The following is a 55,874-nucleotide window of genomic DNA, read 5'->3' on the forward strand; positions in this document are numbered from 1 at the left end:
CACATCGGTCTCCGACTGCCCGACCCCGACAGTCTCGACGATGACCTCGTCGAACAGTGCACGCATCAGGATCGCGGCGCTCCAGGTGAGGCTGGCAAGGCCGCCCAGGCGGTCCCGCGCCGCCATGGAGCGAACGAAGAGGTTAGGATCTTCTGGATCGGCGAGGAGCCGTACACGGTCGCCCAGCAGCGCGCCGGTCAGCGTGGATTTGCCCACACCCGGCGGACCGGTGATCCCCAGGATATGGCCTTGCGGCCTGCGCCAGGCGGCATCGAGCAGGGCCAGCACCTCCGGGGCCTGCGGGCGGCGCTCAATGCGCGCCAGAGCCCGGGCGAGCCCCGCCTTACCTCCGCTTCGCAGCCTGTCCAATTCCGCTGTGTCCATGGGCGCGGAAGGTGACAGAGCCTTGGAAAAGAGGCAAACCTCTTGCCTGCAGGATCGAGCGAAAAAGGGGAGCGCGTCATGCAGGGCCTGGGAAGAATCGCAGCGGTGTCGGAGCGCTTGAAGCCGGGAGAGACCAGCGCGCGAGCGCTCGCCGAAGCGGCGCTGGAGCGCATTGCCGATCCGCAGGGCGAGGGCGCACGGGCTTTCGTCGGCCTCGATCGCGACAAGGTCCTGGCCCAGGCCGAGGCGGCCGACACCTTGCGCGCCGCTGGCGCCGCCGCCGGACCGTTGGCCGGAATTCCCATCTCGATCAAGGACCTCTTCGACGTGGCGGGCGAGGTGACCCGCGCGGGCTCGCGGGCGCTCTACGATGCGCCGCCGGCGCAACAGGACGCGCCAGCCATCGCCCGTCTGCGCAGCGCCGGCGCGGTGCTCTTGGGCCGCACGAACATGACCGAGTTCGCCTACTCCGGCCTCGGGCTCAACCCGCATTACGGCACGCCCGGCAATCCCGCCGACCGCAGCCGCATTCCCGGCGGCTCCTCCTCGGGGGCGGCGGTTTCGGTGGCCGACGGCATGGCGGTTGCGGCCATCGGCAGCGACACAGGCGGCTCGGTGCGCATCCCCTCGGCGCTCTGCGGCCTTGTCGGCTTCAAGCCCACGGCGCGCCGGATACCGCTGGACGGGGCGGTGCCGCTTGCGACCAGCCTCGACTCCATCGGGCCCTTGGCGCAAAGCGTCGCCTGCTGCGCGTTGCTGGATGCGATCATGGCCGGGGAGCGCCCGTCGGAGCTGACGGCGCGCCCGCTGCGCAGCCTGCGGTTTGCCGTGCCGCGCCACTACATGCTGGAGGAGATGGACGAAACGGTGGCCGCGGCCTTCTCGGCTGCGCTCACACGGCTCTCGGCCGCTGGCGTGACCATCGAGGAGATCGACTTCCCGGAACTGGACGAGCTGCCGGCACTGGGCGCCAAGGGCGGTTTTCCGGCCGCGGAATCCTGGCACTGGCACCGCGAACTCTTGGCGCGCGCCGGGGATCGTTACGATCCGCGCGTGCGCAGCCGGATCGAGCGGGGGGCGGCCATGAGCGCAGCGGATTATCTCGATCTACTTGAGGGGCGCGGGGCCTTGATCGAGGCGGCCGACAGGCACCTGCGCGACTGGGACGCCTTGCTGACGCCCACCGTTCCGGTGGTGGCGCCACGCATCGACAGCCTGGAGAGCGACGAGGCCTACACGCGTCTCAACATGCTGATCCTGCGCAACCCGACAGTGGGCAACATGCTCGACCTCTGCGGCATCAGCCTGCCCTGTCACGCTCCGGGCAGCCTGCCGGTCGGCCTGATGCTGATGGGGCGCAACGGCAATGATGCCGATCTGCTGCGCCAGGCGGCCGCGGTGGAGGCGCTGTTCACATGAGCGATTACGGTCGAGACCTCGAGAGACGAGATAAAGCGTACAGGGAGAGAGCCGTGAGGGAACTTAGCCTCTTGCTCGAGCGCGCCGAGGCGAGCGGTATCAGCGACCGAAGCCTGCCGGAGGTCTTCGAAGTCGCGCGCCAGGAGGCGCGGCAAAGAGGCTTGCTGCGTTCCGACAGATGAGCTCACCAAAGCTGGCCAGGATGCACTCGCACCATCTCCTCGCTCATCTGAGCAACCCGTGGAACTTCCCGGCGCACCATCCCTTTCATTCAATTGACGGGACTCGGTGCTCTGACTAGGGTCCGGCGCTTCGTTCGGCTCTTCGCTTCTGGAGCCGGTTTATGACAGGGAACCATTCGCCATGCGCAGCTATGAAGGCCAGCTTTCTGACAACCGTCCGATCAAGCGGACCCGGGAGGAGAAGCAGCGCCAGCTTGCAGAGTTGGAGCAGCAGCGTGCTGCCCTGAAGCAGCATGCCGCGCCGGCCCTGCGCCAGGCGATGGACAAGCGTATCGCCGACCTCAAGGAAGAACTTTCCCGTCCTCCGGAGCCGCCGCGGCGCGAACAGCGTCAGCGGGACGGTGAGGGGCGGCCGCGTCGGGAACGGCGCGAAGGCGGCGCGCCACCGCGCCCGCGCCGCTGAGAACCGCGTGTTGCCCTAGTCCTGCCGAGACTGGCCCTGCCGAGAATGGAATAAGGGCAAGCCGCCGTCCCTGTCTTGAAGAACTATTAGGCGGGCATCCCGCAGCGAGTACAGTGAGCTACTGAAGGCAGGGCGGGAGGTTCTGGTGAGCCAAGCAGAACAAGACGGGCACTCTGAGCAGTCGAGGTTTCGGCGGGTGGCCGTCGTAGGTGGGGGCGCCTGGGGCACGGCCCTGGCTCTCACTGCGGAGCGGGCTGGCAGCGCCACCAGTTTGTGGGTGCGCGAGGCCGAGGCCGTGGAGGCGATTCGCGCGACCGGCTGCAATCCCTTCCTTCCGGAACATCGGCTTCCCGAGGCATTGACGGTCAGCAGCGACCTGGGCGAGGCCCTGACTGCTGCCGACCTGGTGCTCATGGTGGTGCCCTCGCAGTTCCTGCGTCCGCTGGCCCGCGAGGTGGAGGCCCTGCTGGCACCGCGCATTCCCGTGGTGATCTGCAGCAAGGGCATCGAGGCGGAGTCCGGAGCGCTGATGAGCCAGATCGTCACCGAGGAGATGCCAGGGCGTCCCTGGGCGGTGCTGTCCGGGCCCAGCTTCGCTGCCGAGGTGGCCGAGGGGCAGCCCACGGCTGTGACCATTGCTGCGCGTGAGGCCTCCATGGCCGATCCGGCGACGATGCCCTTGGGCCTGGCCGCGCAGGTAGCGCTGACGCTCGGAACGCCGAACTTCCGCCCTTATCTCTCCGATGATCCCGTCGGCGTGGAGGTGGGTGGCGCAGTTAAGAACGTGATCGCCATCGCCTGTGGGATCGCTGCCGGGCAGGGCCTGGGCTCCAACCCGCGCGCGGCACTGATCACCCGTGGCCTGGCCGAGATCAAGCGCCTGGCCGAGGCGCTGGGCGGACGGCGAGAGACAGTGAGCGGCCTTGCCGGCATGGGCGACCTGACGTTGACCTGCTCCAGCGAGCAGTCGCGCAATTTCTCCTTCGGCAAGGCGTTGGGCGAAGGCCGCAGCGTGGAGGAGGCCCTGGCGGGCAAGACGGCGGTGGTCGAAGGCGCCGAGAACGCGCGCTCGGTCACTGCGCTGGCGCGCCGGCTCGGCGTCGAAATGCCTATCTGCGAGGCTGTCGACGCCATTCTGCATGAGGGCCGCTCGGTGGAGAGCGCCATCCAGGCCCTGCTGATCCGCCCACTGCGGGGCGAGTCCCGGGCGCTGGAGCCGCATGTGGCACTGCGCCATCCCGCCGGCGGTTCTCGATCCGGAACATCGGATTCCGAAGCCTCGTGATACCGGATCCTGGTTGCTGGCGAGCCGCCGCTCAGCCGGCGTAAACCTCGCGGTAGATGGCGGCGATCTCTTCCTCGTCGGGGACCTTCGGGTTGTTGCCCGGCGACCCGCTGGCCAGTGCCTGCTTGGCCATGGTCGGGATCACCTCGGCGTAGCGTTCGGCGTCGATGCCGTAATCCGCCGGGGTGGGAACCTCCAGTTCCTCGTTGAGGCTGCGCAGGGCGTCCAGCAGGTGGTTCACCGCCAGTTGGTCGCCCACGCTTTCATCGACCAGCCCCATGAAGCGGGCGCAGTCGGCATAGCGCTTCAGCGCCGCCGGCGCCGAGAAGGCCGTGACCGCCGGCAGCAGCATGGCGTTGGAAAGCCCGTGCGGCACGTGGAAGAAAGCGCCGATGGGTCGGCTCATGCCGTGGACCAACGCCACCGAGGCATTGGAGAAGGCCATGCCGCCCTCCAGCGCGCCCAGCATCATCTGCTCACGCGCCTCGGCGTTGTCCGGTTCGCGGCAGGCCGTGCGAATGTTGGCGTAGATGCGCTCCATGGCCGAGCGGGCAAAGCTGTCGCTGTAGAGGTTGGCCTTGCGGCTGACATAGGCCTCCATGGCGTGGGTCAGGCTGTCGATGCCGGTGTCGGCCGTGGTGCGGAAGGGCACGGTGAAGGTCAGTTCGTGGTCGACGATGGCTGCGGCCGGCAGACAGCCCAGCCCGGTGATCAGCATTTTCTCATCGGTTTCCGTGTCCGTGATGACCGTGAAGCGGGTCACCTCGGAACCGGTGCCGGCCGTGGTGGGAATGCAGACCACCGGCAGGCCGACCTCGTTGACCTGGTGCGGCACCTTGTAGTCGCGCATCTTGCCGCCGCCGCGGTGCAGCACCGACATGGCCTTGGCCGTGTCCATGGGGCTGCCGCCGCCCAGCGCCACCATGCAGTCGTAGTCACCGGCCTTGATCGCTTCGACGCCGGTCTCGATCACCGTATCGGTGGGGTCGGGTACGGTATCCGAGAAAAGCCCGTGGCTGAGGCCGGCTGCATCGAGGATGGAGGTCAGCTCTTCCACCTTGCCCAGCTTGACCATCAGGGGGTCGCTGACCACCAGCGGCTTCGACAGGCCCAGCGCTTGCAGCACTGCGGTGGTCTGTTTGATGGCGCCGCCGCCGATCACGATCTGGCGCGGGGTCAGAATGGTGGAAACCATCGGCTTCTCCCTTGAGCTTGCCTTTTCTTTGCTTCCCCCCGTCTTATCCTGCCAGCCTTTCCGAGGCACGAGAAAATAGGGCTGGGCCAATCACCGTGCGTTCCGCTTTTCCCTTCGCCGCCCTGCAGGCCGCGGTCTTCCTGGCGCTTGGCCTGTATCTGCCCTTCTGGCCGCTCTGGCTGGCGGAGAAGGGCCTTTCGGCCGAGCGTATCGGGCTGCTGCTCGCACTGGCCGCCTGGATTCGCATCGCAGCAACGCCGGCGGTGGGGCAGGCGGCGGATCGCTGGCGCTACGGGGCGCTGCTGCTGCCGCTGCTGGCCGTTGCGGCGGCCGCTGGCTATGGCGGCTTTCTCTTCGCCGAGGGTTTCCTGATCCTGCTGGTGCTGCAGGCGCTGACCTTCACCGCCTTCACGCCGCTCATTCCGCTGGCCGACAGCCGGACCCTGGCCGCCGGCCGTCGCTACGGCTTCGATTACGGCCGGGTGCGGCTCTGGGGTTCGCTCGCCTTCATCCTGGGCTCGACCGGAGGCGGCTGGTTGCTGGGGATCGTCGGCCTGGCCATGCTGCCCTGGCTTTTGATCGCCGTCATGCTGCTGGTGGCGATTGCCGGCAGCAGCCTGCCGAGCCCGCCGCAGCGCGAGGCCTCCGCCCCCGGCGGCTTCGGCCGCCTGCTGCGCGACCGGCGCTTCCTGGCCATCATCCTGGCCAGCGCGTTGCTGCAGTCCAGCCACGCGCTGCTTTACGGTTTCGCCAGCCTGCATTGGCGCGCCGCCGGCCTGGGCGAGACCTTCATCGGCTGGCTCTGGACTCTGGGGGTGCTGGCCGAGATTGCGCTCTTTGCCGCCGCGCCCTGGTGCCTGGGGCGCCTGGGGGCGCGCGGGCTTCTGCTCTTGGCGGCTGCGGGCGGGCTGCTGCGCTGGCCGCTGCTGGCTGTCACCACCGACCCCCTGCTGCTCCTGCCGGCCCAGGCTTTGCATGGTCTGACCTTCGGCGCGGCGCATCTGGGCGTCATGCACCTGATCGGCCGGCACACGCCGCCAAGTCTTGCGGCAACGGCCCAGACCCTCAATGCGGCGCTGACCGGAGGCCTGGCCATGGGCGGCATGCTCTATGCGGCCGGCTGGCTCTATGAGGGTTTCGGCGGTCTAAGCTTTCTCGCCATGACCCTGCTCAGTCTCGCCGGCGGGGCGGTCTCCTGGATCGCCTTTCGTGAGGCGCCACGCTGAACGCGGAAAGGTTGCCACGATCCCGGCAGCAGGTCATAAATCGCCTATGAGCCCCACACACGACTTCCCCACTCTCACCGTCGTTTCGCATCCGCTGGTGCAGCACAAGCTGACCCTGATGCGCGACAAGAACACCCAGCCGATCCACTTCCGCCAGCTCCTCAAGGAGATCGCGATGCTGATCGGCTATGAGGTTACGCGCGACCTGCCGCTGAGCAGCCAGCCGATTGAAACGCCTGTGGCACCGATGAATGCGCCGGTGCTGGCCGAGCCGATCACCATCGTCTCGATTCTGCGCGCCGGGCTGGGCATGGCCGATGGCCTGCGCGAACTGATCCCCTCCGCCCGCGAGGGGCACATCGGTCTCTGGCGCGACCCGGAAACCAAGCAGCCGCACGAATACTTCATCAAGCTGCCCAGCGAAGTGGGCCGCGTGATCTTGGTGGACCCGATGCTGGCGACGGGTGGCTCCGCGGCGCATGCGGTGGATGTGCTGCTCAAGCGGGGCGTGGCACGCGAGGAGATCCGCCTCGTCACCCTCGTCTCGGCGCCGGAGGGCATGAAGACCTTTGCCGCCGCGCATCCCACCGTGCCGGTCTACACCGCAGCCCTCGATGAGAAGCTCGACGACAAGGCCTACATCGTGCCCGGTCTGGGCGACGCCGGCGATCGGATTTTCGGCACGCTCTGAGCCTTCCGGTCGGCCGGTGGGGGCCGTGAAATCCGATCTGGACGCAGCTTGCCGCCTCAATTCATACTCGGCGGCAAGACAACCAAGGCGTTCACTGCGCCGTGCAAGGAGGCACATCCTCATGGTCAAGACCGTTTTCGCGTCCACAGCGCTGGCCACCGCTCTGCTGCTCTCTCCGGCTCTGCAGGCGGCCACCCCGTCCGACGCATTGGTGCAGGCTTCGCGTTTCGACGACATCATCTCGCTGGATCCGGCGGAGATGTACGAGATCTCCACCTTCGAGGTCGCCACCAACGCCTACGACAAGCTGGTGGCCTATGATCTCGACGACACCTCGAAGATCGTGCCGCAACTGGCGGAGTCCTGGGAGGTCAGCGAGGACGGCAAGACCTTCACCTTCACTTTGCGCGACGACGTGGTCTTCCACTCCGGCAACGCCTTCACGGCTGAGGACGTGGTCTATTCCTTCGCGCGCCTTGCCGCCCTGGACACTGGTCCGGCCTTCCTGATCCACGATCTCGGCATCACGCCCGACAACTACGAAGACGTGCTCACCGCCGTCGACGAGCGCACCTTCAAGATGACGCTCAGCGAAGCCTTCGCCCCCTCCTTCGTGCTCAACGTCCTGAGTGGTGGCAACTTCTCCATCGTCGACAGCGGCCTGCTCGAGGAGCATGCGGTCGAAGGGGATTGGGGCAATGGCTGGCTCAAGAACAACACGGCAGGCAGCGGCCCCTTCAGGCTCGACCAGATGGTTCCCAACGACCGCATCGTCATGAGCCGCTTCGAGGACTACTGGGACGGTGCCGCCGAACTGGCGCGCCTCATGTGGCGCCACGTGGAAGAGCCCGCCACCCAGCGCCTGCTGCTGGAGCAGGGCGACGTGGACGTGGCCCGGAACCTGCTGGCCGATCAGCTCGAGCCGCTGCGCGCCGAGGGCACGCTGCAGTTCGTCGAGGCGACGCTGGGCACGCAGCTCTACATGGGCCTCAATGTTTCCCATGAACCGCTGGACGACGTGCGGGTGCGCCAGGCGCTGAAGCACCTGGTGGACTACGAGGGCATGGTCGAGACCTTCATGCGCGACGCCTGGATCGTGAACCAGACCTTCCTGCCCCAGGGCATGCTGGGCCATACCGACAGCGAGCCCTTCTCCTACGACCCCGAGCGGGCGAAGGAACTGCTGGCGGAAGCCGGCTACGAGGATGGCTTCTCGCTGTCGGTGAACGTGGCCACCAACCAGGAACGCATGGACACCGCCCAGGCGGTCCAGGCTTCTTTCGCCAGCGCCGGAATCGAGCTCGAGATCCTGCCCAGCGACTCCCGTACGGCGCTCACCACCTATCGCGCCCGCGAGCACGACATCTATCTCGGCACCTGGGGCATCGATTACTTCGACCCCAACACCAACGCAGTCTTCGTCGCCAACGAGGACAACAGCCCGGAGGCCGCCAGCAATCCACTGACCTGGCGAAATGCCTGGCAGGACGAGGAACTGACCGCGCGGGTCAGGGACCTGGCGCTGGAGCGTGACGAAGGCGCTCGTGGCGAGGGCTATCAGGCGCTGATCGAGGAATGGCAGGAGGTCTCGCCCTTCATCATGCTGTTCCAGCAGGTCGCCATCGCCGCGGTGCGGCCCGAGGTCGAGGGCTTCCGCCTGGCGCCCACCAATGACGGCAACCGTCATCACCGCGTCACCAAGGAGTGATGGCGGCGGTCTGCAGTCGGGAGGCCGCTGACCGCTCGGGGGCCGCGCCATGACGGAGCGGAGTCTTGCCGCGCCCCCACGTTTGCTGGGCACGCGACTGACGCGGCGCATCCGCTCCGTGGGCGGCCTGCTGGCTTCCCTCGCGCTGACCTTCCTCGGCCTGTTGTGCATCACCTTCGTGATCGGCCGGATCATCCCCATCGATCCGGCCCTGGCCATCGTTGGCGACCGGGCGCCGGCGCACGTCTATGAGCGGGTGCGCGAGGAGCTGGGCCTCAACCTGCCGCTCTGGCAGCAGTTCTTCATCTACGTCGGCCAGGTGCTGCGCGGCGACTTTGGCACCTCGGTGCTGACCGGCCGTCCGGTGCTGGAGGACATTGCTCGGGTCTTCCCCGCCACCCTGGAACTCGCCACGCTGGGCATCCTGATCGGCGTGCTCTTCGGCGTGCCCATGGGAGTGGTGGCGGCGGTGCATCGCGACCGCTGGCCCGACCAACTGGTGCGCGTCATCGGACTGGTCGGCTATTCGGTGCCGATCTTCTGGCTCGGACTGGTCGGGCTGCTGGTGTTCTATGCCAAGCTCGGATGGGTCGGGGGCAGCGGGCGCCTCGACTTCTTCCACGAGGGTATCGCGCCCACCGTGACCGGCGTGATCCTCTTCGATGCGGCGATCGCCGGGGAGTGGGACGTCTTCCGCAACGCGCTGCATCACATCGTGCTGCCGGCGGCTCTGCTGGGCTATTTCTCGCTCGCCTACATCAGCCGCATGACGCGCAGCCTGATGCTGGAACAGCTCAATCAGGAGTACATCACCACCGCTCGGGTGAAGGGGGTCAGCGAGGCGCGGGTGATCTGGGTCCATGCCCTGCGCAACATCCTGGTGCCGCTGATCACCGTGGTCGCACTCTCCTACGCCAGCCTGCTGGAGGGTTCGGTGCTGACCGAGACGGTCTTTGCCTGGCCCGGGCTGGGCCGCTATCTCACCAACGCGCTGCTGGCGGCCGACATGGCTGCGGTGCTGGGTGCGACCATCGTCGTCGGACTGGTCTTCGTCGGCGTCAATCTCCTGAGCGACCTGCTCTACCGGCTGGTGGACCCGCGCGCACGATGAGCGAAACCCTCTCCACCGCAGGCTGGCGCGCCTGGCTGCTCTCCGAGCGGCCGCAATCGGCCTTGCAGGCGCGCCTCGGCCAGGCCTGGCTGTCCTGGAACGCCTTCCAGCGCAATCGCCTGGCGATGCTGGGGCTTGCCCTGATCCTGCTGCTGGTACTGGTGGCGGCCTTTGCGCCCTGGATCAGTCCCTATGAACCCAACGTGCAGAACCTGCGCCTGCGACTGCAGCCGCCCGGCGCGGCGCACTGGCTGGGCACGGACGAGCTGGGTCGGGACATCCTCAGCCGCATCATCCACGGCGCGCGCATCACGCTCTACATCGTCTCGCTGGTGGTGGTGATTGCCGCTCCCATCGGCCTGCTGGTGGGCACTGTGGCCGGCTACTTTGGCGGCTGGGTCGACGCAGTGCTGATGCGTTTGACCGACATCTTCCTGGCCTTCCCCCGGTTGATTCTCGCCCTTGCCTTCGTGGCGGCGCTGGGGCCGGGCATCGACAATGCGGTGATCGCCATCGCCATCACCGCCTGGCCGGCCTATGCCCGCGTGGCGCGGGCGGAAACGCTCACGCTGCGGCGCTCCGACTTCATCGCCGCGGTCCGTATTCAGGGCGCGGGAGCCTTCCGGATCATCGGGCGACACGTCATGCCGCTCTGCCTGCCCTCGGTGATCGTGCGGGTGACCCTGGACATGGCGGGCATCATCCTCACCGCGGCCGGGCTGGGCTTCCTTGGCCTCGGCGCCCAGCCCCCGGCGCCGGAGTGGGGCGCTATGATCTCTACCGGGCGCGCCTATCTGCTGGACCAGTGGTGGGTGGCGACGATCCCCGGACTTGCCATCTGCCTCGTTAGCCTCGGCTTCAATCTCCTGGGCGACGGTCTGCGCGACCTGCTCGATCCCAAGCGGCGGGGTGGGTGATGGCGGCGCTGCTCGACGTCGACAATCTGCAGGTCGCCTTTCGCGGGCCGCGCGGCGAGGTGCCGGCGGTGCGCGGTGTCTCCTTCTCGCTGGGGCGGGAGAAGCTGGGGATCGTCGGCGAATCGGGTTCGGGCAAGTCCACCATCGGCCGCGCCATCCTGCGCCTGCTGCCGGACAGCGCCCGGGTCACCGCCGACAGGCTGGCGTTCGAAGGGCAGGATCTCCTTGGCCTTTCGCCGCGGGTGCTGCGAAACCTGCGCGGGCGTCACATCACCATGGTGATGCAGGACCCGCGCTACTCGCTCAACCCGGTGCTGCCAGTGGGCGATCAGATCGCCGAGACCTTGCGGGTGCACAGCGCCGGCGGCCGCGGCCGGGAGCTCTATCGCAAGGTGCTGGACATCCTGGAGGCGGTGCAGATCCGCGACCCGGAACGGGTCTACCGCGCCTATCCGCATGAGCTGTCCGGCGGCATGGGTCAGCGGGCAATGATCGCCATGATGCTGATCGCCGATCCTCGGCTTCTGATCGCCGACGAGCCGACCTCGGCGCTGGACGTCACGGTCAGGCGGCAGATTCTCGCCATCCTGGATGATCTGGTCAGCCGCCGGGGCATGGGGCTGATCCTGATCAGCCACGACCTCAACCTCGTGGCCGGCTTCTGCGACCGGGTGCTGATCCTCTACGCCGGCCGGGTGGTGGAGGAAATCGAGGCCCGCAATCTTCACGCCTGCCGCCATCCCTACAGCCGCGGACTGCTCGCCTCCTTGCCGCGACTCGAACAGCCAGTGAGCGAGCTCGCCACGCTGGAGCGTGATCCCGCCTGGCTCGACGGCCCTGTCTATCGCTTCGGCGAGGAGGTGCTCCGGTGAGCGCCTCTCCCATGATCGAGGTGGACGACCTGGCCGTCCACTTCGGCGAAGGGCGCGACAGCGTGCGCGCCGTCGACGGCGTCAGCTTCCTGGTGAACGAAGGCGAGAGCTACGGGCTGGTCGGCGAATCGGGCAGCGGCAAGTCCACCGTGCTGCGTGTGCTCTGCGGCCTGCAGCAGCAGTGGCAGGGGCGGGCGGACCTTGCCGGCGCGCCCTTGCCCAAACGCCCGCGCCGCGACTTTTTCCGCCGGGTGCAGATGGTCTTTCAGGACCCCTATGGCTCCCTGCATCCGCGCTTCACCATCGATGCGACCTTGAGCGAGCCGCTGGCAATCCACGGCATCGGGGAGCGGCGGGAGCGGGTGCGGCGCGCGCTGGAGGCTGTGGGCCTCGACCCGGCCTTCCGCTTCCGCTTTCCCCATCAGCTTTCCGGCGGTCAGCGGCAGCGGGTGGCCATTGCCCGGGCCCTGATCCTGGAGCCGCGGGTGCTGCTGCTGGATGAGCCGACCTCGGCCCTGGATGTCTCGGTGCAGGCGGAAATCCTGAACCTCCTGGCACGGCTGCGGCGCGAGCGCGGGCTGACCTACCTGCTGGTCAGCCACGACCTGGCGGTGGTGGCGCATCTCTGCAGCCGCATTGCGGTGATGCAGGGCGGGCGACTGGTGGAGCAGCTTTCTGTCGAGGATCTGCGCAGCGGCAATGCTGCCACCGACTACACCCGCGACCTGATCGCCGCCAGCAGCGGCGAGATCATCGCGCAATCCGCCGAAGAGGCCTGACAGCGGGCGAGTGCAAGCGGTAAGCTGAAGCCACGGAGTCGCGCAGGGAGGTACGGATGCCGCATCGAAAGACAGTTTGGGCAGGCTGTGCCCTCGCACTCGCCGCCACACTGCCATGGGGCGGAGCGGCGCTGGCGGGCCTCGGCAGCGAGCAGATGGGTCAGGTGGAAATGGGGCGCGAACTGGCGCAGGCCCATTGCTCCGGCTGTCACGCTGTCGAGGAGCAGGACAGCAGCCCCTTGCCGAAAGCACCGGCCTTTCGTGATTTGCATCACCGCTATCCCGTGGCCCATCTGGCCGAGTCCCTGGCCGAAGGCATCGCCGTCGGCCACCCCGCCATGCCCGAGTTCGTCCTTGAGCCGGGCGAGGTCGAGGCTTTCATCCGCTATCTGGAAAGCCTGGAAGAGTGAGCCGAGGCGCTGCCGTGCTTTCTTCTGTCATTTGGGGCCCCTAACCAGACAAGGCCCAAACCGCTGTCACTGCGAGCGACCAGCGGGAGCGCGGCAGTCCAGGGCCACAGGCTGCAGCCCTGGATCGCCGCGTCGGCTTCGCCTCCTCGCGATGACGGGGTTTGGAGAGCGGTTCCTCGCAGCTCGGTCACCGCATAGCGGGGTCAGCGGCGTGCAATGACCGGTTCGCGCCAGCGCCATCTTGCCCCTTGCGAGCGACTCCCATCCGGGGTTAGAAGCAACTTAACCATAATTTTAGGGAACGGGGCATGGCAGACCTGACGGGGCAGGCGCGCCTCTTTGCCGACTACTGGCAGAGGTTGCCGAAACGCGATGGCATTGCGGATCGCAAGGACTTCGATGTGTCGCAGCTGCGCGGCATCATCCAGTCGCTGGTGATCCTCCAACTGGAAAGCCCCGAGGTCGTGCGCTTCCGTCTGGCGGGTACCGAGGAGGTGCGTCGCTATGGCTATGAGGTAACCGGCGGCAACTACCTCGATTTCGTGCCCGAATGGCGCCGGCCGGCGGTGGTGCAGTGTTTCCGACTGATGCTGAACTGGCCCTGCGGCATGCGCGTCGTCGTCCGTTCCCAGACTCGCGGCGGCATTGCCTTGCATAATCAGGCCGTGGGTTTTCCTTTTCGCGGCCGCGATGGTCGTGTCGACCAGTTGATCTTTCAGAGCACCGATCTCGACCGCACCTTGACCGACAACGCGAGCAACCTGATCGAAGTTCACGAAGGCGTGGTCGAGCGTGACTTCCTCGATCTGGGCCATGGCCTGCCGCCTGAACCGCAGCAGCCCGGCGACATCGCCGCCTGGCAGGCCTCAGAAGCAACCAGACAGCGGCGAGCAGTCGGGCGCGTGTCCGATGCCGAAGCCGGCCGCCGTCTGCAAAGCTTCCTCGTAGACTCCCCCGTGGCGAAATAGGTCCGATCGCCGCACCTGGCTGTGCTCCAGTCCCGGGTCGTTGCACATCCCCCGATGCCGTCTTAAGCAGAAGGGGAGGAACGGCAGTACGGGCAGCGGATGAGCGGTCGGGACGCAAGGGCGGCGCAGGCGAGTGCAGGGGGCATTGCTGCCAGGAAGATCAGTCGGGAACGCACCGCCCGCTTTGCCCTGCTGGCTGCCATACCCAACCTCCTTGCGGTTGTGGTTGCGGTCCTGCTTTCCAATTCCATATCGCTGGTTGCTGACCTGCTGCTCAGCCTGCTGGATTTCGCCACGGTTCTGGTCGTCTGGTGGGTGGCGCGCCTGGCCCTGCAAAGCCGCGGCGCGCGACTCGAGTTTGGCGTCGGCAAGATCGAAAGCCTGACAAGTGCTGCCGTGGGGGGCTTCATGCTGGTCTCCCTCTTCGTGGTGGTGGCCCTCGCTTTGGGGCGCATGCAAGGCGGCGAGACGGAACTGCAGGGCAGCGGCGTCGCCATCGGCATCCTGGCCAATGCGGTCTCGGGCGCGATTAATTTCTGGCTGTTGCTGCGCTACTGGCGTCAGGCGCGCAGCGACGAGAGCCCGGTGGTGCGCTCCCAGATCGTGCTCTTCATCGACAAGCTGACCTCGAATCTGGTGATGCTCTTGGCCTTGGCGGGCGCACTGCTTTTCTCCGGCACCGCCGTCGGTCCCTACATCGATCCGGTCGCCAGCCTGATCATCGCGCTCTCTATGGGGTTCTGGGCCCTGCAGATCCTGCGCCGGGCCTTGAGTGAGTTGCTGGACGCGGCCTGCGGCGAGGAGGTGCAGATGCCGGTCACCCAGGCCCTGGCGCAGCATTTCGACGACTACGACGGCCTCGGCCCGCTGCGCACCCGGCGGGCCGGCGCCGACGTCTTCATCGAGATCGAGCTGGAGTTTCGGCCCGAGCGTACCATGGCCGAGGTGGAACGATTGCGAAGCGCACTCACCGCCCAGATCCGACAGGCCGTTCCCAACGCCCGCGTCACCCTGCTGCCGCGTCTGGCCGGCGTTACGACAGAGTTCTGAAAACCACGTCAGCCGCCCTGCTTGAGCGCGTGGCTGATGACTTTGCGCATGACGCTGGGCAGGGCCTGCTTGTCCAGTTCGTCGGGCTCGGCCCAGAGGCTGCCAGAGGCTGGGGTGGCGCTCGATTCGACGCGCGCGGCCCAGACCTCCAGTTCCAGATGGAAGTGCGTGAAGGTGTGGCGCACCTGGCCGGGCAGTGCGCGCCAATCGGCAGGGAAGGGAGCCTGGGGCAGCGCCTCGGCTTCGCTCCAGTGATCGCCGCGCCACTCGGTGGAGGGCACCTCCATCATGCCGCCCAACAGCCCCTTTTCCGGTCGCCGGCGCAGCAACAGCCGTCCCTGCGCGTCGATGGTCCAGAAGGCGATGCCGCGGCGGGTCGGCTTGGCGGCCTTGGGCGCGCGGGCCGGCAACTCCCTCTCGCGGTTCACGGCGTAGGCGGCACAGTCCTCTGCCAAGGGACAGAGCAGGCATTTGGGGCGTCCCGGCAGGCACAGCGTGGCGCCCAGGTCCATCATCGCCTGGGCGAAGTCTCCCGGCCGCTGCGGGGCAACCAGCGTGGCGGCGGCGTCGCGGATCTCGGTCTTTGCGGCCGGCAAGGGCGTTTCGATGGCAAAGAGCCGGGCGATGACCCGCTCCCAATTGCCGTCGACGGGGGCGGCGGGCCGGTCGAAGGCAATGGCGGCGACGGCGGCTGCGGTGTAGGCGCCGATGCCCGGCAGCGCCTGCAAGGCAGCCTCTTCCTGCGGGAAGCGGCCCCCATGCTCTGCGACCAGGCTTTGGGCGCACTTGTGCAGGTTGCGCGCCCGGGCGTAGTAGCCCAGCCCCGCCCAGGCGGTCAGCACCTCGTCCAGCGGCGCCGCCGCAAGATCCTCGACCTGCGGCCAGCGTGCCAGGAAGGCTTCGAAGTAGGGCGCGGCCGCGACCACCGTGGTCTGCTGCAGCATGATTTCCGACAGCCAGACATGGTAGGGATCGGCCACCTCTCCCGGCAGCGCGCGCCAGGGAAGGCGCCGGGCATGGCGATCGTACCACTGCAGCAACCGATGGCGCAGGGCTGCAGGATCGGGCTGCGGCACTTCGCTGCTTGCGCGGGCGGTCGTTATGGACTCTTCCATGGCCGGGGACCATCTTGGAAGGCGTCATGAACCGCAACACTCTTATTCTTCGCCTCCTGGTACTGGGCGGTGCGGCCATTGCCCTGGCAGTGCTGGTGGCCGGCCTGCTGCTGCCCTTCCAGCAGAAGGGTGATCAAGGCGAGGCACTGTTGCTCAGCGAGGCCGAACTGGAGTCGCGCTTGAGCGAGGCCGGCTATGCGGTGGCCGAGCTCCGGCGCGAAGGAGGGATGTTCCAGGTGCGCCTGGAGGACGGCCGCCAGATCTGGGTGGACGGCGTAAGCGGGCAGGAGTTCGCCGTGCCGGAAAGCCGAGGATCGGCGCTGCAGAACAGTCAGGTGCGCAGCCTGCTGCGCGACGCTGGCTACTCGGAGATCACGGGGTTGCAGTGGCGCCGCGGCGCCTTTGAGGCCGAGGCCGAGGATGCCGAGGGGCAGCGCTGGCGCCTGCGCCTGGACACCTACAGTGGCGACATCCTGGAGCGCGAGGCGCTATGAGCGGTGGCCGGCAGGGCGATGATAGGCAAGACAGGGGTGGCCAGGGTAGGGATGGCCAGGGTACGGAGGGGCAGAGCAGGGACCGGCGTGCGCGCGGCCCCAGTGCGCTTGCCCGCTTCGTTCCCCGCCTGACCCGGCCGGCCCTGCGGGGCTTCGCCAAGGCGGAAGCATCGCTGCTGCTGGACTGGGAGGCCATCGTCGGACCGGAGGTCGCCGCCTACACCCAGCCGCTCAAGCTGGCGTTCCCCACCCGCGAAGAGAAGCGCAATGCGACCCTGCATCTGCGGGTTGATCCCGCCATGGCGCTCGACCTGCAGCACAGTGGCGATCTGTTGGCCGAGCGGGTCAACATGTACTTCGGCTACGCCCTGGTGGCGCGGCTGCGACTGAAGCAGGGTCCGGTGCGCCGCAAGGCAGCACGCCCGCCGCTTCAGGTTCCGGCACCGCTGCCGCCGGCGCGGGCCGCCGGGCTCAACCGACGACTCTCGGCGATTGACGATCCGGGGCTGCGTGAGGCACTGGAGCGGCTCGGCACGGCGGTCGGGAGCAAAGGCGGGAAGTGAGGCGTCGCCACATTTCCGCCCCGCTGGGCTGTCATGGCTTTTCCCGGGCCCGTCCGAAAGGCTTGAGGAGCGCGTCGGCTCCCCCTAGTATTCACAAGATATGGTAGGTGAAAGATGAATCGCAGGCAGATACTGAAGGGCCTTCCCGCCGTGGCGGTGCTGCCGCCGATGTTGGGCGGGCTGATCCGACCGGCGGCGGCGCAGGATGTGGCCCTGCGCGAGGGAGATCGGGTGCTGGGCGAGTCGGAAGCGCCGGTGACCATCATCGAATACTCCTCGCTCACCTGCCCGCACTGTGCGCGCTTTCACCGGGAAATCCTGCCGGAAGTGAAGTCGGAGTGGATCGAGGAGGGACGGGCCAAGCTGGCCTATCGCCACTTCCCGCTCGATGGTCTGGCGCTGCGGGCGGCGATGGTGGCCAATGCCATGCCCACTGATCGGGCGTTCTTCGCTTTCATCGAGGTGCTCTTCGAAACCCAGGCGCAGTGGTCGCAGGCTCAGGATCCGCTGGAGGCGCTTGCCCGCCATGCGCAGCTTGCCGGCCTCAGCCAGGAGCGCTTCAACGCCGCGGTGGAGGACGAGCCCGGCATGAACGCCATCCTTGAGGGCTTCGTGGAAGCCCGTGACGAGTTCGGAGTCAATTCGACGCCGACCTTCTTCGCCAACGGTGAGAAGGTCGAGGGCGTCGGCGATTACGAGAGTTTCGCGCGGGTCCTGGACGCGGCCTGAGGACGAGGGCGAGCGGATCCTCGACCGGCCCATCCTGGTGGCTGCGCTTCATTAGCCGCAGGGGACCGAGTCGTCGGTGGTTCAGTTCGTCAAACTTCGCCTCTCGGGCTTCAAATCCTTTGTCGAGCCGACCGAACTTCTGATCGAGCCGGGGACGACGGCAATCGTCGGTCCCAATGGTTGCGGCAAGTCCAATCTCGTCGAAGCGCTGCGCTGGGTGATGGGGGAAACCTCGGCCAAGCGTTTGCGCGGCGGCGAGATGGAGGACGTGATCTTCGGCGGCACGGCCACGCGACCGGCGCGTTCCCTGGCGGAAGTCACAATCACCCTCGACAATGCGGACCGCCTGGCCCCGGTGGCCTTTAACGATCAGGACCTCCTGGAAATCTCCCGGCGCATCGAGCGTGATCGCGGCTCCCTCTACCGCATCAACGGCCGGGAGGTGCGGGCGCGCGACGTCCAGCTTCTCTTCGCCGATGCTGCCAGCGGGGCGCAATCCACCGCCATCGTCAGCCAGGGGCGCGTCGGCGCGTTGATCAACGCGCGTCCGGGTGACCGGCGGCATCTGCTCGAGGAAGCGGCCGGCATCACCGGCCTGCACTCGCGCCGCCACGAGGCCGAACTGCGTTTGCGCGCTGCCGAGACCAATCTGGAGCGGCTGGAGGACGTGATCGGCACGCTGGAGGGTCAACTGGCCCAGCTCCGGCGACAGGCGCGTCAAGCCACCCGCTATCGCAACGTCGCCCAGGCCCTGCGTCGCCAGGAGGCGCTGCTGCTCTATCTCGACATGCTCGAGGGGCGCGAAGCGGAAAAGCGCGCAGCGGCGGCGCTGCAGGAGGCCGAGCGGGTGGTCGCCGGCTTCACGACGCGCGCGGCCGAAGCGGCGCGCGTTGCCCAGGAGGCGCAGGAAGCGCTTGCGCCCTTGCGACAGCGTGATGCGGAGGCTGCCGCTGCCCTCCAGCGCGTCACGCTGGAACGCGAATCGCTGCGCCGGGAAGCAAAGCAGGTGGCCGAGGCGCGCAGTGCGGCGGAGCAGCGCCTGCAGCAGCTCAGCGGCGACCTGGCCCGCGCCCAGGCGCTCAGCCGCGATGCCGAAGAAGCGCTCAAGCGCCTGGAAGCGGAGCGTCAGCAGCTGGAGGCGGCGGTGACCACCGAGGCCGGGGAGCGTGAAGCGGCGGAGTCGCAGCGCGATGCCCGGGCTCTGGCGGCGGCAGAGGAGGAAGAGGCGCTGGCCGCCCTGTCCCAGCAGCTTGCTGCCAACGAGGCGCGCCGGACAGCGCTTGCCAGGCGCGGGCAGGAACTGCGCGACGGCCTGGCCCGCCTGGAGCGTCGCAAAAGCGAGGCGGGCGCCGAGCTGGCGAAGTTGCAGGCCGATCGGAGCGACCGTACGGCCTTGCCGCAGGCCCGGGCCGCCCTGGAAACCGCGCAGCAGGAGCAGGAGACGCAGAGGCATGCGGTCGAGGCCGCCGAAGCCGCCTTGGCGACTCTGAGCGAGCGCCAGGGCGAACGCCGCGCCGCCCTGCGCGCGGCGGAAGAGGAAGTCACTCGCCTGGACGCCGAACGCAAGGCCATAGCCGCCTTTCTCGATCGCGGCGAAGGTTCGGCGCACCCAGCGCTGCTGGATTCGCTGAGCGTCGCGCCGGGTTGGGAAGCGGCCCTGGCGGCGGCCCTGGGCGAGGATCTGGAAGCGCCCTTGGCGGAAGAGGCGCCGCTGCACTGGCGGGCGCTCGCCCCTTACGAGGACATAGCGCCCCTGCCGTCCGGCTGCCGCTGCATGGCGGAACTGGTGCAAGCACCGACGGCGCTGCAGCGGCGACTGCAGCAGATCGGCGTGCTCGAAGACGATGCGCCCGCGGCCGACCTGCAGGAGGCGCTGCTGCCGGGGCAAAGGCTGGTGAGCCGCGATGGTGGACTCTGGCGCTGGGACGGATTCACCGCAGCGGCCGGCGCGCCGACTGCAGCGGCACAGCGCCTGGAGCAGCGCAATCGCCTGAGTGAACTGGACGCACTGCGCGGCGAGGCCGAGGCGCGCCGGCAAGCGGCGGCTGCAGCCTGGGAGGAGCTGCAACAGGAGGTGCAGGCGGCAGATACGGCGGAGAAGCAGGCCCGCGAGGCGCAGCGCCAGGCCTTCGCCCGGGTCTCCGAGGCCCAGACCCAGGCCGCCCGCCTGGAACAGCGCGCGGCCGCCGAGGCCTCGCGCCTGGCCGCGCTGGAAGAGCAGGCGGCCAATCTCGAAAGCGATCGGCAGGACAACGCGCGCAGCCTGGCGGAGGTGGAGGCCGAAATCGCGGCCCTGCCGGATACGGCTGCAACGCGCGCCGAGGTCGCCGACCGCAAGGCCAGACTGAGCGAGCGCCGCAGCGCTCTGGCCGAGGCGGAGTCGGATCTACGTCGCCTCCTGCGCGAGAGCGAAGCCCGCGCGGAACGCCTGGAGGCCATCGCCCGGGAGAAGGTCTCCTGGGACAAGCGGCTGTCGGAGGGCGCGGCCCATGGCCGCGATCTGGAGGCGCGCGGTGCTGCAGCCGAATCGGAACTGACGGCCCTGGCCCAGCGGCCGGCAGAGATCGCGGCGCAGGAAGCGGCCCTGGAGCAGCAGATCGAAACCAGCGAGTCCGCCCGGCGTGCCGCGGCGGCCGAACTGGCGGAAGCAGAGTCGGGTCAGTCCGAGGCGACGCGGGCGGCGCGGGAGATGGAGCAGCACCTGGCCGAGGCCCGGGAAACCCGGGTGCGGGCGGAAGCCGGTGTCGCTCAGGCCGCCCAGACCATGGGGACGCTGGCGGAGCGGGTGCTCGAGAAGTTCCAGGTCGGTATGAGCGAGCTGGGAGGTTTGGCCGAGATCATGCCGGATCAGCCGCTGCCCGAGCGCGGAGAGGTGCAGCGCCAACTCGAGCGCCTGCAGCAGGAGCGCGAGCGGATCGGACCGGTTAATCTGCGCGCGGAGCAGGAAGCCGAAGAGCTGGCCGAGCGCATCGACGCCATGACCCGGGAGCGCGAGGACTTGGTTGCCGCCATCGCCCGGCTGCGCCAGGGCATCGCCGGACTCAACCGCGAGGGCCGGCAGCGCCTGCTCGAGGCCTTCGAGAAGGTGGATGCCCGCTTCTCGGAGCTCTTCGTGCGCCTTTTCGGCGGCGGCCATGCGCATCTCAAGCTGACCGAGGCCGAGGATCCGCTGGCGGCGGGGCTGGAGATCATGGCCAGTCCGCCGGGCAAGAAACTGCAGGTGCTCTCGCTGCTCTCGGGTGGGGAGCAGGCCCTGACGGCGCTTGCATTGCTGTTCGCCGTTTTCCTGGTCAACCCGGCGCCGGTCTGTGTCCTGGACGAGGTGGATGCGCCGCTGGACGATTCCAACGTGGATCGTTTCTGCGATCTCGTGGAGGAACTGGCGGCGGCGCTTTCGACCCGCTTCCTGATCGTCACCCACCATCGCCTGACCATGGCGCGGGTTGACCGTTTGTTCGGTGTCACCATGGCCGAACGGGGTATCAGTCAGCTCGTTTCGGTCGACCTGGAGGGTGCCACAGCCCTGCGCGAAACGGCCTAGAATCTTGCTTTTCTGCCGCTTTACGCGCTGCACCATTCGGCCTTGACGCGATAGGGGGCCCTCCGTAAGGTTCGCCCGCCTTCCGGCGCTGACGAGTTGGAGGCGGGGGTCGGGTGTTGCCGTTTGTCGGTGGCCGTTCCGTTAGGAGCGTCAAGGTCATGTCCAAGCCCGAAAAGCCGTCTCCCTTCGAAGCGCTCGATGCCAAGCTGAAGGCTGCCCAGGCCCGGCGGCCGCGTCAGAGACAGCGCGGCGACAGCGGTCGGGGTGGTGTGCCCAGCGGCATCGGCGTGGGCATGCGGATGGCGACAGAGATTGTCGCGGCCGTAGGCGTTGGGGTAGGAGTGGGTCTGGTTCTGGATTCCTGGCTGGGCACCAAGCCCTGGCTGATGATCCTCTTCCTGATCCTGGGGTGCGCGGCGGCGTTCATGAACGTGATCCGCACGGGCCGGGAACTGGAACGCCAGGCCAAGGAACGCAAGGAGAAGACCCGGCATGATGCCGGGTCATGACTGACGAGGGGTTAGAGCGGACGTGGCACAGGGCGCGCAAGACGGCAGTTTTCCGGTCGATCCCCTGCACCAGTTCGAGATTCAGCGGCTGGTGACGGTGAATATCGGCGGTCTCGATCTCTCTTTCACCAATTCCGCGCTGTGGATGGTGATCTCGGTGGCGGCGATCACTGCCTTCATGATGATGGCGACCCGCGGGCGTTCGCTCGTGCCGGGGCGCCTGCAGTCCTGTGCCGAGATCCTCTACGAAATGATCGCTGGCATGGTGCGCCAGAACGTGGGCAGCGAAGGCCGGGTCTACTTCCCCTTCATCTTCTCGCTGTTCCTCTTCGTGCTCTTCGGCAACCTGCTGGGCATGATCCCCACGTCCTTCACCTTCACCAGCCATCTGGTGGTGACCTTCTTCATGGCGATGGTGATCTTCCTCGCCGTGACCGTCATTGGCTTTGTGCGCCACGGGGCCGGCTATCTGCGCCTTTTCTTCCCGCACGGCGCGCCGCTGTGGACGGCAGTTATTCTGGTGCCGATCGAGATCATCTCCTATCTCTCGCGCCCGATCAGCCTGTCGATGCGTCTCTTCGCCAACATGATGGCCGGGCACATCCTGCTGAAGGTCTTTGCCGGCTTTACCCTGCTGATGGGCATTGCGGGCGTGGTGCCGCTGGCGGCTCTGGTGGGCATCACCGCCCTGGAGTTCCTGGTTGCGGTGCTGCAGGCCTACATCTTCACCATTCTGACCTGCGTCTATCTGCACGACGCAATCCACCTTCACTAAGCGAGGGCAGGTTCGCCTTCGTTCCCAACCATCGGTTCTTCATCAACTCGACGACCAAACCTCAGGAGCGGAAAAATGGAGCTCGAAGCTGCGAAGATGATCGGTGCCGGCCTGGCCACCCTCGGCATGATCGGTGCCGGCGTGGGTGTCGGTAACGTCTGGTCCAACTACTTTGCGGCCATTGCCCGCAACCCGGCGGCGAAGGACGAGATCGGCGCAAACATCTGGATCGGCTTTGCCGTGACGGAAGCCATCGCGATTTTCTCGCTGGTTGTCGCCCTCCTCGTTCTCTTCGGCTGAGTCAGGTCGAGCGGTGCGGTTCGGGCTTGCCGATCGTAAGCCCGACCGCCGCTTTTCCGCCAGAACGCCGAAACTTTACGAGGCGGTGACCAGGGAAATGGCGCGCATAACGACCATAACGCTGGCGGTCGCTGCCGTGGCACTCGCCACCGGGCCGGCCGGCGCCGCGGAAGGTGGGCTGCCGCAGCTCACCCAGTCCGACACCTATGTCAGCCAGATCTTCTGGCTGATCGTCACCTTTGCCGCGCTCTACTACATCATGTCCAAGAAGGTGCTGCCGCGCCTGGGACAGGTGGTGGAAGGGCGCCGCGAGAAGATCGACGACGACCTTGGCCGGGCCGAACGGCTGCGCGCTGAGGCGGAAGAGGTGATGCAGGCCTACGAGAAGGCGCTGGGAACAGCGCGCGGCGAGGCCGGTGCGATCCTCAAGGCCACCAGCGACGAGATCAAGGCTGACACCGCACAACGGCTCGATGTCGTGGCGCGTGAGCAGGCCGAACGCAATCGTCGCGAAGAGGCCGAGATTGAGGAAGCCATGGCGCGGGCAACAGGTGACCTCGCCGGCATGGCCACGGGCGCAGCCCAGGCCGTGACACAGAAACTCATCGACGTGACGCCGGCCGAAAGCGCTGCGCGTGCTGCCGTCGATGACGTGATGGAGGGTCGCCGCTGATGTTCGGTAGCGAATACTTCTGGATCACGGTGTCCCTCATCATCTTCCTGATCATTGCAGTGAGGATGGGTCTGACACCGACGCTGGCGAAGCTGGACGCCCGTTCCGAGCGGATTCGCAAGGAACTGGAAGAAGCCCAGGCCCTGCGGGAAGAGGCGCAGAAGATGCTGGCCGACCACAAGCGTCGCCAGCGCGAAGCCCTCAAGGATGCCGAGGAGATCGTCGAAGCGGCGCGCTCTGAAGCCAAGTCCCTGCGCGACGCCGCCGAGCACGACATCGAGGGAACCATTCGCCGGCGTGAACAGCTGGCGATGGACAAGATTGCCCAGGCGCGCAAGAACGCCGAAGCGCAGCTGCGTCAGCAGGCAGCCGAATTGGCGGTTGCTGCGGCTGGCCGGTTGATTGCCAGCAACCTCGACGAATCGCGCCAGACAGCGCTGACCGACAGCTCTATCAGCGAGGTCGGCCGCAAGCTGAACTGACTTTATCGGCACGGTCTTTGGAGAAAGGCACCACCCGCCCAGGGTTTGGTGCCTTTTTCATTTCCGGCTCCGGCCAGGCGACAGCCTGTGTCACTGGCGCGGTGGCTGCGCGCCGTCGCCGACCAGGGCCTGAACCACCGCCAGGACAGCCAGCGCCGCGGTCTCGGCACGCAGGATGCGCGGACCCAGCGAGACGGGCGTGACCACCGGGCTTTGCAGCAGCATCTCGCGCTCCTCCGGCGTGAAGCCGCCTTCCGGCCCGACCAGAAGGCCCAGGGGCGGGGAGATGCTCTTCAGCGCGGTCGGCAGGGCGGAACCGCTGCCGCCCTCGTCGGCCAGCAATAAGGGGCGCTCGGCCGGCCATCGCGCCAGAATCTCAGTGAGGGAGCAGGGCGCTTCCACAAGAGGCAGGTTCAAGCGCTCGCACTGTTCGGCTGCCTCGCGTGCGTTGGCCTGCAGGCGCTCGCAGTTCACGCGGTCGACCACCGTGCGGCGCGTCATGACCGGCAGCAGCCGCGTCGCACCCAGCTCGCTTGCCTTTTCAGCCAGCCAGTCGATCCTCGACGACTTGATCGGCGCGAAGGCCAGCCAGATGTCCGGTTCCGTCGTTTGCGCCCGGGTCTGCCGCTCCAGCTGCAGCTTGCCGCGCTTCTTGTCCAGTTCTTCGATGACGGCCAGCCATTCCCCATCGCGGCTATTGAACAGCAGGACCGCCGCACCCGCATCCAGACGCAGCACCGTCTTGAGGAGGTGCGCCTGGGGCTTCGAGAGAAGGATGTCCCTTCCTTCGCTCAGATCGTCTTCGATATAGAGGCGTGTGGCCGGTTTCACTGCAGTCATGGCCGGCATAGGGCCTCTCGCCCCTTTGTCGGTCAAGTCCCGCTTGAGCCGCGGCGGCGCTGCAGACAGACTGCGGCCCATGAGCAAGACGACACGCCGCCGCGCATTGAGCGATATTCGCGCCGACGACCTGCTGCACGCGCTCTCGCCGCGCCGTGCAGGCCCCTACATTCGATTGGCGCGCCTGGACCGTCCCATCGGCACCTGGCTGCTGCTTTCGCCCTGCCTCTGGGCGATCGCGCTGGCGGAACTGGCCAGCGGCCGCAGCCCGGACCCTGCGCTCTATCTGCTCTTCGCGCTGGGGGCAGTGATCATGCGCGCGGCTGGCTGCACGGTGAACGACATCCTGGACAGGGATTTTGACGGCCGGGTGGCGCGCACCGCCACGCGCCCGATACCCTCGGGCGAGATCTCCGTGCTTCAGGCTGTAATCTTCCTGGCGGCACTGCTCGGCCTCGGCTTGCTCATTCTTCTGCAGCTGACGCCAACAGCGATCTGGCTCGGGGTGGCTTCTCTGGCGCTCGTCTTCCCCTATCCCCTGATGAAGCGCATCACCTGGTGGCCCCAGGCCTGGCTGGGTCTTACCTTCAACTGGGGTGCGCTGATGGGCTGGGCGGCGGTGACCGATTCCCTGGCCTGGCCCGCGCTGCTGCTCTATGCCGGCGGCTTCTTCTGGACCCTGGGCTACGACACGATCTACGCCCATCAGGACAAGGACGACGACGCGCTGATTGGCGTTAAGTCGAGTGCGCTCTGGCTGGAAGAGCGGACCCGGCCCTGGACGGCTGCCTTCTACCTCATGGCGCTGACATTCTTCACCGCCGCCTGCTGGCTCGCGGGTGCGCCCTGGCCGGCCTATCTCGGACTCGCAGCGGTGGCGGCACACTTTGCTTGGCAGGTCGGCAGCCTGGACATCGACGACCCGGCCAACTGCCTGCTGCGCTTTCGCAGCAACCGCTTCGTCGGCTGGCTGTTCCTGGCAGGGCTTCTGGCCGCCTCACCGGTCCTCGGGGCGTGACGAAGGACGCGGCGGCTTTCGTCCGACGCAATACACTGCCCGAGCGCCCGGCGCTCGTCCCCGAGATCGCCCTGTATCTGGCCAGCGAAGCTCTGCCACTGTGGCAGGCCAGCGAGGATGAACTGGAACGCATGGGGCTGCCGCCGCCCTACTGGGCCTTTGCCTGGGCCGGTGGCCAAGCGCTCGCGCGCTGGATTCTGGATCATCCGGAGGAAGTGCGCGGCAAGCGGGTGTTCGATTTCGGATCCGGCAGCGGCCTTGTGGCGATCGCAGCGGCGATGGCCGGCGCTTCTGAGGTGACGGCCTGCGACATCGATCCCTTTGCCCTGGCCGCCATCCGCCTAAACGCCGAGCTCAATGGCGTGCAACTCGCGTTGCTCGACCGCGACCCGCTGGATGAGGCGGGTGACTGGGAAATCGTGCTGGCGGGCGACATCTGCTACGAGCAGCCGCTGGCGGAGCAGGCCTTTCGCTGGTTGCAGAGCCTGGCCGCGCGCGGCGCAGCGGTCTACCTGGGCGATCCCCAGCGCACCTACACGCCACGCTCGGGCCTCGCCCGCGTGGCACACTATGCCGTCCCCACCACCAAGGCCATCGAGGACAGCGACCTGCGCAATGCCACGGTCTGGCGCGTGGAACCGGCATAGGCGCCCAACTCACCCGCCCTTGAAGCGCTCGATCTCGCGCCTGTCGCGTTTGGTGGGGCGGCCGCTGCCGGGCTCGCGCTCACCCGCCTTTGCCTTTCGACCACGCGGCAGGGGCACCTGGTCGGCCGTTGGATGGAGATCCTCGTAGCAGGCCTGCGCTTCGCTCGCCGGACCGCGCCGGGCCGGCAGCGCCAGGACCTTGATCACCCGCACGTAGTCGCCCTGGGGAAAGGTGAGTACCTCGCCGACGCGCAGCTTGTAGTGCGGCTTGCTGACGACGCTGCCGGCGATGCGCAGCTGTGCGGATTCCACCAGGGTGCCAGCCACGCTGCGAGTCTTGCAGAAGCGCGCGAAGACCAGCCACTTGTCGAGACGCAGGAAGTCGCCGTCGCCGCTGCTCATCGCGCTATCAGGACCGGGCGCGTTTGAGGGTTTGCAGCACGGCGAAGGGCGAGTCGGACGCCACCTGCCTGTTCTCGCTGGCTGACGGCTTCTTGCGCCGGGGACCTCCGCGCTTCTGTTCCGCAGGGCCGGTCGCCTGAGAGGGGACACGCCGGCGCTGACGGTGAAAGCGCAATTCCTCGTTTTTCTGCTCGCTGCGAAAGCCGAGCGTCGCCAGGGCGGCGCGCAGCAGGTCGCTGTCGCCCTCGACGACTTTGAGCAGCTGGTCGTCCACGGGGAAGCCGGCGTGGCGCTCGGCTTGTGCGAGGCGCCGGTGCGCAGCCTGACCCAGTCGCTCCAGGCGGTCGACGCGCAGGGCCTGGGCCTTGCCGCGGCCGCGCAGGCGCCGGAAGCCGAGCGCCCGGCAGAGGCTTTCGTCGCTGGCCGCGTCGCCCTCCAACACCGGCGGCTCATCCGCAGCGGGCAGGCTTGGCAGCGGCGCGCCCTTGTGCACAGACCAGAGCAGCGCGCGCAGGCGAATGGCCTCCAGTTTGAGCTGGTCGGCGAGATAGAGGCTTTCGGCGCCGATGCGCACCTTCAGCTCGGCGAGCATCCGACGCTCTGCCTTGGTGAGCAGGTCGAGCTGCGCGGTGACGCTGGCACGCGGCAGGCTTCCCAGCGATTCGGCCAACTGAAAGGCGAGACCGCGCGCCGCGCCCTGCAGTGGCGCCTCCTCGAGAGCGTAGAGCGAGCCGATGCGGTTGCGCAGGAAGCGAGTGAGCCAGGCCTCGGTGCGCAGGCGCACGCGCTCGCGCGCCGCGCCGTCAAGAAACTCGCTGTCCTCCACCCTGATCTTCGGGGTGAGCGGCGTTTCGCCGGCGACCAGTTGTCCGATGGGCGCTTCGCGCCAGAGCAGGCGGCCCGTGGAGTCGAGGCGAAAGGCGCCGTCATCGTCCGCCTCCAGCAAGGCGATGCGGTGAGGAATCTCGCTTTGCAGGGCCCGGCGCGTGGCGGCGAGTACGGGGCGGGCATCCTCCTCCCTGATCGTGCGATCCAGGCGGAAGTGGAAGCCCTCCAGCCGGCCCACGTCCTCGCCTTCGACCACCACCTCGCCATTGCGCCGGACCGCAGCCAGCAGGGCCTCGCCGGTCTTCAGCCGGCGGACCAGGGTGGCGGTGCGCCGGTCGACGAAGCGCTGGGTCAGCCGCTCGTGCAGGGCATCCGAGAGCCGGTCCTCGATGGCGCGCGTGTGGTCGCGCCAGCCTCCGGCGTCCTCGAGCCAGTCGCCGCGGTGGGTGATGAAGGTCCAGGTTCGGATCTGGGCGATGCGCGCCACCAGGGCGTCGATGTCGCCGTCGACCCGGTCGATCCGGCCGATCTGCTGCGCCACCCAGTCTTCTGGCAGCCGCTCCGCGCTGCCGCGCAGGTGTCGGAAGATCTGCTTGAGCAGCCGCAGGTGTTGGTCGGTGAGCGACTTCTGGAAGTCCGGAACCTGGCAGACATCCCAGAGCAGCCGTACGCTGCCGGGGTTTGCGGCCATGGCCGCGATGTCCGCATCCTGGGCGAGCGCGGCCAAGGCCTGCTGGTCCTCGGGCGGACGCACCCGGATCAGCGCCGGATCCGGCGAGCGTGCCTCCAGGCTGCGCAGCAGCTCTTGCGGGCTGCGGAACTCCAGGCGGCTGGCGCGCCAATAGAGGGCGGTGAGCGGTTGGAAACGGTGGTCCTCGACCGCCTCGATCAGCTCCTCCGACATGGGGCCGAGTTCCGCCGTGGTGCCGAAGGTGCCGTCGCTCATGTGGCGTCCGGCGCGCCCGGCGATCTGGGCCACCTCCGGTGCCGAGAGGCGGCGCATGCTGTGCCCGTCGAACTTGGATAGGCGCGCGAAGGCGACGTGGTCGAGCCCGAGGTTGAGGCCCATGCCGATGGCGTCGGTGGCCACCAGGTAGTCGACCTCTCCGCTTTCGAACATGGCCACCTGGGCATTGCGGGTACGCGGCGAGAGGGCGCCCAGCACCACCGCGGTGCCGCCGCGTTGCCGTCGCACCAGTTCCGCCATGGCGTAGACCTCGGCTGCCGAGAAGGCGACCACGGCCGAGCGTGGCGGCAAGCGGGTGACCTTGCGGGTGCCGGCATAGCTCAGCTTGGAAAAGCGCGGCCGGGTGATGATCTCCACTCCCGGAACAAGCTTTGTCAGGAGCGGCCGGATGGTGTCGGCACCCAGGAAGAGGGTTTCCTGATGCCCTCGGGCGTGCAGCAGGCGGTCCGTGAAGACGTGCCCGCGCTCCGGATCGGCAGCGAGCTGGATCTCGTCCACGGCAAGGAAGGAGGCCGGGCGGTCCAGCGGCATGGATTCCACGGTGCAGAGGAAATAGCGCGCACTGGGCGGAACGATCTTCTCCTCGCCGGTGATCAGCGCCACCTGGCGAGCGCCCTTCAGCTTCACCACCCGGTCGTAGTTCTCCCGCGCCAGCAGCCGCAGGGGAAAGCCGATGATGCCACTGCTGTGCCCGAGCATGCGCTCGATGGCGAAGTGCGTCTTGCCGGTATTGGTCGGACCGAGGACGGCAACGACCCGGTCGCGAGAGCTGGCCTGCATAGCCGTGAAGATCGTCCGCCAAGGGTGCCGGTGCAAGGGCGGAGCCGGCACCGGTGCGTTATTGGAGACTTGCAGGGCGCGCCGCCTTTGCTCATATCAGTCGCGCCTGCAGGTTTCTGCAGCCGACGTTCCACCACCAGCGGGGCTTTGTGAAGAAGATGACGGAATCCGCGCCCGAAACCCTGCCGTTCCAGGCCGAAGTCAGCCGCCTGATCGACATCGTTGCCAATGCGCTCTACGCCAAGCGGGAAGTCTTCCTGCGTGAACTGGTCTCCAACGCCTCCGATGCCTGCGATCGCTTGCGCTACGCCGCGCTGACGCAGGCGGAGCTGTTGGCCGGCGATTCCGAACTGGCCGTCGATCTGCAGCCAGATAGCGCCGCCGCGACGCTCACGGTCATCGACAACGGCATCGGCATGAACCGCGACGATCTGGTGTCCAACCTCGGCACCATCGCGCGCTCCGGCACCGCCCGTTTCCTGGAGGAACTGGGCGAGAAGAAGGGCGATGTGGACCTCATCGGCCAATTCGGTGTCGGTTTCTATTCCGCCTTCATGGTGGCCGACCGTGTCGTGGTGGAAACCCGCAAGGCCGGTGAAGCGCAGGGCTGGCGCTGGGAGTCCGACGGACGCAGCGGTTTCACCCTGACGGAGAGCGATAGCGCGCCGGCACGTGGCACGCGCATCGAGATTCACCTCAAGGAGGATGCGCGCGAGTTCCTGGAGGCCCAGCGGCTGCGCCAGATCGTCAAGACCTACTCGGACCATCTGGCGGTCCCCGTGCGTCTGCGCGGGGAGGGCGAGCCGGAACGCCTCAACGCCGAAGGGGCGCTCTGGACCCGGCCCAAGAGCGAGGTCACCGAGGAGCAGTACAAGGAATTCTACCATCACGTCGCCCACGCCTTCGACGAGCCCTGGGGCTGGCTCCACTTCAAGGCGGAAGGGGTGATGGAGTATGCCGGCCTGCTCTATGTGCCCGGCACGGCGCCCTGGGACCTCTTCGATCCGCAGCGCCGTCACGGGGTTAAGCTCTACGTCAAACGCGTCTTCATTGCCGAGGGCGTGGAAAGCCTTGTGCCCTCCTACCTGCGCTTCCTGCGCGGTGTGATCGACTCCGAGGATCTGCCGCTCAACGTCAGCCGCGAGACCCTGCAGCACAGTCCTGTGCTGGGGCGGATGAAATCTGCCCTGGTCAAGCGGGTGCTGGGTGAACTGGAAAGCCGCGCCGAGAAGGATGCGGCGGACTATGAGCGCTTCTGGGAGGTCTTCGGACCGGTCCTCAAGGAAGGGCTCTATGAGGACGCCGGCCAGCGCGACAAGCTGCTGACCCTGGCGCGCTTCCGCTCGACCAAGTCCGAGGGCTGGACCAGCCTGGCGGACTACATCGCGCGCATGCGCCCGGGGCAGGAGAAGATCTACGTCATCACCGGCGATGACATCGAGGCCCTGCGGCGCAGTCCGCAGCTCGAAGGCTTCGCCGCCAAGGGCATCGAGGTGCTGCTGCTCACCGATCCCATCGACGATTTCTGGCTCTCCTCCGTTGGCGAGTACGAGGGCAAGGCCTTCCAGTCCGTGACCCGCGCCGGCGCCGATCTCGATGCGATCGAGGCCGAAGCGAGCGATGAGGAGGACAAGGTCGAGCGGGAGTCGCTGGAGGGCAGCGAACTGGCCACCCTCGTCGCCTGGCTGAAGACGGCGCTGGGCGACTCGGTGAAGGATGTGCGCGCTTCCAAGCGGTTGACCAGCAGCCCGGTGTGCCTCGTGGCCGATGACGGCGACATGGACTTGCATCTGGCCCGCATTCTGCGCCACAGCCAGCGGGCTCCTGCGGACGCGCCGCGGGTGCTGGAGATCAATCCCGGCCATGCGCTGATCCGCCGACTGGCGGAAGAGGTGAAGGCCGGAGCCAACGGCAAGGACAGCATGGGCGAGGCGGCGCAGCTTCTGCTGGACCAGGCGCGCATTCTGGAAGGCGAGCCACCGCTCGATCCTGCTGCCTTTGCCCGCCGGCTGTCGGGTTTCATGGAGCGCGGCTTGATCTGACGCAAAGGCGATCATCGCTCCTTTATTGATTTATTGCACTGCAACATTGCCACTTGACCAGACGCTGCCCCGGTGCAGGATGGCGGCGTTTACCCGCAGGAGAGGTTTCTAATGCTGATCGACAGGATTCCCGTCGGCGACAATCCGCCATTCGAGCTCAACGTGATCATCGAAGTCCCGGTTGGCAGCGCGCCGGTGAAGTACGAGCTCGACAAGGCGTCCGGTGCCCTTTTCGTCGACCGTTTCCTGCACACAGCGATGCATTATCCCTGCAACTACGGCTTTGTGCCGCACACCCTGTCCGACGATGGTGATCCGGTGGACGTGCTGGTGCTGGCCCGTCACGCCATCGTGCCCGGCGCGGTGGTCAAGGCGCGTCCGGTGGGCGTTCTGGTGATGGAGGACGAGAAGGGCGAGGACGAGAAGGTGCTCGCCGTGCCGGTCGACAGCCTCCACCCCTACTACAGCGAAATCACCAGCTATCGCGAACTGCCCAAGATCCTGATCGATCAGATCGCGCACTTCTTCAAGCACTACAAGGACTTGGAGAGCGGCAAGTGGGTCGAGATCAAACGCTGGGGCGACCCGATCGAGGCTTTCAAAATGATTGAGCGCGCCGTGAAGCGCGAGGGCGAGAAGAACGCGGCCGAGGCCGCCGAATAGTTCTCGCAGCCTCGCAGCCTTCGTGCCACCATGGGAGCGCCGCCGGTTTTCCGGCGGCGTTCTTCGTTGAACTGCGCGCTGCGCGCCGTCTGGTCTAGACCAAGGCGGAAGCGAAGCTGCGTCGGCGTCTCTGGCGCGCGAGGGAGTGTGTTAAGCAATGTCGGCCCAGGCCCTGTTACTCGAGCTGCTCGGCGGCGCCGCCCTCCTGCTCTGGGCGACGCGGATGGTGCGCACGGGGATCCTGCGCGCCTACGGCGGCAGCTTGCGTCAGGTCCTGGCCCGCGCCACCGGCGGGCCGATCAAGGCTGCGGCGGCGGGCGTCGCCTCGGCGGCGGTGCTGCAATCCTCCACCGCCACCGCCCTGCTCCTGGTCTCTTTCGCCAGTCGTGGACTGATCGCCCTGACCCCGGCGCTGGCGGTGATGCTGGGTGCGGATCTGGGCTCGACACTGGTGGTGCAGGTTTTGTCCTTCGACCTGCGTGCGGTGGCGCCGGCGCTGCTGGTCATCGGTGTGGCGCTCTTCATGCTGACCAGCAGCCCGAAATCGCGGCAGATGGGGCGGGTGTCCATCGGGCTTGGCCTGATGATCCTCGCACTGGGTTTGATCGTCGGCGCTTCCGAGCCGCTGCGCGAGAGCGAGGTGTTGCGCACGGTGCTGACGGCCCTGGCCGGCGAGCCGCTGCTGGCAATGATCCTGGCGGCGCTGCTGACCTGGCTGGCGCACTCCAGCGTCGCCATGGTGCTGCTGATCGTGTCGCTCGCCGCCGGAGGCGTCTTGCCCGGCGGTCTCGGCGTGGCGTTGATCCTCGGCGCCAACGTCGGCGCCGGCCTGGTGCCCTTCGTGCTGACCCTGGGAGAGTCGCGCGACGGGCGGCTCGTCACTCTGGGCAACCTGGGTTTTCGCGCGCTGGGGGCACTGGCGGTGCTGCCCTTTGCCGGCCTTCTGGCCGAGCTGCTGGGCCAGTTCGAGTCCGACCCAGCTCGCCTGCTGGCGAACTTCCACACCGCCTTCAACTTCGCCCTGCTTCTGGTTTTCCTGCCGCTGACCGGGCTTGCCGCGCGGCTGCTGCAGAAGGCCTTGCCGGCGCGCGAGGAGGTTGAGGCCGACGACCAGCCGCGCCACCTGGACGACAGTCTGCTGGATCGTCCCCCCATGGCGCTGGCCTGCGCGACGCGCGAGGCGCTGCGGGTGGCGGACGTGGTGGAAACCATGCTGGCGGAGACCATCGAGGCATTTCGTGCGGACGACCCCAAGCGGATTACCGCCCTGCGGGCACTCGACAACCGCGTGGACCGGCTGCACGAAGCCATCAAGCTTTACCTCTCGCGCATGAGCCGCGAGCCGCTGACCGAGGAGGAGAGCCGCCAGGCTTTTGACCTGATCACCTTCACCACGAACCTCGAACACATCGGTGACGTGATCGACAAGGGACTGCTGGAACTGGCGGCCAAGCGGCAGAAGCGCAAGGTGGCCTTCTCCGAAGCCGGCTGGCGCGAGCTGGTGGCCCTGCACAGCCGGGTGAGCGAGCAGATGCAGCTCGCCGTGGCCGTCTTCGTCACCCGTGATGTCGACATGGCGCGCAGCCTGGTGGTGCAGAAGGAGAAGATCCGCGATCAGGAGCGTGCCGCAGCCGAAGCACACATGGAGCGGCTGCGCAGCGGGCGCCCGGAAACCATCGAGACCTCAGCCTTGCACCTGGACGTGCTGCGTGACCTGAAGCGCATCAATTCGCACCTTTCTGCCGTCGCCTATCCCATTCTGGAAGCCGAGGGTGAACTGCGCGGCAGCCGGCTGCGCAAGCGTGTGGAATCGACGGGAGCGTAGGAGGGCGCGGTAGAGGGCGTGATGGCGCGCCGCACCCCCCGGATGTTGCACGCCGCGCGACACAACATAAGCGGGCGATCCTTGTTGATCTTCCGCTGCACTGAAGTGGTCGCTTGCGCGCGATTGGCGATCTTACGGCCACGAGGAGGTCTTTCCGCCGGCTTGTCGTTGACCGGCAATTCCCGGCCTGTATAGGGTCTTGGCGCTTAATCACGAAGCCCACACGAGCCCTTGGAGAGAAATACATGGCTATTCGATTCACGGCACTTCCCGTGCTTGCGGTCGCTGCTGCATTCGCCTTTGCGCAGCCCGCGGACGCCCAAACCGAACTGCGTTTCGGCCACGCCAACGGCGAGGGCGAGATTGCCGCCCAGCTGTTTGAAGACTTCGCGGCCAGCGTCGAGGAGCGCACGGACGGCGAGCTTACCATTCGCATCTTCCCCAACGAGCAGCTCGGCACCGAGAACGAGCTGGTGCAGCAGGCCAAGGCCGGTGGTGTCGATATCTCCGCGCCCTCCATGCCGTCCGCCAGCCTGCTCGTGCCGCAGCTGGAGATGCCCAGCGCCCCCTTCCTCTGGGACAGCTGGGAAGAAGCCCATGCCATGATCCTGGGCGATGCCATGCAGCCGGCCTTCGACGAACTGGCGGAAGACCATGGCCTGATTCCGCTTACCAAGGTCTGGTACTGGGGTTGGCGTAACTTCACCTTCTCCGACACCGAAGTGCGTGAGCCTGCCGACATGGCCGGCCTGAACGTCCGCGTGCCGGAGCAGGCCGTCTGGGTCGCCATGGTGGAGTCCTTCGGTGCCTCGCCGACCCCGGTGTCCTTCGCCGATGTCTACTCGGCGCTGCAGCAGGGTGTGGTCGACGGCCAGGAGAACCCGATCCCGACGATCTACAACCGTCGCTTCTACGAAGTGCAGGACTACATCGTCATGTCCCGGCACATGCTGCAGAACAACATGATCGTGATGAACAAGGCGCGCTTCGACTCGCTGTCCAACGAGCACCAGCGCGTCCTGCTCGAAGAGGCTGCCAAGTACTCGGCCATGAATACGGCCATTCAGCAGCGCCTGGAGCAGGAAATGCTGGATGAGATCGAGGCCGAAGGCGGCACCACGATCATCACCGACCCGGACCGCGGCGCGTTCGCCCAGGCCCTGAACGATGCCGATGCCTACACGACGATGGCGGAGCGCTGGGGCCAGGAGAACTTCCAGCGGCTGCAGGGCGCGATCGAAGAGCTTCGCTCCCGCTAACAAGCCCAGGTGAGGACCGGCCTGCATCCTACCGGGTGCAGGCCGGTCCTCCGAACGGGTGGGGCGGTACGAAGACTTCGGCCGACCCCTTCGTCTTTCAGGTGTGACTTGAGGTCCGGATGTCGTCCCTCCTGCTGGCTGTGCTGCGCCGTGTCGACGATGCGATCGCGCTCGTCGAGAATGTCCTGATCTCGGCGCTTTGTGCCGTTCTGGCCGTCCTGCTCTTCGGCAATGTGGCGCTGCGCTATCTCTTTCGCAGTCCGGTCACCTGGATCGAGGAAGTGGTGGTCGCTGCCTTCGTCTGGATGATCTTCATCGGCGTCAGCGCCTGCGTGCGCAGCCACCAGCACCTGCGCATCGATGTGGTGCCGCGCCTATTGAGTGGCCCGGCGAAGGGCATTCTGGGTCTGCTTGGGCTCCTGTGCATGGTCGTCATCGTCGCGGCCATGGGGAAGTTCGGCTATGACTATGCCGTCTTCGTCTCGGGCAACCTGACCCCCATTCTCGGCATTTCGGCGGCCTGGCTGTACATCGGCCTGCCCTTGGGCATGGCCTTCACCGCCGTGCACCTGCTCAGACAGTTTTTCGACGAAGGGCCCTCGCGGGTGCTCGAGTCGGTTCTGGAACGCGAGGGCTGATCCCGTGGCGCTGCTGCTTCTGACCTTCGTCGCCCTGCTGGCGATCGGCCTGCCGATTGCCTTCGCCATGCTCGGTTCGGCGATGCTGGCGATCTGGATCGACGGTTTTCCCATGACCGTCTTCGCTCAGCGGGTGTCTTCCGGCGTGCAGTCCTTTCCGCTGCTGGCGGTGCCGCTGTTCATCCTGGCCGGCAACCTGATGAACCAGAGCGGCATGAGCGAGCGCATGTTCGCCTTCGCGCGCGCCCTCATCGGGCATGTGCGCGGCGGTCTCGCGCAGGTGAACGTGATTGCCAGTGTGTTCATGTCGGGCATCTCCGGCTCCTCCCTGGCCGATTGCGCGGCCACCACGCGCGTCTTCGTGCCGGAGATGGAGAAAGCCGGATACACCCGCGCCTTCAGCGTGGCCCTGACCGCCTCCTCGGCCACCCTGGCGCCGATCATTCCGCCGTCCATCCTGCTGATCATCTACGCCTGGGTCGCCAACATCTCGATCGGTGATTTCTTCATCGCCGGCATCATACCCGGGCTCCTGATCGGAGCAGTGCTGTTGGGTGTCACCGCGCTGATGGCGCGGGCGCGCAACTTCCCGGTGGAAGGCAGCTTCTCCCGCAGCGCGCTGCGGCGCACCTTCGGGCAGGCTGGCTGGGCGCTGCTGCTGCCGGTGCTGATCGTCGGCGGCTTTCGGGCCGGCATTTTCACCGCGACGGAAGTGGCGGCCGTGGCGGTGGCCTATTCCCTGCTGGTGGGGGCGCTGATCTATCGCACGCTGGACTGGCGCGGCATCGGGATGGCTTTGCTGTCGACCGCCCGGGACACGGCCTCCATCCTGTTGCTGGTGGCCGCAGCCTCGCCCTTCGCCTGGATGCTGGCGATGAACAACGCGCCGCAGGTCCTGCTGGGCTTCATCACCAGCATCTCGGACCACCCGGTAATCGTCCTGCTGCTGCTGAACGTGATGCTGCTGGTGCTCGGCACCTTCATGGAGACCCTGGCAGTCATCATCATCCTGGTGCCCATCCTGATCCCGCTGCTCAACATGATGGACATCAGCCTGGTGCACTTCGGCATCCTGATGATCGTCAACCTGCTGGTGGGACAGCTGACACCGCCGCTGGGCGTGCTCATGTTCGTGTCCTGCTCCATCGCCCGGGTGCGCATGGGCGCCTTCCTGCGGGAGGTCTGGCCCTTCCTCCTGGGGCTGCTGGCTGCGCTCCTGGTCATCACGCTGGTGCCGGCCCTGACGCTCTGGCTGCCGGAGGCGCTGCGCTAATCGAATTGCTCAAGGAAAGGACCCAGGCATGGGACGTATCGAGCGGGTCGAGATCCGGCCCTTCACCTTCGAGGTGGAGAACCTGGGCCTGGAGAGCAGCGCCGGCGCGACCTACAACATGGTCTGCAAGCCGGGAGAGCGTATCACGGTCGAGCGCTATGCCGTGGCGCTCTTTACCGAGGACGGCGCCTGCGGCGAATATGTGACTCACTGGGTCGGAACGCGTATCGCGCTGGAACAGACCCGCGCCCTTGCGCCTTTCCTGCTCGGCCGCACCACGGGCGAGCGCGAGTGGCTCTTCGACGAGATGAAGCGCGAGCTGCGCCAGTACGACCACATGGGCCACGGCCCGCTGGACATCGCGCTCTGGGACCTGCTGGGAAAGGAGACCGGGCGTTCGGTTTCCGACCTGCTTGGCCGCTACCGCACGCGCCTGCCGGCCTATGCCAGCACCTACCACGGCGACCATTCCGGCAGCCTGGACAGCCCCGCCGCCTTTGCCGATTTCGCCCTGGCCTGTCAGGCGATGGGTTACCCGGCCTTCAAGCTGCACGGCTGGCACGACGGCGATGCGCGGCGCGAGGCGGAGAACGTGCTGGCGGTGCGCAAGGCCGTCGGTGATGGCATGGCCCTGATGCTCGATCCGGCCTGTCAGCTGCGCAATTTTGCCGATGCGCTTTATGTCGGGCGCGCCTGCGACGAGGCCGACTACACCTGGTACGAGGATCCCTTCCGCGACAGCGGCGTCTCGGCCTTTGCGCACAAGCGGCTGCGCGAGCGGCTGAAGACCCCGCTCCTGATGACCGAGCACGTCCGTGGGATCGAGCCCAAGGCCGATTTCCTGATTGCCGGCGGCACCGACATCCTGCGCGCCGACCCGGAGTATGATCTCGGCATCACCGGCACCATGAAGATCGCGCACCTGGCCGAGGCCTTCGGTGTCGACGTGGAAATCCACGCCTGCGGCCCGGCGCACCGGCACTGCATGGCGGCGTTGCGTAACACCAACTATTACGAACTGGCCCTGGTAGGGCCGGGCAGCCCCAATGCCGTGCCGCCGGTCTACACCTGCGGCTACTCCGACCAGCTCGATGCGGTGGGAGCGGACGGCTGCTTCCCGCTGCCCGAAGGCCCGGGCCTGGGTGTGATCTACGATTGGGACTTCATCCGCCGACACCAGACGGCGGAATTCGTCATCAAGGCCTGAGGCAGGCGCGTCACACCTCCGGCTTCAGGTCCTCCGGGAAACGCCGTTTCAGGCGTTCGAAGAGCTGGTCGCGGACCTCGCGATAGGCGGCGAGGCGGGCTTCGCGATTGCCCTCCACCAGGGAGGGATCGAAGGTGTTCCAGAACTCCACGTCGCAGGCCATGGTGCGGGTCATCTCCACCGCCGAGTGCTGTGCCTCGGGCGAAAGCGAGATGATCAGGTCGTAGGAGGTGTCCTCCAGGTCGTCGAAGGTCTTGGAGCGGTGGCTGCTGCGATCGATACCGATCTCCTCCAGCACAGCCACGGCGAAGGGGTCGATGGGGCTGGCGCGCACGCCGCAGGAATCCACGTAGATGCGATGCCCGAGCAGGTGCTTGAGCAGCGCCTCCGCAATGGGCGAGCGGATGGCGTTCTCGGTGCAGGTGAAGAGGACGGCGTCCGGCTGTTCGGCCATCTCAGCCTCGGATGTGCAGGACGCACAGCAGGGTGAAAAGGCGCCGGGCCGTCAATTCGTCGATCTCGATGCGCTCGGCCAGGCGCTCGCGCAGCAGGGCCGCGCCCTCGTTGTGGAGCGAGCGCCGGCCCATGTCGATGGCCTCGATACGCGAGGGACTGGCCGTCTTGATGGCCTCGAAATAGGTTTCGCAGACCATGAAGTAGTCCTTCACGATGCGCCTGAAGGGCTGGAGCGCCAGGGGTACGTTGCCGAGAACCCGGCTTTCCGTGGCATCGCGGATCTCGAACACCAGGCGCTGCGTGCCCTCCATGCGCAGTATCAGGCTGAAGGGGCCTGCACTGTCGCCCTCGCTGGCAATAAGCGGGGCAAAGCGGTTTTCCTCCAATAGATCGTAGATCGCCACCGCCCGCTCGTGCTCGACCTCCGGCGTGCGCCGGACCAGCGTCTTTTCCTCCAGGACGACGTTGACCAGGCGGCGATCGTCCATGGGTGGGAACTCCGGGTCAGTCCGTGGCGGGCGCTTCGAGACGCAGCGAGAGGGACAGCGCGTGGGCGTCCAGGCCCTCGGCACGGGCCAGTGCGATCCCCGCCGGTCCGATGGCGGCCAGGCCGGCCGGGCTGGCGCCGATCAGGGAACTGCGCTTGAGGAAGTCCAGCACCGAGAGACCCGAGGAGAAGCGGGCCGAGCGCGCCGTGGGCAGCACGTGGTTCGGCCCAGCGAGATAGTCGCCGAGCGCTTCCGGGGTGTGGCGGCCCAGGAAGATGGCGCCGGCGTTGCGGATCTGCGGCAGCAGGGCGTCGGGATCGGCCACAGCCAGTTCCAGGTGTTCCGGCGCCACCCGGTTCACCAGCGGCGCGGCGGCGGGAATGTCTTTCACCAGGATGACCGCCCCGTGGTCGCGCCAGCTTGCCGCGGCAATCTCGCTGCGCGGAAGTTTTTGCAGGTGCACCTCGATGGCACGCTGCACGGCCGTCGCGAAGTCCGCATCGTCGGTGATCAGGATCGACTGGGCCGACACGTCGTGCTCGGCCTGGCTCAGCAGGTCGGCGGCGATCCAGGCCGGATCGTTGTCGCCGTCGGCGACCACCAGGATTTCCGAGGGGCCGGCGATCATGTCGATGCCCACGCGCCCGAAGACCTGCTTCTTGGCGGCGGCGACATAGGCATTGCCGGGGCCGGTGATCTTGTCCACCGGCGCGATGGTCTCGGTGCCATAGGCCAGCGCACCCACCGCCTGGGCGCCGCCGATGCGGTAGATTTCACTGACGCCGGCGATATGCGCGGCTGCCAGAACCAGGGGAATGATGCGCCCGTCCGGCGTCGGCACCACCATGGCGATGCGTTCGACCCCGGCCACGCGGGCGGGAATGGCGTTCATCAGCACGGAGGAGGGGTAGGCCGCCGTGCCGCCCGGCACGTAGAGACCCACGGCGCCCACGGCGGTCCAGCGGTGGCCCAGGCGGATGCCGCTGGCATCCTGATAGTCCAGATCCTGCGGCAGTTGCCGGCGATGGTAGTCCTCGATGCGCGCGGCGGCGAGGCGCAGTGCATTGATTGTTTCCGCATCGCAGGCAGCTTCGGCCTCGGCGATTTCTTGCGGGGTGAAGCGTAGCCGATCGGCGCTCAGCTCCATCCGGTCGAAGCGTGCGGTGTAGCGCAGAACGGCCGCGTCGCCCTCCTTGCGCACCGCCTCAAGAATTTCGGCCACGGCCCGGTCCACCTCGGCCGCCTCGTCGCGCCCGGCGTCAAGGAAGGCCCGAAAAGCATCGGGAAAGTCAGGACGACGGGCATCGAGCTCAAGCGGCATTGGCGCACTCCCGGAAGGCTTCGACCCAGCGCCCCACCTCCTCAGGTCGGGTCTTGAGCGCAGCGCGATTGACGATCAGGCGGCTCGTCACCTCGGCGATGGTTTCCACCTCCACCAGATTGTTGGCGGCCAGGGTCGAGCCGGTGGAGACCAGGTCGACGATGCGCCGGCACAGCCCGAGCGTCGGGGCCAGCTCCATGGCGCCGTTCAGCTTGATGCACTCGGCCTGCACCCCGCGCCGCGCGAAGTGGCGCTTGGTCACCTCGGGGTACTTGGTGGCGATGCGAATGTGGCTCCAGCGGCTGGGATCGTCCTGGGCATGCAGGCTGGCCGGCTCGGCCACGGCAAGGCGGCAGTAGCCGATGCCGAGGTCCACTGGGGCGTAGAGTTCGGGATAGTCGAACTCCATCAGCACATCGTTGCCGGCCACGCCGAGTTGCGCCGCCCCGAAGGCGACGAAGGTCGCCACGTCGAAGGAGCGCACCCGCACGACGTCGAGGCCGGGTATGTTGGTGGCAAAGCGGAGCTGGCGCGCGGACTCGTCCCGAAAGGCCGGCTCCGGCTCGATTCCGGCGGCGGCCAGCAGGGGCAGGAGTTCCTTCAGGATGCGCCCCTTGGGCAGGGCGAGCACCAGAGGCTGGCTTTCGGACAAGGGGCCTCACACGCAGGGGTTTGCTCTCGCGGCCCGACAGCCTGACCGCGCCCAGGATTTAGCGCGCCCCGCCGCTTGCGTCCAGCGCAGGAGCTTGCTTCCGCACCATAAGAAAGGGCCCGCACCATTCCAGGTACGGGCCCGAGGTCGAAGCAGCTCGCCGGGTCTAGTTGGAAACCGGGGACGCCTGGCTGTGCGAAAGGCGAACAGCCTTGCCGGGCGCTTCCGGCCTGGCCAGCAGCTTCGGCGCTGGCGTGCGCATCAGACGCATGCCGTTGAGGATGACGACCAAGACCGAGACCTGGTGGATCAACATGCCGCCGGCCATGTGGACCTCGCCCGCGAATACACCGAAGAGGAGTCCGGCGACGGTGACCAGCGCGATCACCAGGTTCTGCCGCATGTTGCGCAGCGTGGCCTTGGCGACCTCGATGGCCTCGTTCACCTTGCCCAGGTCGTCGGTCATCAGCGCGATGTCCGCCGTCTCGATCGCGACGTCGCTGCCGGCGGCGCCCATGGCGATGCTGGTGTCCGAGGCGGCAAGCGCGGGGGCGTCGTTGATGCCGTCACCGATCATGGCGACGTGCAGTCCCTGCCTTTGCAGTTCGCGGATATGCTCCAGCTTCTGGTCGGGCATCAGCCCGGCGTGAACCTCGTCGACGCCCACCTCTGCCGCGATGGCCTGCGCCGCCTGCGGCTGGTCGCCGGTCAGCATGACGACCCGCTTGATGCCCGCCCCGTGCAGCCGCTCGATCATCGGCCGGGCGCTGGGCCGGGCCATGTCGAGCAGACCGAGCATGCCGACGACCTTGCCGTCGAGTGCCACCAGCACCGGCGTGTTGCCCCTTTCGAGCAGAGCGGACAGGGCCTGTTCGGCGGCTTCGTCGAACCTGGCGCCGATGCTGTCCATGAGGCGGCGGTTGCCGGCGACAATCTGCTGTCCTTCGTGCCGGACCGAGAGGCCCATACCGGCAACTTCTTCGAGGTGATCAGGCGTCGGCACCGGTCCGACCTGTTGGGCGGCTTCGATGATCGGTCGCCCCAAGGGGTGATCGGAACCGGCTTCCGCGATTGCTGCCCAGCGCAGGACATCTTCCTGGCTGGCGCCGTTCAGTGCGACCACCTCGGCCAGACGCGGCTTGCCCTCGGTCAGGGTCCCGGTCTTGTCCAGGGCGAGAGCGGTGATGCGTCCCGCGCTTTCGAGATGCTGGCCACCCTTGATCAGGATGCCGGCGCGAGCAGCGCGGCCGATGCCAGCCACGACCGAAACCGGCGTCGAGATGACCAGAGCGCCCGGGCAGCCGACGACCAGCAGCGTGAGCGCGAGCCTTATGTCGTTGGTGAAGGCGAAGGCAGCGATTGCGAGGGCGAAGATGGCAGGCGTGTACCAGCGCGCGAACTTCTCGATCATGCGCTGGGTCGGTGCCTTCTCCTCCTGGGCTTCCTCGACGCGCTGGATGATCTTGGCCAGTGTGGTGTCGGCACCGACGCCGGTGGCCCGGATCTGCAGCAAGCCGTTTTCGGCGAGCGTGCCGGCGTGCACCTGGGAGCCTGGCGCCTTTTCCGCCGGGATCGGCTCGCCGGAAATGGCTGCCTCGTTGACCGCGGCAGTGCCTTCGATGACCTCGCCATCGACCGGGATGCGCTGGCCGGCCTTGACCAGGACCGTTTCCTGAAGCTGTACGGCGCCGGCGGGGACCTCGATGGCCTCGCCATCTCGGATCACGGTTGCCATGGAGGGCGCGGCATCGAGCAGTTGCTTCAGGGCGCCGCGCGTGTGCCGCATGGTGCGACCCTCCAGCCAGGCACCGAGCATGAAGAGGAAGGTGACGGCGGCGGCTTCCCAGTACTCGCCAATGACGATGGCGCCGGCCGCGGCGACGGTGACCAGCAGTTCGATGCTGAGATGGCGCACGCGCAGGGCATGCCAGGCTCGGATTGCGATGTCTTGGCCGGCCAGCAGCCAGGCCATGACCATGAAGCCAACCCAGCCTGCGTTCCAGGCCAGGCCATAGTTCGAAATCAGCGCCAGCACGATGAAAGCGGCGCTGCCGAGCGTGATCCACATCCGGCGCTGGGAGGGGTTCAGCAGTTGGCGCTTGAGTTGAGTGAGCATGATCGGCTCCTTTCCCCCGCTGCCCCATTTCGGGGCAGCGGGTCGCTGACTGGCCTAATTAGAATGCGGCTGGGGATGCCTTGTAGCCGGTGCCCTCAACGGCCTGGACCAGAGCCTCCACAGGCGCGCGTTCCGGGTCGTGGGTGACCTGGATGCGTCCGGTGTTGAAGTGCACTTCCGCCTGCTCGACGCCGGGCAGCGCCTTCAGTGCCTTTTCGATCTTCGGCACACAGGAGGGGCAGGACAGCTCGTCGCTGCGGAGTGTGGTGCGAAGGCTTGTTTGCGGCATGATCGTTTCCTTTCCTGCTGTCCGACGGCCGGATGTGCCGGCCGACGCCTTGCGTTGACTCGGAAGGTATGCTGTTCAGGCGTGCAAAGATATTGGCGAACCACGAAAGGTGTCCTTGCATGAATGCACAGGCAGAGAACTGGGATGACCTGAGGGTTTTTCTTGCGGTCGCCAGGGCGGGCTCGCTGTCGGGCGCGGCACGCATTCTCGGCGTCAACCACTCAACGGTGTTCCGCCGTGTTGGCGCCTTCGAGGATGCGCTTGGCGTGCGCCTCTTCGAGCGCGTGCCTGGTGGCTACCTGCTCACGCCCGCCGGCGAGGAGATGCGCGAGTCAGCCCTGCGCGTCGAGGCGGAGGTGGCGGCGATAGGCCGAAAGGTGCGCGGCCAGGATCTGCGCCTCAGCGGCTCGCTGCGCATCACCACGATCGACATGCTGGCGCTGTGGCTGCTGCCGCGTCACCTGACGCGTTTCCGCACTGACTATCCGGGAATCGAGGTGGAGGTTTCGGTCTCCAACGCGGCGCTCAACCTCACCAAGCGCGAAGCCGACGTTGCGCTGCGCATCGGCAACAGCCCTCCCGAGGCCCTGGTGGGCCGCCGCGTCGGCCGGCTGGTGTTTGCTGTCTATGGCGCCCGGGAGTACCGCCTGCGCCGCCCGGACGGCGAACTGGAAGCCCACGACTGGATCGGCTTTGATAGCGAGCATTCAGCGCTGGCACGGCGCTTTGCCGAGTTTCTGCCCGACGTACAGCCCGCCTACCGGGTCAACTCGGTGGCCGCCGCCATGGGCGCCGCCATGGCCGGGATGGGGCTGGCGCCACTTCCTTGCGGCATTGCCGACCGGGAAGCGAAACTGGAGCGGATCTGCGACCTGCCACCCAGCTTCAGTCTCGACCTCTGGCTGCTCACCCATGAGGACCTGCGCCGCACCGCCCGTATCCGAGCCTTCCTCGACTTCATGGCCGAGGCTCTGGCGGGGGAGGCCGAACTGCTGGAGGGGCGCAAGCCTGAGGCCTGGCGGGAGCTGTAGGCGACCACCAACAGACTGGCGGTCTTTGACTAGCGCCCCGCCGACGGAATGGGCGGGCGTTGGCGGCGGAGCTTGACCACGGCCTCGTCCAGGGCCGAGAGGAAGGTGGAGCGGGCGCGCTTGTCCATGGGCTTCGGCCCACCGGTGATCTCGCCCATGGCGCGCAGGTGCTCCATCAGCGCGCGTGAGGCCATGGCATTGCCGATGGAGGCTTCGGTGAAGGGCCGGCCGGTGGGACCGATCACTGTCGCCTTCGCATCGAGGCAGCGCTTCGCCAGGGGGATGTCGCTGGTGATGACGACCGCGCGATCGTGTGCGTGTTTGGCGATCCAGTCGTCGGCGGCGTCGAAGCCGTCGCTCTCCTGGATGAACTCGAAAGCCGCTTCCTGTGGCACATTGATCCAGGCATTGGCGACGACCTTGACCGGGAGGCCGTAGCGCCGCGCGACGCGGTAGATCTCCTCCTTGACCGGGCAGGCGTCGGCATCGACCAGGATCTCGACCGGCTTCACCGCTCCAGTACCACTCGCTCTGGCACCACCCGCTCCGGCCGCCCCGGCAGGTCGAGACGGGTTTCGCGCGGCGGCGTCTCGGCGATGACTCGGCCAGCGCGCAGCACCAGCAGGCGCGTGGCCTTGAGGCGGATGGCCTCCACCGGGTCTTTCGCCTGCAGCACCACGAGATCGGCGCGGCAGCCCGGCTCCAGGCCGTAGTCTTCGAGCTGCAGGATGCGGGCCGGCGTTTCGGTGACGGCCCGGAAGCAGTCGGCCATGGCATCGAGGCTGGTCATCTGCGCCACGTGCACGCCCATGTGCGCGACCTCGAGCATGTCGGCGGAACCCAAGGAGTACCAGGGGTCCATGACGCAGTCGTGCCCGAAGGCCACCGGCACGCCGGCGGCAAGCAGCTCCGGCACCCGGGTCATGCCGCGGCGCTTGGGGTAGCTGTCGTGGCGGCCCTGGATGGTGATGTTGATCAGCGGGTTGGAGATGGCGTTGAGGCCCGCCTCCGCCATCAGCGGCAGCAGTTTGGAGACGTAGTAGTTGTCCATGGAATGCATTGAGGTGAGGTGCGATCCCGTCACGCGTCCCTGCAGCCCCAGCCGCTGTGCCTCGAAGGCCAGGCTCTCCACGTGGCGGGACAGCGGGTCATCGCTCTCGTCGCAGTGCATGTCGACCAGCAGGCCGCGCTCGGCCGCGATCTCGCAGAGGCGCTTCACCGAGGCGGCGCCCTCGCTCATGGTGCGCTCGAAGTGCGGGATGCCGCCCACGACCTCGACGCCCTTGTCCAGGGCACGCAGCAGGTTGGCTTCGGCCGTGGGGCTGCGGAAGAGGCCGTCCTGCGGAAAGGCCACGAGCTGCAGCGTGAGGTAGGGGGCCACCCGCCGCTTCACCTCCAGCAGTGCGTCCACCGCCAGAAGTCGGTCGTCGCAGATGTCCACATGGCTGCGAATGGCGCCGATGCCCTGGGCCACCGCCAGGTCACAATAGGCCAGCGCCCGCTCCATGATGGCGTCCTGCGTGAGCTGGGGCTTGAGCTCGCCCCAGAGCGCGATGCCTTCCAGCAGAGTGCCGGAACGGTTGAGGCGCGGCAGGCCGAGGCTGAGCGTGGCATCCATGTGGAAGTGCGGGTCGATGAAGGGCGTCGTGACCAGGCGCCCGCTCAGGTCGCGCTCCTCCGTCGCCTCGGCATCGAGCTTCGGCGCGACGGCGGCGATGCGCCCCTCGCTGATGCCAATGTCGACGCCGCTGCGGCCGTCGGGCAGGGTGACGCCGCGTAGAATGAGATCGAGAACCATCAGCGTTCTCCCTTGCGATAGGGGACCAGCAGGGCCTTGGGATAGGCCGCGCGGCGGGACATGACAATGAGCGCCAGGATGGACAGCAGGTAGGGCATCATCAGGAAAAGCTGATAGGGCAGGCCGGCGCCCGCCTGCTGCTGCAGGCGGACCTGGAAGGCATCGAAGGCGCCGAAGAGCAGTGCACCCAGCAGTGCCTTGGCCGGCCGCCAGGAGGCGAAGACCACCAGCGCGATGCAGATCCAGCCGCGCCCGGCCACCATCTCGAAGAAGAAGGCGTTGAAGGCGCTCATGGTCAGGAAGGCGCCGCCGACCGCCATGAAGCCGCTGCCCACCATCACCGCGCCGATGCGCAGGCGATAGACGTCGATGCCCTGTGCCTCCACCGCCGCCGGGTTCTCGCCCACGGTGCGCAGCGCCAGGCCCAGCGGCGTGCGATAGAGCACGTAGGCGACCACGGCGATGGACACGAAGGCGAGATAGGTGAGCGGCGTCTGGGCGAAGAAGGCCGGGCCGATCACCGGTATCTCGGAGAGCAGCGGGATCGGCAGCGGCTGAAAGGCCTCGATGCGCGGCGGGCTGTCGCTGTCCGGTAGCACCATGCGGTAGGTGAAGTAGGCAAGGCTGGTGGCCAGCAGCGTGATGCCGATGCCGGTGACGTGCTGCGACAGGCCAAGCGGCACCGTCAGCAGGCCGTGCAGCAGTCCGAAAAGCATGCCCACCAAGGCGGCCAGGATGACCCCGGTCCAGAGGTCCGCACCCTGGAAGACCGCCATCCAGCCCACCAGTGCGCCCATGGTGAAGATGCCCTCGATCCCGAGGTTCAGCACGCCGGCCCGCTCGCAGATCAACTCGCCCAGCGTGCCGAAGATCAGCGGCGTTGCGATGCGCACCGCCGCGACCCAAAAGCTGGCAGTCAGGAGGATCTCGACTATTTCCACGGCCGCGCGCCTCCGTAGGAAAGGACTGTGGTGGCGCTCGTGGCGTTGCGGCTCGACAGGACTTTTTCCCCGTCATTGCGAGGAGGCGAAGCCGACGCGGCAATCCAGGGCCACAGGCGGCCGCCCTGGATTGCCGCGCTCCCTGCGGTCGCTCGCAATGACGAAGTGAAAGTAAAGCCTCCTCGCAATGACGGGGGAAAGGAGCGACTGCCGCGCAAGGACGGTGCGCAAAGGACTGTGCTCGAATGTGCCGGCAAGGCGTCTGGACCGTGCATCACCATCGCCGACTACCTCCAGTGCACGCGGTAGCGCAGCCAGAGCGTGCCCAGCAGCATGGTCAGCAGCGAGGTGGCGACGATCAGGTGCGCGATGTAGCTGGAGACGCCGAGCGCCCGGCTCATGGAGTCGGCGCCCACGAAGATGGTCGCAACGAAGAGCGCGGCGGCTACGACGGCCAGCGCGTTGAGCTGGGCCAGCATGGCCACCACGATGCCGGAATAGCCGTAACCGGGCGAGAGATCGGTGGTGAGATAGCCACGCACGCCGGCGACCTCGCCGACACCGGCCAGGCCCGCCAGGCCGCCGGAGATCACCGCGACCCGGATCATCACCGCCCCGGTGGACATGCCGGCAAAGCGCGCGGCCGAAGGATTGGCGCCCACCGCGCGCATCTCGAAGCCCCAGCGGGTGCGCGCGATCAGCAGCCAGACCAGCGCCGCGGCCACCAGGGCCACCACGAGGCCCAGATGCACCCGAGTGCGCGGGATCAGCCGTGGCAGGGCGGCCTCATCGGCGATCGGCTCCGACTGCGGCCAGCCCATGGACATGGGATCCTGCAGCGGCCCTTCCACCAGGAGCGAGACGAAGAGCAGGACCACGAAGTTGAGCAGCAGCGTGGTCACAACCTCGTCCACGCCCAGCCGGGTCTTCAGCAGCGTGGGAATGAGCAGCAGGACTGCGCCGGCCAATGCACCGGCGAGCATGATGGCGGGCACCATGATGAAGGGGCTGGAGGCCCAGGCGGTGCTGCCGACCACCACGGCGGCGACTGCGCCCATATAGAGCTGCCCCTCGGCGCCGATGTTCCAGAGCTTGGCGCGGAAGGCGACGGCAGCGGCCAGGCCCGTGAGCACCAGCGGTCCGGCGCGGGCCAGGGTTTCGGTCAGCGCCAGTCGCCCGCCCAGGGCGCCGCGCAGCATCAGCCAGTAGGCTTCGAGCACGGGCGCGCCGGCGATTGACAGCGGCACGGCACAGATCAACAGCGCGATGAAGATAGCGGCGACGGGGGTGGTGATGGACAGCCAGAGCGGAACCTGGCCCCGGGGCTCAAGCCGCATGCCCGGCCTCTCCCTCGTGACCGGCCATCATCAGGCCGAGTTGGCGAATGGTGACCTCCTCCGTGGGCAGGCTGGCGGAGAGCCGGCCGCGATAGAGCACGGCGATCCGGTCGGAGAGGGTGAGCAACTCGTCCAGGTCCTCGGAGATCAGCAGAATGGCCGCCCCGCGTTGGCGGGCGGCCAGCAGCTCGCGGTGTACATAGGTCACCGCCCCCACGTCCAGCCCCCGGGTCGGCTGGTTGGCCAGGATCAGGCTCGGCTCGCGATCCAGCACCCGGCCCAGGATCAGCTTCTGCATGTTGCCGCCCGAGAGCAGCTTGGTGACCGCCTCGGTGCCGGAGCATTTGACCTCGTAGTTGCGGATCACGGCTTCCGCGCGCTGGCGTGCCGCGGTGCGCTGCAGGAGCCCGAAGCGCTGATAGGGCGCCCGGTAGTAGTCCTCCAGCATGACCGTTTCCCAGACCGCCATCTCGCCCACCACGCCGTCGTGGTGCCGGTCCTCGGGAATGCGCCCGACGCCCAGCCGCACCATGCGCGAGGGATTGGCGTCGCGCAGCAATTGGCCGAAGAGCTCCACCTCGCCACTGTCGTGGCGGACAAGGCCGCTGATCAGGTTGGAGAGCGCGGCCTGGCCGTTGCCGGAGACACCGGCGATGCCGAGGATTTCGTGGCGGTGCAGGGTCAGATCGGCTTCGCGCAAGGGGGGGCGTCCGGCATCGGCTGGCACGCTGACCTCATGCAGACGCAGGATGGCCGGGCCCGGTGGCAGCGCTTCCCGTACGGTCTGGGGAATGGCACGGCCCACCATGGTCTCGGCAAGCTGCGCCCGGTCGGTGCCGGCCGTGGGCAGGCTGGCCACCACCTTGCCGCTGCGCAGCACGGTCACCCGCTGGCTGATCGCCAGGACCTCGTGCAGCTTGTGGGAAATGAAAACCACCGCCAGTCCACCGGCGGCCAGGCGGCGCAGGGTCTCGAACAGGCGGTCGGTCTCCTGCGGTGTCAGCACCGCGGTGGGCTCGTCCAGGATCAGTATGCGCGCGCCGCGGTAGAGCGCCTTGAGGATCTCGACCCGCTGACGCTCACCGACGGAGAGGTCGGCAATGCGCGCGGACAGATCGACGGTCAGGCCGCTGTCGGCCATCAGCTGTTCCAGGCGCCCACGCGCGCCGCCCAGCTTCTGCCAGGGGCGCCAGAGCGGTTCGGTGCCCAGCACCAGGTTGTCGAAGGCGGAGAGGTTGTCGGCGAGGGTGAAGTGCTGGTGCACCATGCCGATGCCGGCGGCGAGCGCGGCCGCGGGATTGCCCGGCGGCAACGGCTGCAGCCGACCCTCGGAATCGGCAACCTCGATCTGTCCCTCGTCGGCCGTGTAGTGGCCGAAGAGGATGTTCATCAGCGTGGTCTTGCCCGCGCCGTTCTCGCCCAGCAGCGCTAGCACCTCGCCCGAGGCCAGCTCCAGGTCGATGGCATCATTGGCGACCAGATCGCCAAAGCGCTTGGTGATGCCCTGCAGGCGCAAGACGGGGGTGGGCGTGATAGTGGACACGCGCGCGGCCTTCTTCCCGTTGGGGCTGTTAATAGCGGTAAGTCGGCAGGCCCGCTGCGAAAGCGGACCTGCCGAAAGATGTCACTGACTCGAGGTGGGCTCGGAATCGTTGACGTTGACCCGGAACATGCCGTCCAGGATCTCCTGCTCGCGTTCCGCGACCTCGTCGAGGATCTCCTGCGGCACCAGCTCGGGGTCCATGGGCGCCAGCGAGCCGCCGCCGTAGGACATGTAGCTGTACTGGCCGTAGTCGGCAGCCTCGAAGCTGCCGTTGGCCACCGCCTCGACCGCACGTTCGATGGTCGGCTCCATGTGCCAGAGCGCGGAGGCAACCACGGTGCCCGGATAGTCCTCCTGGGTGTCGATCACGTTGCCGATGGCCTTTACGTCCCGCTCCGCCGCGGCGTCGGAGACGCCGAAGCGCTCCGCGTAGAGAATGTCGGCGCCGCTGTCGATCATGGCGAAAGCCGCCTCCTTGGCCTTGGGCGGGTCGTACCAGGAGCCGATGAAGGTCACCAGGAACTCGACGTCAGGGTTCACGTCGCGCGCGCCGTCCATGAAGGCGTGCATCAGGCGGTTCACCTCGGGAATGGGATAGCCGCCCACCATGCCGATCTTGTTCGACTCGGTCAGGCGACCCGCCACGATCCCGGTGAGATAGGAGGGTTCGTGAATCCAGTTGTCGAACACGGCGAAGTTCTCGCCGGACGGCCCGAAGCTGGAGCCCATCAGGAAGGCGGTGTCGGGATAGTCGGCCGCCACCTGGCGTGCTCCACGCTCGACGCCGAAGACCTCGCCGATGATCAGGTCCTTGCCGGCGTCGGCATACTCGCGCATCACGCGCTCATAGTCGGTGTTGGCGACGTTCTCGGAATAATCGTAGGTGATTTCACCGCGCTCTTCGGCCTCGTTCAGGGCCTTGTGAATGCGGCTGACCCACTGCTGCTCCACCGGCACGGTGTAGACGGCAGCAACATCGACCGGCTCCGCCCAGGCCACCGGCGCCGTTGCCATCATCGTCAGCGCCGCGGCGCCCGCGGCGAAACCCAGCAGCGCCCGACGGCTGCTCGTCATGCTCCAACTCATCCCTCACCCTCCTGTTCATGCAATGAAAAACGGACGCGTCTCGGCCCGTCGACACTGGTGCTCGGCAATCCACTTCCCGATCTTCGGGAGCGGCTTATCCTGCTCACTGGGGCGAAGTCGGTCAACAAAGTCCACAATCTCGCAGCGGCCTTACCGATCGGATGACCGGACTCTTTCCCCAGTTCCTTGTTGACGCCTGCGCGCAAACTTTGTTCAAATGATAAAAAATAAGCACGGCTCGCAAAAGTGCGAGGCGCTGCGAGGCTTCAATTGGCGGGTCGAGGGAGATCGACATGGATAAGGCACGCGCCCCGGGTGTGCGCGCCGGACGACTGTCCGGCGAGGAGATCGCACGCAACTTCACCGACCTGCATCCGCCGCTGGATGCGCACGAGGCCCTGGTCGAGGCCGATCGCTGCTACTTCTGCTATGACGCGCCCTGCGTGAAGGCTTGTCCCACGGAAATCGACATTCCGCTTTTCATTCGCCAGATCCAGACCGCCGATGTGGTCGGTGCCGGCGAGACCATCCTGCAGCAGAACATCATGGGCGGCGCTTGCGCTCGCGTTTGTCCGACGGAGACGCTCTGCGAGGAGGCCTGCGTGCGCAACCTGGCCGAAGACAAGCCGGTGGCCATCGGCCTGCTGCAGCGCCACGCCACCGACAGGCTGATGGAAGAGGGGCGCCAGGTCTTCGAGCGTGCGGCCTCCACGGGCCGGCGGATCGCCGTGGTCGGCGCGGGTCCAGCCGGTCTGGCCTGCGCCCATCGCCTGGCCGTGCACGGCCACGAGGTGACGGTCTTCGAGGCCCGGCCCAAATCGGGCGGGCTCAACGAGTACGGCATCGCCGCCTACAAGGTTCCCGACAACTTCGCCCAGCGCGAAGTGGACTACATCCTGGACATCGGCGGCATCGAGGTGCGCCACGGCCAGCGCCTCGGCAGCGAGATCACCCTGGAGCAGCTGCGTAAGGACTACGACGGCGTCTTTCTGGGCATGGGGCTGGGCAGTACCAACAGCCTTGGGGTGGCCGGAGAGAGCCTGGAGGGCGTGCACGATGCCGTGGACACCATCGCCGAGCTGCGACAGAGCCCGGACCTGACGGGCTTTCCCATCGGCCGCCGCGTGGTCGTGATCGGCGGCGGCATGACCGCCATCGACATCGCGGTGCAGGCGCGCCGTCTGGGCGCCGACGAGGTGACCCTGGTCTATCGCCGCGGGCGGGAGCAGATGAAGGCCTCGCGCTACGAACAGGAACTGGCGCAAACCAACGGCGTGCGCATCGTCACCTGGGCGGTGCCAACCGAGGTGCTGGGCGAGGGCGGGCGTGCGACCGCCGTGCGCTTCGATCATGTGGTCGCGGAGGACGGCCGCCTGGTCTCCACCGGCGAGCATTTCGAAGTGGCGGCCGACCAGGTCTTCAAGGCCATTGGCCAGACCTTCGAGACTGCGGGGCTCGGCGAAGCCGGCTTCAAGCTCGACGGCGGTCGCATCGCCGTTGACGCCGGGCGACGCACCAGCCTGCCCGACGTCTGGGCGGGCGGCGACTGCATCGCCGGCGGACAGGACCTCACGGTCGCGGCGGTCGAAGACGGCAAGCAGGCGGCGGAATCCATTCATCGCGTCCTCGGCGCGGCAGCGGCAGCCTGAGGCAGGGAGCAGAGACCATGGTCGACATTCGTAACGACTTCCTCGGCATCAAGTCGCCGAACCCCTTCTGGCTCGCCTCGGCGCCGCCGACCGACCGGATCGTCAACGTCACCCGTGCCTTCAAGGCGGGCTGGGGCGGTGTGGTCTGGAAGACCCTGGGCGAAGACCCGCCCATCGTGAACGTCAACGGACCGCGCTACGGCGCCATCCACGGCGCCGACCGCCGCCTGATCGGCTTCAACAACATCGAGCTGATTTCCGACCGCACGCTGCAGGACAACCTGCGTGAGATCAAACAGGTCAAGCGGGACTGGCCGGACCGGGCGGTGGTGGTGTCTCTGATGGTGCCCTGCGAGGAGGCCTCCTGGAAGGCGGTGCTGCCGCTGGTGGAGGAAACCGGCGCCGACGGCATCGAGCTCAACTTCGGCTGCCCGCATGGCATGTCGGAGCGCGGCATGGGCTCGGCTGTGGGGCAGGTGCCCGAGTACGTCGAGATGGTGGCGCGCTGGTGCAAGCAAAACACCCGCATGCCGGTGATCGTCAAGCTGACCCCCAATATCACCGACGTGCGCTTCGCCGCCCGTGCCGCGAAACGCGGCGGTGCGGATGCCGTCTCGCTCATCAACACGGTCAACTCCATCATGGGGGTCAATCTCGACATCATGGCGCCGAGCCCGCACACCGACGGCAAGGGCACCCACGGCGGCTACTGCGGCCCGGCGGTCAAGCCGATCGCGCTGCACATGGTCGCCGACATTGCCCGCGATCGCGAAACGGCGGACCTGCCGATCTCGGCCATCGGCGGCATCACCACCTGGAAGGACGCGGCGGAGTTCATGGCCCTGGGGGCGGGCAATGTGCAGGTCTGCACCGCGGCCATGACCTATGGCTTCAAGATCGTCGAGGAGATGAAGGCGGGCCTTGCGCACTGGATGGAGAGCAAGGGCTACGAGCGCCTGGAGGACTTCATCGGCAAGGCGGTGCCCAACCTCACCGACTGGCAGTTCCTTAATCTCAACTACGTGGTCAAGGCGCGCATCGATCAGGACCTCTGCATCAAGTGCGGCCGCTGCCACATCGTTTGCGAGGACACCTCGCACCAGGCGATCACGGCGACCAAGAACGGCGAGCGCTGGTTCGAGGTGCAGGACGATGAGTGTGTCGGCTGCAACCTCTGCGTCTCGGTCTGCCCGGTGGAGAACTGCATCACCATGGAGCAGCTCACCGAGGGCGTGGACCCGCGCACCGGCCGGCCGATCGACCCCGCCTACGCCAACTGGACCACCCACCCGAACAATCCCATGTCGAAGGCGGCGGAGTAGCAGGAGCGCCCGGCGGCAGCTCTGATCTGCCGTTTGTTCTTGATATGTTCTAGACCATGCCTATCCTCCGGCCCGGCAGATGCAGGGCTGGAGGTGTGTTATGGCTCTGGCGGCCTATGCCGAGCTGGCGGCGACGAGCAACTTCTCCTTTCTGCGCGGTGCTTCCCATCCCGATGAGCTGGCCACCACGGCCAAGGCCCTGGGGATCACGGCTTTGGGCGTTGCCGATCGCAACTCCGTGGCCGGGGTGGTGCGCGCGCACACAGCGGCCAAGACGGTGGGGCTGCGCCTGCTGGTGGGGGCGCGGCTGGTGCCGCGCGAGGGGCCCGAAATCCTCTGCTACCCGCGCAATCGCGATGCCTGGGGCCGCCTCTGCCGGCTGCTGACCCTGGGCAAGCGCCGCGCGGCCAAGGGCGGGTGCGACTTCACCCTCGAGGAGCTGCTGGCCCATGCCGAGGGGCAGGAGCTGATCCTCCTGCCGCCGGAGACGGTGGCGCCTTCCGTCGGCTATCTTGCCGCGCTCACCTCCCTGGCCGCAGCCACACCGGGGCGCCTGCATCTGGGGGCGCGTTGGCATCACCGCGGCGACGATGCCAGGCGTTTGCGCACGCTGCAGCGGCTCGCGCAGGAGAGCGGGGTGCCGCTGGTGGCCCTGGGCGATGTCCTGATGCACCACCCGGCCCGCAAGCCCCTGGCGGACGTGCTGCTCTGTATTCGCGAGGGCTGCACCCTGGAGGAGGCCGGCTGGCGGCTGGAGGCCAATGCCGAGCGGCATCTGAAGCCGCCGGCCGAGATGGCGCGGCTTTTCCGGGACTGCCCCGAGGCCCTGACGCGCAGCCTGGAGATCGCCGAGCGCTGCCGCTTCTCCCTGGACGAGCTGCGCTATGAGTACCCGCAGGAAGTGGCGGCGGGCAGCGACCCGCAAAGCCGGCTGGAGGAGTTGGTTCGGGCCGGGGCGCACAAGCGCTATCCGCGCGGCGTGCCGGCCAAGGTGGAAGACGCGCTGCGCCACGAACTGGGCCTGATCGCCCAGCTCGGCTACGCCCCCTATTTCCTGACGGTGCACGACGTGGTGGCCTTTGCCCGCTCCCGCGAGATTCTCTGCCAGGGGCGCGGATCGGCGGCCAACTCTGCCGTCTGCTTCTGCCTGGGCATCACCGCCGTCGATCCCGAGACCAGCGAACTGCTGTTCGAGCGCTTCGTCTCGCCCGAGCGCGGCGAGCCGCCCGACATCGACGTCGACTTCGAGCATGAGCGCCGCGAGGAGGTGATCCAGCACATCTACGAAAAGTACGGCCGCGAGCGCGCGGGCCTCACGGCAATCGTGGTCTGCTACCGCGCCCGAGGCGCTCTGCGCGATGTGGGCAAGGTCATGGGCCTGCCGCAGGACGTGATTTCCGCCCTGGCCGGATCGCTCTGGGGCTGGGGGCGCGAGGCGGTGAAGGAGGAGGGCGTGCGCGCCCTGGGCCTCGACCCGCGGGAGCCGCGGGTGGCCCTGACCCTGAAGCTGGCCGAGGATCTGATGGGCTTTCCCCGCCACCTTTCCCAGCACGTCGGCGGCTTCGTCATGACCCGCGACCGCCTGGACGAGTTGGTGCCGATCGAGAACGCCGCC

54 protein-coding genes (2 of these 54 running past the window's edge) are annotated in these 55,874 nt (G+C 67.5%); 36 read left to right on the top strand and 18 right to left on the bottom strand.

The features are described from left to right. Positions 1-369 carry the 5' portion of an ArgK/MeaB family GTPase gene (locus ABZ720_RS04005; protein ID WP_366554053.1) on the bottom strand. The gene continues 492 nt to the left of window position 1, outside the view, so the window shows 369 of its 861 coding nt (coding positions 1-369); the start codon lies at positions 367-369; its stop codon lies off the left edge, out of view. 93 nt (positions 370-462) lie between these two features. Here ABZ720_RS04005 and ABZ720_RS04010 point away from each other — a divergent pair, with 93 nt between their 5' ends. The 4 genes from ABZ720_RS04010 to ABZ720_RS04025 all read left to right on the top strand — a co-directional run bounded on the left by ABZ720_RS04010 (position 463) and on the right by ABZ720_RS04025 (position 3,733). Further along, on the top strand, positions 463-1,803 hold the full coding sequence (locus ABZ720_RS04010) for an amidase (protein ID WP_366554055.1): 1,341 nt from the start codon (positions 463-465) through the stop codon (positions 1,801-1,803). A 53-nt stretch (positions 1,804-1,856) separates the two neighbouring features. After that, positions 1,857-1,985 carry a hypothetical protein gene (locus ABZ720_RS04015; protein WP_366554057.1) on the top strand — a complete coding sequence of 43 codons (129 nt, stop codon included), beginning with the start codon at positions 1,857-1,859 and terminating at the stop codon, positions 1,983-1,985. A gap of 181 nt (positions 1,986-2,166) precedes the next feature. Next, positions 2,167-2,448 (top strand): hypothetical protein, encoded by a 282-nt coding sequence (locus ABZ720_RS04020; RefSeq protein ID WP_366554059.1) that lies wholly within the window; start codon positions 2,167-2,169, stop codon positions 2,446-2,448. Between the two features lie 145 nt (positions 2,449-2,593). Then, positions 2,594-3,733, top strand: coding sequence for an NAD(P)H-dependent glycerol-3-phosphate dehydrogenase (locus ABZ720_RS04025; RefSeq protein WP_366554061.1), 1,140 nt, complete (start codon positions 2,594-2,596; stop codon positions 3,731-3,733). 31 nt (positions 3,734-3,764) lie between these two features. Here the strand turns inward: ABZ720_RS04025 and ABZ720_RS04030 are convergent, their stop codons facing one another. Next, positions 3,765-4,928 carry an iron-containing alcohol dehydrogenase gene (locus tag ABZ720_RS04030; protein WP_366554063.1) on the bottom strand — a complete coding sequence of 388 codons (1,164 nt, stop codon included), beginning with the start codon at positions 4,926-4,928 and terminating at the stop codon, positions 3,765-3,767. Positions 4,929-5,023: 95 nt separating this feature from the next. On the opposite strand from ABZ720_RS04030, the gene ABZ720_RS04035 reads away from it, so the two are divergent. From ABZ720_RS04035 to ABZ720_RS04080, 10 genes are all read left to right on the top strand, one after another. Continuing rightward, positions 5,024-6,154, top strand: coding sequence for an MFS transporter (locus tag ABZ720_RS04035; RefSeq protein ID WP_366554065.1), 1,131 nt, complete (start codon positions 5,024-5,026; stop codon positions 6,152-6,154). Between the two features lie 46 nt (positions 6,155-6,200). Then, positions 6,201-6,845: a uracil phosphoribosyltransferase gene (upp, locus tag ABZ720_RS04040; protein ID WP_366554067.1), complete on the top strand. Its 645-nt coding sequence runs from the start codon at positions 6,201-6,203 to the stop codon at positions 6,843-6,845. A gap of 121 nt (positions 6,846-6,966) precedes the next feature. After that, positions 6,967-8,553: an ABC transporter substrate-binding protein gene (locus tag ABZ720_RS04045; protein WP_366554069.1), complete on the top strand. Its 1,587-nt coding sequence runs from the start codon at positions 6,967-6,969 to the stop codon at positions 8,551-8,553. Positions 8,554-8,602: 49 nt separating this feature from the next. Further along, on the top strand, positions 8,603-9,664 hold the full coding sequence (locus ABZ720_RS04050) for an ABC transporter permease (RefSeq protein WP_366554070.1): 1,062 nt from the start codon (positions 8,603-8,605) through the stop codon (positions 9,662-9,664). Next, the gene (nikC, locus tag ABZ720_RS04055; protein WP_366554072.1) at positions 9,661-10,581 is read left to right on the top strand and encodes a nickel transporter permease; all 921 of its coding nucleotides are present in this window, start codon (positions 9,661-9,663) and stop codon (positions 10,579-10,581) included. Before ABZ720_RS04050 ends, nikC begins: the two co-directional genes overlap by 4 nt. Beyond that, positions 10,581-11,453, top strand: a complete 873-nt coding sequence (locus tag ABZ720_RS04060; protein ID WP_366554074.1) for an ABC transporter ATP-binding protein — start codon at positions 10,581-10,583, stop codon at positions 11,451-11,453. The genes nikC and ABZ720_RS04060 overlap by 1 nt, the downstream gene beginning before the upstream one ends. Positions 11,454-11,464: 11 nt before the next feature. Further along, complete coding sequence (locus tag ABZ720_RS04065) at positions 11,465-12,232, top strand: ABC transporter ATP-binding protein (RefSeq protein ID WP_366554428.1); 768 nt, start codon at positions 11,465-11,467, stop codon at positions 12,230-12,232. A gap of 56 nt (positions 12,233-12,288) precedes the next feature. Next, entirely contained in the window at positions 12,289-12,642 is a 354-nt protein-coding gene (locus ABZ720_RS04070; RefSeq protein ID WP_366554076.1) for a c-type cytochrome, read from the top strand. Between the two features lie 308 nt (positions 12,643-12,950). After that, positions 12,951-13,610, top strand: coding sequence for a PAS domain-containing protein (locus ABZ720_RS04075; protein WP_366554078.1), 660 nt, complete (start codon positions 12,951-12,953; stop codon positions 13,608-13,610). Positions 13,611-13,709: 99 nt separating this feature from the next. After that, a complete protein-coding gene (locus ABZ720_RS04080; protein WP_366554080.1) occupies positions 13,710-14,660 on the top strand; it encodes a cation diffusion facilitator family transporter in 951 nt (316 codons plus the stop codon). 8 nt (positions 14,661-14,668) lie between these two features. On the opposite strand, the gene mutY is transcribed toward ABZ720_RS04080, so the two are convergent. Continuing rightward, positions 14,669-15,775 (bottom strand): A/G-specific adenine glycosylase, encoded by a 1,107-nt coding sequence (gene mutY / locus ABZ720_RS04085; protein ID WP_366554082.1) that lies wholly within the window; start codon positions 15,773-15,775, stop codon positions 14,669-14,671. Between the two features lie 26 nt (positions 15,776-15,801). On the opposite strand from mutY, the gene ABZ720_RS04090 reads away from it, so the two are divergent. The 9 genes from ABZ720_RS04090 (at position 15,802) to ABZ720_RS04130 (ending at position 23,841) form a co-directional block, all read left to right on the top strand. After that, positions 15,802-16,269, top strand: coding sequence for a hypothetical protein (locus ABZ720_RS04090; protein ID WP_366554084.1), 468 nt, complete (start codon positions 15,802-15,804; stop codon positions 16,267-16,269). Then, entirely contained in the window at positions 16,266-16,832 is a 567-nt protein-coding gene (locus tag ABZ720_RS04095; protein ID WP_366554086.1) for a DUF721 domain-containing protein, read from the top strand. Before ABZ720_RS04090 ends, ABZ720_RS04095 begins: the two co-directional genes overlap by 4 nt. A gap of 114 nt (positions 16,833-16,946) precedes the next feature. Continuing rightward, a complete protein-coding gene (locus ABZ720_RS04100; protein ID WP_366554088.1) occupies positions 16,947-17,561 on the top strand; it encodes a DsbA family protein in 615 nt (204 codons plus the stop codon). A gap of 76 nt (positions 17,562-17,637) precedes the next feature. After that, positions 17,638-21,102 carry a chromosome segregation protein SMC gene (smc, locus tag ABZ720_RS04105; RefSeq protein WP_366554090.1) on the top strand — a complete coding sequence of 1,155 codons (3,465 nt, stop codon included), beginning with the start codon at positions 17,638-17,640 and terminating at the stop codon, positions 21,100-21,102. Between the two features lie 158 nt (positions 21,103-21,260). Beyond that, a complete protein-coding gene (locus ABZ720_RS04110) occupies positions 21,261-21,611 on the top strand; it encodes an AtpZ/AtpI family protein (protein WP_366554092.1) in 351 nt (116 codons plus the stop codon). Positions 21,612-21,633: 22 nt separating this feature from the next. Further along, positions 21,634-22,386, top strand: coding sequence for a F0F1 ATP synthase subunit A (locus ABZ720_RS04115; protein ID WP_366554094.1), 753 nt, complete (start codon positions 21,634-21,636; stop codon positions 22,384-22,386). A gap of 75 nt (positions 22,387-22,461) precedes the next feature. Next, positions 22,462-22,686: a F0F1 ATP synthase subunit C gene (locus ABZ720_RS04120; RefSeq protein ID WP_275823928.1), complete on the top strand. Its 225-nt coding sequence runs from the start codon at positions 22,462-22,464 to the stop codon at positions 22,684-22,686. A 97-nt stretch (positions 22,687-22,783) separates the two neighbouring features. After that, positions 22,784-23,359 carry a F0F1 ATP synthase subunit B family protein gene (locus ABZ720_RS04125; RefSeq protein ID WP_366554096.1) on the top strand — a complete coding sequence of 192 codons (576 nt, stop codon included), beginning with the start codon at positions 22,784-22,786 and terminating at the stop codon, positions 23,357-23,359. Then, on the top strand, positions 23,359-23,841 hold the full coding sequence (locus ABZ720_RS04130) for a F0F1 ATP synthase subunit B family protein (RefSeq protein ID WP_366554098.1): 483 nt from the start codon (positions 23,359-23,361) through the stop codon (positions 23,839-23,841). The genes ABZ720_RS04125 and ABZ720_RS04130 overlap by 1 nt, the downstream gene beginning before the upstream one ends. A gap of 90 nt (positions 23,842-23,931) precedes the next feature. On the opposite strand, the gene ABZ720_RS04135 is transcribed toward ABZ720_RS04130, so the two are convergent. After that, the gene (locus ABZ720_RS04135) at positions 23,932-24,681 is read right to left on the bottom strand and encodes a 16S rRNA (uracil(1498)-N(3))-methyltransferase (RefSeq protein WP_366554100.1); all 750 of its coding nucleotides are present in this window, start codon (positions 24,679-24,681) and stop codon (positions 23,932-23,934) included. 79 nt (positions 24,682-24,760) lie between these two features. On the opposite strand from ABZ720_RS04135, the gene ubiA reads away from it, so the two are divergent. Both ubiA and ABZ720_RS04145 read left to right on the top strand, forming a co-directional pair. After that, on the top strand, positions 24,761-25,699 hold the full coding sequence (ubiA, locus tag ABZ720_RS04140; protein ID WP_366554102.1) for a 4-hydroxybenzoate octaprenyltransferase: 939 nt from the start codon (positions 24,761-24,763) through the stop codon (positions 25,697-25,699). Beyond that, positions 25,696-26,346, top strand: coding sequence for a class I SAM-dependent methyltransferase (locus tag ABZ720_RS04145; RefSeq protein WP_366554104.1), 651 nt, complete (start codon positions 25,696-25,698; stop codon positions 26,344-26,346). The genes ubiA and ABZ720_RS04145 overlap by 4 nt, the downstream gene beginning before the upstream one ends. Positions 26,347-26,355: 9 nt before the next feature. Here the strand turns inward: ABZ720_RS04145 and ABZ720_RS04150 are convergent, their stop codons facing one another. Then, positions 26,356-26,748 (bottom strand): RNA-binding S4 domain-containing protein, encoded by a 393-nt coding sequence (locus ABZ720_RS04150; protein WP_366554106.1) that lies wholly within the window; start codon positions 26,746-26,748, stop codon positions 26,356-26,358. A gap of 7 nt (positions 26,749-26,755) precedes the next feature. Continuing rightward, a complete protein-coding gene (locus ABZ720_RS04155; RefSeq protein ID WP_366554108.1) occupies positions 26,756-29,323 on the bottom strand; it encodes a helicase-related protein in 2,568 nt (855 codons plus the stop codon). Positions 29,324-29,481: 158 nt separating this feature from the next. On the opposite strand from ABZ720_RS04155, the gene htpG reads away from it, so the two are divergent. The 7 genes from htpG (at position 29,482) to ABZ720_RS04190 (ending at position 38,230) form a co-directional block, all read left to right on the top strand. Beyond that, the gene (gene htpG / locus ABZ720_RS04160) at positions 29,482-31,365 is read left to right on the top strand and encodes a molecular chaperone HtpG (protein ID WP_366554110.1); all 1,884 of its coding nucleotides are present in this window, start codon (positions 29,482-29,484) and stop codon (positions 31,363-31,365) included. Between the two features lie 111 nt (positions 31,366-31,476). Beyond that, complete coding sequence (gene ppa / locus ABZ720_RS04165) at positions 31,477-32,028, top strand: inorganic diphosphatase (protein ID WP_366554112.1); 552 nt, start codon at positions 31,477-31,479, stop codon at positions 32,026-32,028. A 157-nt stretch (positions 32,029-32,185) separates the two neighbouring features. After that, the gene (locus ABZ720_RS04170) at positions 32,186-33,853 is read left to right on the top strand and encodes a Na/Pi cotransporter family protein (protein WP_366554114.1); all 1,668 of its coding nucleotides are present in this window, start codon (positions 32,186-32,188) and stop codon (positions 33,851-33,853) included. A gap of 245 nt (positions 33,854-34,098) precedes the next feature. Continuing rightward, positions 34,099-35,112: a TRAP transporter substrate-binding protein gene (locus ABZ720_RS04175; protein WP_366554116.1), complete on the top strand. Its 1,014-nt coding sequence runs from the start codon at positions 34,099-34,101 to the stop codon at positions 35,110-35,112. 119 nt (positions 35,113-35,231) lie between these two features. Continuing rightward, entirely contained in the window at positions 35,232-35,750 is a 519-nt protein-coding gene (locus ABZ720_RS04180; RefSeq protein WP_366554118.1) for a TRAP transporter small permease, read from the top strand. A gap of 4 nt (positions 35,751-35,754) precedes the next feature. Next, on the top strand, positions 35,755-37,023 hold the full coding sequence (locus ABZ720_RS04185; RefSeq protein WP_366554120.1) for a TRAP transporter large permease: 1,269 nt from the start codon (positions 35,755-35,757) through the stop codon (positions 37,021-37,023). Positions 37,024-37,051: 28 nt separating this feature from the next. Then, entirely contained in the window at positions 37,052-38,230 is a 1,179-nt protein-coding gene (locus tag ABZ720_RS04190) for an enolase C-terminal domain-like protein (RefSeq protein ID WP_366554122.1), read from the top strand. A 10-nt stretch (positions 38,231-38,240) separates the two neighbouring features. Here the strand turns inward: ABZ720_RS04190 and ABZ720_RS04195 are convergent, their stop codons facing one another. From ABZ720_RS04195 to ABZ720_RS04220, 6 genes are all read right to left on the bottom strand, one after another. Beyond that, complete coding sequence (locus ABZ720_RS04195; RefSeq protein ID WP_366554123.1) at positions 38,241-38,684, bottom strand: arsenate reductase ArsC; 444 nt, start codon at positions 38,682-38,684, stop codon at positions 38,241-38,243. A 1-nt stretch (position 38,685) separates the two neighbouring features. After that, complete coding sequence (locus ABZ720_RS04200; protein ID WP_366554125.1) at positions 38,686-39,174, bottom strand: UPF0262 family protein; 489 nt, start codon at positions 39,172-39,174, stop codon at positions 38,686-38,688. A 16-nt stretch (positions 39,175-39,190) separates the two neighbouring features. Further along, positions 39,191-40,495, bottom strand: a complete 1,305-nt coding sequence (gene hisD, locus ABZ720_RS04205) for a histidinol dehydrogenase (protein ID WP_366554127.1) — start codon at positions 40,493-40,495, stop codon at positions 39,191-39,193. Further along, complete coding sequence (hisG, locus tag ABZ720_RS04210) at positions 40,485-41,147, bottom strand: ATP phosphoribosyltransferase (protein WP_366554129.1); 663 nt, start codon at positions 41,145-41,147, stop codon at positions 40,485-40,487. The genes hisD and hisG overlap by 11 nt, the downstream gene beginning before the upstream one ends. A 166-nt stretch (positions 41,148-41,313) precedes the next feature. Next, entirely contained in the window at positions 41,314-43,263 is a 1,950-nt protein-coding gene (locus tag ABZ720_RS04215; protein ID WP_366554131.1) for a heavy metal translocating P-type ATPase, read from the bottom strand. Between the two features lie 58 nt (positions 43,264-43,321). Then, on the bottom strand, positions 43,322-43,552 hold the full coding sequence (locus tag ABZ720_RS04220) for a heavy-metal-associated domain-containing protein (RefSeq protein ID WP_366554133.1): 231 nt from the start codon (positions 43,550-43,552) through the stop codon (positions 43,322-43,324). A 119-nt stretch (positions 43,553-43,671) separates the two neighbouring features. Here ABZ720_RS04220 and ABZ720_RS04225 point away from each other — a divergent pair, with 119 nt between their 5' ends. Then, the gene (locus ABZ720_RS04225) at positions 43,672-44,583 is read left to right on the top strand and encodes a LysR family transcriptional regulator (RefSeq protein WP_366554135.1); all 912 of its coding nucleotides are present in this window, start codon (positions 43,672-43,674) and stop codon (positions 44,581-44,583) included. Between the two features lie 29 nt (positions 44,584-44,612). Here the strand turns inward: ABZ720_RS04225 and ABZ720_RS04230 are convergent, their stop codons facing one another. The 6 genes from ABZ720_RS04230 to ABZ720_RS04255 form a co-directional block, all read right to left on the bottom strand. After that, positions 44,613-45,095, bottom strand: coding sequence for a YaiI/YqxD family protein (locus tag ABZ720_RS04230; RefSeq protein ID WP_366554137.1), 483 nt, complete (start codon positions 45,093-45,095; stop codon positions 44,613-44,615). Continuing rightward, the gene (locus ABZ720_RS04235) at positions 45,092-46,381 is read right to left on the bottom strand and encodes an amidohydrolase family protein (protein WP_366554139.1); all 1,290 of its coding nucleotides are present in this window, start codon (positions 46,379-46,381) and stop codon (positions 45,092-45,094) included. The genes ABZ720_RS04230 and ABZ720_RS04235 overlap by 4 nt, the downstream gene beginning before the upstream one ends. After that, the gene (locus ABZ720_RS04240; protein ID WP_366554141.1) at positions 46,381-47,322 is read right to left on the bottom strand and encodes an ABC transporter permease; all 942 of its coding nucleotides are present in this window, start codon (positions 47,320-47,322) and stop codon (positions 46,381-46,383) included. The genes ABZ720_RS04235 and ABZ720_RS04240 overlap by 1 nt, the downstream gene beginning before the upstream one ends. Positions 47,323-47,609: 287 nt before the next feature. Then, positions 47,610-48,659, bottom strand: a complete 1,050-nt coding sequence (locus ABZ720_RS04245; protein ID WP_366554143.1) for an ABC transporter permease — start codon at positions 48,657-48,659, stop codon at positions 47,610-47,612. After that, positions 48,649-50,202, bottom strand: coding sequence for an ABC transporter ATP-binding protein (locus ABZ720_RS04250; protein ID WP_366554145.1), 1,554 nt, complete (start codon positions 50,200-50,202; stop codon positions 48,649-48,651). The genes ABZ720_RS04245 and ABZ720_RS04250 overlap by 11 nt, the downstream gene beginning before the upstream one ends. An 81-nt stretch (positions 50,203-50,283) precedes the next feature. Next, positions 50,284-51,276, bottom strand: a complete 993-nt coding sequence (locus ABZ720_RS04255) for a BMP family protein (protein ID WP_366554147.1) — start codon at positions 51,274-51,276, stop codon at positions 50,284-50,286. Between the two features lie 305 nt (positions 51,277-51,581). Between ABZ720_RS04255 and ABZ720_RS04260 the strand changes: the two genes are divergently transcribed. From ABZ720_RS04260 to ABZ720_RS04270, 3 genes are all read left to right on the top strand, one after another. Continuing rightward, positions 51,582-52,937, top strand: a complete 1,356-nt coding sequence (locus tag ABZ720_RS04260) for an NAD(P)-dependent oxidoreductase (protein ID WP_366554149.1) — start codon at positions 51,582-51,584, stop codon at positions 52,935-52,937. A gap of 17 nt (positions 52,938-52,954) precedes the next feature. Beyond that, positions 52,955-54,259, top strand: a complete 1,305-nt coding sequence (preA, locus tag ABZ720_RS04265; protein WP_366554151.1) for an NAD-dependent dihydropyrimidine dehydrogenase subunit PreA — start codon at positions 52,955-52,957, stop codon at positions 54,257-54,259. Between the two features lie 100 nt (positions 54,260-54,359). Further along, on the top strand, positions 54,360-55,874 hold the beginning of the coding sequence (locus ABZ720_RS04270; RefSeq protein WP_366554153.1) for an error-prone DNA polymerase. It continues 1,641 nt past the right edge of the window; only the first 1,515 of its 3,156 coding nucleotides appear in the window; it begins with the start codon at positions 54,360-54,362; its stop codon lies beyond the right edge, outside the window.

The sequence above is a fragment of the Aquibaculum sediminis genome (assembly GCF_040712085.1).
Lineage (GTDB): Bacteria > Pseudomonadota > Alphaproteobacteria > Kiloniellales > DSM-21159 > Aquibaculum > Aquibaculum sediminis.

Excerpts from the sequence above, each read along its gene's own strand:
- ABZ720_RS04010 (WP_366554055.1), top strand. The coding sequence starts at position 463 with ATGCAGGGCCTGGGAAGAATCGCAGCGGTGTCGGAGCGCTTGAAGCCG.
- ABZ720_RS04020 (WP_366554059.1), top strand. The coding sequence starts at position 2,167 with ATGCGCAGCTATGAAGGCCAGCTTTCTGACAACCGTCCGATCAAGCGG.
- ABZ720_RS04030 (WP_366554063.1), bottom strand. The coding sequence starts at position 4,928 with ATGGTTTCCACCATTCTGACCCCGCGCCAGATCGTGATCGGCGGCGGC.
- upp (WP_366554067.1), top strand. The coding sequence starts at position 6,201 with ATGAGCCCCACACACGACTTCCCCACTCTCACCGTCGTTTCGCATCCG.
- ABZ720_RS04045 (WP_366554069.1), top strand. The coding sequence starts at position 6,967 with ATGGTCAAGACCGTTTTCGCGTCCACAGCGCTGGCCACCGCTCTGCTG.
- ABZ720_RS04050 (WP_366554070.1), top strand. The coding sequence starts at position 8,603 with ATGACGGAGCGGAGTCTTGCCGCGCCCCCACGTTTGCTGGGCACGCGA.
- nikC (WP_366554072.1), top strand. The coding sequence starts at position 9,661 with ATGAGCGAAACCCTCTCCACCGCAGGCTGGCGCGCCTGGCTGCTCTCC.
- ABZ720_RS04060 (WP_366554074.1), top strand. The coding sequence starts at position 10,581 with ATGGCGGCGCTGCTCGACGTCGACAATCTGCAGGTCGCCTTTCGCGGG.
- ABZ720_RS04065 (WP_366554428.1), top strand. The coding sequence starts at position 11,465 with ATGATCGAGGTGGACGACCTGGCCGTCCACTTCGGCGAAGGGCGCGAC.
- ABZ720_RS04070 (WP_366554076.1), top strand. The coding sequence starts at position 12,289 with ATGCCGCATCGAAAGACAGTTTGGGCAGGCTGTGCCCTCGCACTCGCC.
- ABZ720_RS04075 (WP_366554078.1), top strand. The coding sequence starts at position 12,951 with ATGGCAGACCTGACGGGGCAGGCGCGCCTCTTTGCCGACTACTGGCAG.
- ABZ720_RS04080 (WP_366554080.1), top strand. The coding sequence starts at position 13,710 with ATGAGCGGTCGGGACGCAAGGGCGGCGCAGGCGAGTGCAGGGGGCATT.
- mutY (WP_366554082.1), bottom strand. The coding sequence starts at position 15,775 with ATGGAAGAGTCCATAACGACCGCCCGCGCAAGCAGCGAAGTGCCGCAG.
- ABZ720_RS04090 (WP_366554084.1), top strand. The coding sequence starts at position 15,802 with ATGAACCGCAACACTCTTATTCTTCGCCTCCTGGTACTGGGCGGTGCG.
- ABZ720_RS04095 (WP_366554086.1), top strand. The coding sequence starts at position 16,266 with ATGAGCGGTGGCCGGCAGGGCGATGATAGGCAAGACAGGGGTGGCCAG.
- ABZ720_RS04100 (WP_366554088.1), top strand. The coding sequence starts at position 16,947 with ATGAATCGCAGGCAGATACTGAAGGGCCTTCCCGCCGTGGCGGTGCTG.
- ABZ720_RS04110 (WP_366554092.1), top strand. The coding sequence starts at position 21,261 with ATGTCCAAGCCCGAAAAGCCGTCTCCCTTCGAAGCGCTCGATGCCAAG.
- ABZ720_RS04120 (WP_275823928.1), top strand. The coding sequence starts at position 22,462 with ATGGAGCTCGAAGCTGCGAAGATGATCGGTGCCGGCCTGGCCACCCTC.
- ABZ720_RS04125 (WP_366554096.1), top strand. The coding sequence starts at position 22,784 with ATGGCGCGCATAACGACCATAACGCTGGCGGTCGCTGCCGTGGCACTC.
- ABZ720_RS04130 (WP_366554098.1), top strand. The coding sequence starts at position 23,359 with ATGTTCGGTAGCGAATACTTCTGGATCACGGTGTCCCTCATCATCTTC.
- ABZ720_RS04135 (WP_366554100.1), bottom strand. The coding sequence starts at position 24,681 with ATGACTGCAGTGAAACCGGCCACACGCCTCTATATCGAAGACGATCTG.
- ubiA (WP_366554102.1), top strand. The coding sequence starts at position 24,761 with ATGAGCAAGACGACACGCCGCCGCGCATTGAGCGATATTCGCGCCGAC.
- ABZ720_RS04150 (WP_366554106.1), bottom strand. The coding sequence starts at position 26,748 with ATGAGCAGCGGCGACGGCGACTTCCTGCGTCTCGACAAGTGGCTGGTC.
- ABZ720_RS04155 (WP_366554108.1), bottom strand. The coding sequence starts at position 29,323 with ATGCAGGCCAGCTCTCGCGACCGGGTCGTTGCCGTCCTCGGTCCGACC.
- htpG (WP_366554110.1), top strand. The coding sequence starts at position 29,482 with ATGACGGAATCCGCGCCCGAAACCCTGCCGTTCCAGGCCGAAGTCAGC.
- ppa (WP_366554112.1), top strand. The coding sequence starts at position 31,477 with ATGCTGATCGACAGGATTCCCGTCGGCGACAATCCGCCATTCGAGCTC.
- ABZ720_RS04170 (WP_366554114.1), top strand. The coding sequence starts at position 32,186 with ATGTCGGCCCAGGCCCTGTTACTCGAGCTGCTCGGCGGCGCCGCCCTC.
- ABZ720_RS04175 (WP_366554116.1), top strand. The coding sequence starts at position 34,099 with ATGGCTATTCGATTCACGGCACTTCCCGTGCTTGCGGTCGCTGCTGCA.
- ABZ720_RS04180 (WP_366554118.1), top strand. The coding sequence starts at position 35,232 with ATGTCGTCCCTCCTGCTGGCTGTGCTGCGCCGTGTCGACGATGCGATC.
- ABZ720_RS04190 (WP_366554122.1), top strand. The coding sequence starts at position 37,052 with ATGGGACGTATCGAGCGGGTCGAGATCCGGCCCTTCACCTTCGAGGTG.
- ABZ720_RS04195 (WP_366554123.1), bottom strand. The coding sequence starts at position 38,684 with ATGGCCGAACAGCCGGACGCCGTCCTCTTCACCTGCACCGAGAACGCC.
- ABZ720_RS04200 (WP_366554125.1), bottom strand. The coding sequence starts at position 39,174 with ATGGACGATCGCCGCCTGGTCAACGTCGTCCTGGAGGAAAAGACGCTG.
- hisD (WP_366554127.1), bottom strand. The coding sequence starts at position 40,495 with ATGCCGCTTGAGCTCGATGCCCGTCGTCCTGACTTTCCCGATGCTTTT.
- ABZ720_RS04215 (WP_366554131.1), bottom strand. The coding sequence starts at position 43,263 with ATGCTCACTCAACTCAAGCGCCAACTGCTGAACCCCTCCCAGCGCCGG.
- ABZ720_RS04220 (WP_366554133.1), bottom strand. The coding sequence starts at position 43,552 with ATGCCGCAAACAAGCCTTCGCACCACACTCCGCAGCGACGAGCTGTCC.
- ABZ720_RS04225 (WP_366554135.1), top strand. The coding sequence starts at position 43,672 with ATGAATGCACAGGCAGAGAACTGGGATGACCTGAGGGTTTTTCTTGCG.
- ABZ720_RS04235 (WP_366554139.1), bottom strand. The coding sequence starts at position 46,381 with ATGGTTCTCGATCTCATTCTACGCGGCGTCACCCTGCCCGACGGCCGC.
- ABZ720_RS04245 (WP_366554143.1), bottom strand. The coding sequence starts at position 48,659 with ATGCGGCTTGAGCCCCGGGGCCAGGTTCCGCTCTGGCTGTCCATCACC.
- ABZ720_RS04255 (WP_366554147.1), bottom strand. The coding sequence starts at position 51,276 with ATGACGAGCAGCCGTCGGGCGCTGCTGGGTTTCGCCGCGGGCGCCGCG.
- ABZ720_RS04260 (WP_366554149.1), top strand. The coding sequence starts at position 51,582 with ATGGATAAGGCACGCGCCCCGGGTGTGCGCGCCGGACGACTGTCCGGC.
- preA (WP_366554151.1), top strand. The coding sequence starts at position 52,955 with ATGGTCGACATTCGTAACGACTTCCTCGGCATCAAGTCGCCGAACCCC.